The organism is Yoonia sp. R2331, assembly GCF_041103235.1.
Lineage (GTDB): Bacteria > Pseudomonadota > Alphaproteobacteria > Rhodobacterales > Rhodobacteraceae > CANMYO01.
Map to the genome: position 1 here is coordinate 109,607 of NZ_JBGCUN010000003.1, position 57,671 is coordinate 167,277.

50 protein-coding genes (2 of these 50 running past the window's edge) are annotated in these 57,671 nt (G+C 61.4%); 29 read left to right on the forward strand and 21 right to left on the reverse strand.

The window, feature by feature from the left end:
• From dapD to rnr, 7 genes are all read left to right on the forward strand, one after another.
• Positions 1-128, forward strand: partial view of a 2,3,4,5-tetrahydropyridine-2,6-dicarboxylate N-succinyltransferase gene (gene dapD / locus AB3Y40_RS18500; RefSeq protein ID WP_369440369.1) — the end only. Its footprint begins 700 nt before the window's first position; 128 of the gene's 828 nt are visible here — the last part of the coding sequence; its start codon lies off the left edge, out of view; its stop codon occupies positions 126-128.
• Positions 129-401: a hypothetical protein gene (locus AB3Y40_RS18505; protein WP_369440370.1), complete on the forward strand. Its 273-nt coding sequence runs from the start codon at positions 129-131 to the stop codon at positions 399-401.
• Positions 398-691, forward strand: coding sequence for a hypothetical protein (locus tag AB3Y40_RS18510; protein WP_369440371.1), 294 nt, complete (start codon positions 398-400; stop codon positions 689-691). Before AB3Y40_RS18505 ends, AB3Y40_RS18510 begins: the two co-directional genes overlap by 4 nt.
• Positions 692-732: 41 nt before the next feature.
• Positions 733-978 (forward strand): GlsB/YeaQ/YmgE family stress response membrane protein, encoded by a 246-nt coding sequence (locus AB3Y40_RS18515; RefSeq protein WP_369440372.1) that lies wholly within the window; start codon positions 733-735, stop codon positions 976-978.
• 31 nt (positions 979-1,009) lie between these two features.
• The gene (locus AB3Y40_RS18520; RefSeq protein ID WP_369440373.1) at positions 1,010-1,351 is read left to right on the forward strand and encodes a hypothetical protein; all 342 of its coding nucleotides are present in this window, start codon (positions 1,010-1,012) and stop codon (positions 1,349-1,351) included.
• Positions 1,352-1,414: 63 nt separating this feature from the next.
• Positions 1,415-2,557 carry a succinyl-diaminopimelate desuccinylase gene (gene dapE / locus AB3Y40_RS18525; protein ID WP_369440374.1) on the forward strand — a complete coding sequence of 381 codons (1,143 nt, stop codon included), beginning with the start codon at positions 1,415-1,417 and terminating at the stop codon, positions 2,555-2,557.
• A 160-nt stretch (positions 2,558-2,717) separates the two neighbouring features.
• Positions 2,718-4,958, forward strand: a complete 2,241-nt coding sequence (gene rnr / locus AB3Y40_RS18530; protein WP_369440375.1) for a ribonuclease R — start codon at positions 2,718-2,720, stop codon at positions 4,956-4,958.
• A 6-nt stretch (positions 4,959-4,964) separates the two neighbouring features.
• On the opposite strand, the gene AB3Y40_RS18535 is transcribed toward rnr, so the two are convergent.
• The 4 genes from AB3Y40_RS18535 to ribA form a co-directional block, all read right to left on the reverse strand.
• Positions 4,965-5,477: a hypothetical protein gene (locus tag AB3Y40_RS18535; protein ID WP_369440376.1), complete on the reverse strand. Its 513-nt coding sequence runs from the start codon at positions 5,475-5,477 to the stop codon at positions 4,965-4,967.
• Entirely contained in the window at positions 5,474-5,956 is a 483-nt protein-coding gene (locus AB3Y40_RS18540; protein ID WP_369440377.1) for an RNA pyrophosphohydrolase, read from the reverse strand. The genes AB3Y40_RS18535 and AB3Y40_RS18540 overlap by 4 nt, the downstream gene beginning before the upstream one ends.
• A 70-nt stretch (positions 5,957-6,026) precedes the next feature.
• Positions 6,027-6,521: a L,D-transpeptidase family protein gene (locus tag AB3Y40_RS18545; protein ID WP_369440378.1), complete on the reverse strand. Its 495-nt coding sequence runs from the start codon at positions 6,519-6,521 to the stop codon at positions 6,027-6,029.
• Positions 6,522-6,593: 72 nt separating this feature from the next.
• Positions 6,594-7,667 carry a GTP cyclohydrolase II gene (ribA, locus tag AB3Y40_RS18550; RefSeq protein WP_369440379.1) on the reverse strand — a complete coding sequence of 358 codons (1,074 nt, stop codon included), beginning with the start codon at positions 7,665-7,667 and terminating at the stop codon, positions 6,594-6,596.
• A gap of 160 nt (positions 7,668-7,827) precedes the next feature.
• Between ribA and AB3Y40_RS18555 the strand changes: the two genes are divergently transcribed.
• From AB3Y40_RS18555 to AB3Y40_RS18575, 5 genes are all read left to right on the forward strand, one after another.
• The gene (locus AB3Y40_RS18555; protein ID WP_369440380.1) at positions 7,828-8,514 is read left to right on the forward strand and encodes a response regulator transcription factor; all 687 of its coding nucleotides are present in this window, start codon (positions 7,828-7,830) and stop codon (positions 8,512-8,514) included.
• A gap of 213 nt (positions 8,515-8,727) precedes the next feature.
• Positions 8,728-10,740, forward strand: coding sequence for a calcium-binding protein (locus tag AB3Y40_RS18560; RefSeq protein WP_369440381.1), 2,013 nt, complete (start codon positions 8,728-8,730; stop codon positions 10,738-10,740).
• 143 nt (positions 10,741-10,883) lie between these two features.
• On the forward strand, positions 10,884-13,049 hold the full coding sequence (locus tag AB3Y40_RS18565) for a calcium-binding protein (RefSeq protein WP_369440382.1): 2,166 nt from the start codon (positions 10,884-10,886) through the stop codon (positions 13,047-13,049).
• 66 nt (positions 13,050-13,115) lie between these two features.
• Positions 13,116-13,490, forward strand: coding sequence for a rhodanese-like domain-containing protein (locus AB3Y40_RS18570; RefSeq protein WP_369440383.1), 375 nt, complete (start codon positions 13,116-13,118; stop codon positions 13,488-13,490).
• A gap of 64 nt (positions 13,491-13,554) precedes the next feature.
• On the forward strand, positions 13,555-14,340 hold the full coding sequence (locus AB3Y40_RS18575; protein ID WP_369440384.1) for an enoyl-ACP reductase FabI: 786 nt from the start codon (positions 13,555-13,557) through the stop codon (positions 14,338-14,340).
• A gap of 23 nt (positions 14,341-14,363) precedes the next feature.
• Here the strand turns inward: AB3Y40_RS18575 and AB3Y40_RS18580 are convergent, their stop codons facing one another.
• From AB3Y40_RS18580 to AB3Y40_RS18590, 3 genes are all read right to left on the reverse strand, one after another.
• Positions 14,364-15,152, reverse strand: coding sequence for a GGDEF domain-containing protein (locus AB3Y40_RS18580; protein ID WP_369440385.1), 789 nt, complete (start codon positions 15,150-15,152; stop codon positions 14,364-14,366).
• A 95-nt stretch (positions 15,153-15,247) separates the two neighbouring features.
• Positions 15,248-15,682 carry an FKBP-type peptidyl-prolyl cis-trans isomerase gene (locus AB3Y40_RS18585; RefSeq protein ID WP_369440386.1) on the reverse strand — a complete coding sequence of 145 codons (435 nt, stop codon included), beginning with the start codon at positions 15,680-15,682 and terminating at the stop codon, positions 15,248-15,250.
• A gap of 75 nt (positions 15,683-15,757) precedes the next feature.
• Positions 15,758-15,955: a hypothetical protein gene (locus AB3Y40_RS18590; protein ID WP_369440387.1), complete on the reverse strand. Its 198-nt coding sequence runs from the start codon at positions 15,953-15,955 to the stop codon at positions 15,758-15,760.
• 83 nt (positions 15,956-16,038) lie between these two features.
• Here AB3Y40_RS18590 and AB3Y40_RS18595 point away from each other — a divergent pair, with 83 nt between their 5' ends.
• Positions 16,039-18,822 (forward strand): AMP-binding protein, encoded by a 2,784-nt coding sequence (locus AB3Y40_RS18595; protein WP_369440388.1) that lies wholly within the window; start codon positions 16,039-16,041, stop codon positions 18,820-18,822.
• On the opposite strand, the gene AB3Y40_RS18600 is transcribed toward AB3Y40_RS18595, so the two are convergent.
• Positions 18,795-19,568, reverse strand: coding sequence for an SDR family NAD(P)-dependent oxidoreductase (locus tag AB3Y40_RS18600; protein WP_369440389.1), 774 nt, complete (start codon positions 19,566-19,568; stop codon positions 18,795-18,797). The two genes, AB3Y40_RS18595 and AB3Y40_RS18600, sit on opposite strands and share 28 nt — an antisense overlap.
• Positions 19,569-19,893: 325 nt before the next feature.
• Here AB3Y40_RS18600 and AB3Y40_RS18605 point away from each other — a divergent pair, with 325 nt between their 5' ends.
• The 8 genes from AB3Y40_RS18605 to AB3Y40_RS18640 all read left to right on the forward strand — a co-directional run bounded on the left by AB3Y40_RS18605 (position 19,894) and on the right by AB3Y40_RS18640 (position 27,569).
• Positions 19,894-20,571: a haloacid dehalogenase type II gene (locus AB3Y40_RS18605; RefSeq protein WP_369440390.1), complete on the forward strand. Its 678-nt coding sequence runs from the start codon at positions 19,894-19,896 to the stop codon at positions 20,569-20,571.
• Positions 20,568-21,380: an alpha/beta fold hydrolase gene (locus tag AB3Y40_RS18610; protein WP_369440391.1), complete on the forward strand. Its 813-nt coding sequence runs from the start codon at positions 20,568-20,570 to the stop codon at positions 21,378-21,380. The genes AB3Y40_RS18605 and AB3Y40_RS18610 overlap by 4 nt, the downstream gene beginning before the upstream one ends.
• Positions 21,377-22,342, forward strand: a complete 966-nt coding sequence (locus AB3Y40_RS18615) for a threonine ammonia-lyase (protein ID WP_369440392.1) — start codon at positions 21,377-21,379, stop codon at positions 22,340-22,342. Before AB3Y40_RS18610 ends, AB3Y40_RS18615 begins: the two co-directional genes overlap by 4 nt.
• On the forward strand, positions 22,339-23,517 hold the full coding sequence (locus tag AB3Y40_RS18620) for an endonuclease/exonuclease/phosphatase family protein (RefSeq protein ID WP_369440393.1): 1,179 nt from the start codon (positions 22,339-22,341) through the stop codon (positions 23,515-23,517). Before AB3Y40_RS18615 ends, AB3Y40_RS18620 begins: the two co-directional genes overlap by 4 nt.
• Positions 23,510-24,310, forward strand: coding sequence for a 3-oxoadipate enol-lactonase (gene pcaD, locus AB3Y40_RS18625; RefSeq protein WP_369440394.1), 801 nt, complete (start codon positions 23,510-23,512; stop codon positions 24,308-24,310). Before AB3Y40_RS18620 ends, pcaD begins: the two co-directional genes overlap by 8 nt.
• On the forward strand, positions 24,307-25,152 hold the full coding sequence (locus AB3Y40_RS18630) for an EamA family transporter (RefSeq protein ID WP_369440395.1): 846 nt from the start codon (positions 24,307-24,309) through the stop codon (positions 25,150-25,152). Before pcaD ends, AB3Y40_RS18630 begins: the two co-directional genes overlap by 4 nt.
• Before the next feature lie 61 nt (positions 25,153-25,213).
• Positions 25,214-26,464: a TCR/Tet family MFS transporter gene (locus AB3Y40_RS18635; RefSeq protein WP_369440396.1), complete on the forward strand. Its 1,251-nt coding sequence runs from the start codon at positions 25,214-25,216 to the stop codon at positions 26,462-26,464.
• A gap of 22 nt (positions 26,465-26,486) precedes the next feature.
• Complete coding sequence (locus AB3Y40_RS18640; RefSeq protein WP_369440397.1) at positions 26,487-27,569, forward strand: zinc-binding dehydrogenase; 1,083 nt, start codon at positions 26,487-26,489, stop codon at positions 27,567-27,569.
• A gap of 2 nt (positions 27,570-27,571) precedes the next feature.
• On the opposite strand, the gene serB is transcribed toward AB3Y40_RS18640, so the two are convergent.
• Positions 27,572-28,444 (reverse strand): phosphoserine phosphatase SerB, encoded by an 873-nt coding sequence (gene serB, locus AB3Y40_RS18645; protein WP_369440398.1) that lies wholly within the window; start codon positions 28,442-28,444, stop codon positions 27,572-27,574.
• A gap of 154 nt (positions 28,445-28,598) precedes the next feature.
• Here serB and AB3Y40_RS18650 point away from each other — a divergent pair, with 154 nt between their 5' ends.
• The 3 genes from AB3Y40_RS18650 (at position 28,599) to AB3Y40_RS18660 (ending at position 32,377) form a co-directional block, all read left to right on the forward strand.
• Complete coding sequence (locus AB3Y40_RS18650) at positions 28,599-29,741, forward strand: phosphoserine transaminase (protein WP_369440399.1); 1,143 nt, start codon at positions 28,599-28,601, stop codon at positions 29,739-29,741.
• A 72-nt stretch (positions 29,742-29,813) separates the two neighbouring features.
• Complete coding sequence (gene serA / locus AB3Y40_RS18655) at positions 29,814-31,403, forward strand: phosphoglycerate dehydrogenase (protein WP_369440400.1); 1,590 nt, start codon at positions 29,814-29,816, stop codon at positions 31,401-31,403.
• A 182-nt stretch (positions 31,404-31,585) separates the two neighbouring features.
• The gene (locus tag AB3Y40_RS18660) at positions 31,586-32,377 is read left to right on the forward strand and encodes a metallophosphoesterase family protein (protein ID WP_369440401.1); all 792 of its coding nucleotides are present in this window, start codon (positions 31,586-31,588) and stop codon (positions 32,375-32,377) included.
• On the opposite strand, the gene AB3Y40_RS18665 is transcribed toward AB3Y40_RS18660, so the two are convergent.
• Both AB3Y40_RS18665 and AB3Y40_RS18670 read right to left on the reverse strand, forming a co-directional pair.
• Complete coding sequence (locus AB3Y40_RS18665; RefSeq protein WP_369440402.1) at positions 32,368-32,724, reverse strand: DUF1801 domain-containing protein; 357 nt, start codon at positions 32,722-32,724, stop codon at positions 32,368-32,370. The two genes, AB3Y40_RS18660 and AB3Y40_RS18665, sit on opposite strands and share 10 nt — an antisense overlap.
• A 3-nt stretch (positions 32,725-32,727) precedes the next feature.
• Complete coding sequence (locus AB3Y40_RS18670) at positions 32,728-34,125, reverse strand: hypothetical protein (protein WP_369440403.1); 1,398 nt, start codon at positions 34,123-34,125, stop codon at positions 32,728-32,730.
• A 153-nt stretch (positions 34,126-34,278) separates the two neighbouring features.
• Here AB3Y40_RS18670 and mnmH point away from each other — a divergent pair, with 153 nt between their 5' ends.
• The gene (gene mnmH / locus AB3Y40_RS18675; protein WP_369440404.1) at positions 34,279-35,328 is read left to right on the forward strand and encodes a tRNA 2-selenouridine(34) synthase MnmH; all 1,050 of its coding nucleotides are present in this window, start codon (positions 34,279-34,281) and stop codon (positions 35,326-35,328) included.
• Here mnmH and selD read toward each other — a convergent pair.
• From selD to AB3Y40_RS18700, 5 genes are read right to left on the reverse strand one after another with little or no spacing between them, the layout of a single operon-like run.
• A complete protein-coding gene (gene selD, locus AB3Y40_RS18680; protein ID WP_369440405.1) occupies positions 35,315-37,426 on the reverse strand; it encodes a selenide, water dikinase SelD in 2,112 nt (703 codons plus the stop codon). The two genes, mnmH and selD, sit on opposite strands and share 14 nt — an antisense overlap.
• 25 nt (positions 37,427-37,451) lie before the next feature.
• A complete protein-coding gene (locus AB3Y40_RS18685; protein ID WP_369440406.1) occupies positions 37,452-38,006 on the reverse strand; it encodes a pyridoxamine 5'-phosphate oxidase family protein in 555 nt (184 codons plus the stop codon).
• The gene (locus AB3Y40_RS18690; protein ID WP_369440407.1) at positions 37,999-39,030 is read right to left on the reverse strand and encodes a lipocalin-like domain-containing protein; all 1,032 of its coding nucleotides are present in this window, start codon (positions 39,028-39,030) and stop codon (positions 37,999-38,001) included. The genes AB3Y40_RS18685 and AB3Y40_RS18690 overlap by 8 nt, the downstream gene beginning before the upstream one ends.
• Entirely contained in the window at positions 39,020-41,410 is a 2,391-nt protein-coding gene (locus AB3Y40_RS18695; RefSeq protein ID WP_369440408.1) for an FtsX-like permease family protein, read from the reverse strand. The genes AB3Y40_RS18690 and AB3Y40_RS18695 overlap by 11 nt, the downstream gene beginning before the upstream one ends.
• Complete coding sequence (locus AB3Y40_RS18700; RefSeq protein ID WP_369440409.1) at positions 41,407-42,063, reverse strand: ABC transporter ATP-binding protein; 657 nt, start codon at positions 42,061-42,063, stop codon at positions 41,407-41,409. The genes AB3Y40_RS18695 and AB3Y40_RS18700 overlap by 4 nt, the downstream gene beginning before the upstream one ends.
• 132 nt (positions 42,064-42,195) lie before the next feature.
• On the opposite strand from AB3Y40_RS18700, the gene bktB reads away from it, so the two are divergent.
• Positions 42,196-43,371: a beta-ketothiolase BktB gene (bktB, locus tag AB3Y40_RS18705; RefSeq protein WP_369440410.1), complete on the forward strand. Its 1,176-nt coding sequence runs from the start codon at positions 42,196-42,198 to the stop codon at positions 43,369-43,371.
• 4 nt (positions 43,372-43,375) lie between these two features.
• On the opposite strand, the gene pbpC is transcribed toward bktB, so the two are convergent.
• The 4 genes from pbpC to recQ all read right to left on the reverse strand — a co-directional run bounded on the left by pbpC (position 43,376) and on the right by recQ (position 53,897).
• Positions 43,376-45,391: a penicillin-binding protein 1C gene (gene pbpC / locus AB3Y40_RS18710; RefSeq protein WP_369440411.1), complete on the reverse strand. Its 2,016-nt coding sequence runs from the start codon at positions 45,389-45,391 to the stop codon at positions 43,376-43,378.
• Positions 45,388-50,796: an alpha-2-macroglobulin family protein gene (locus AB3Y40_RS18715; RefSeq protein WP_369440412.1), complete on the reverse strand. Its 5,409-nt coding sequence runs from the start codon at positions 50,794-50,796 to the stop codon at positions 45,388-45,390. Before AB3Y40_RS18715 ends, pbpC begins: the two co-directional genes overlap by 4 nt.
• Positions 50,797-50,859: 63 nt before the next feature.
• Positions 50,860-51,630, reverse strand: a complete 771-nt coding sequence (yaaA, locus tag AB3Y40_RS18720) for a peroxide stress protein YaaA (RefSeq protein ID WP_369440413.1) — start codon at positions 51,628-51,630, stop codon at positions 50,860-50,862.
• 227 nt (positions 51,631-51,857) lie between these two features.
• Positions 51,858-53,897: a DNA helicase RecQ gene (recQ, locus tag AB3Y40_RS18725; protein ID WP_369440414.1), complete on the reverse strand. Its 2,040-nt coding sequence runs from the start codon at positions 53,895-53,897 to the stop codon at positions 51,858-51,860.
• Positions 53,898-54,098: 201 nt separating this feature from the next.
• On the opposite strand from recQ, the gene AB3Y40_RS18730 reads away from it, so the two are divergent.
• From AB3Y40_RS18730 to AB3Y40_RS18740, 3 genes are read left to right on the forward strand one after another with little or no spacing between them, the layout of a single operon-like run.
• Positions 54,099-54,740 carry a histidine phosphatase family protein gene (locus tag AB3Y40_RS18730; protein ID WP_369440415.1) on the forward strand — a complete coding sequence of 214 codons (642 nt, stop codon included), beginning with the start codon at positions 54,099-54,101 and terminating at the stop codon, positions 54,738-54,740.
• A 9-nt stretch (positions 54,741-54,749) separates the two neighbouring features.
• Complete coding sequence (locus tag AB3Y40_RS18735; protein WP_369440416.1) at positions 54,750-55,352, forward strand: glutathione S-transferase family protein; 603 nt, start codon at positions 54,750-54,752, stop codon at positions 55,350-55,352.
• Complete coding sequence (locus tag AB3Y40_RS18740; protein ID WP_369440417.1) at positions 55,349-56,401, forward strand: saccharopine dehydrogenase; 1,053 nt, start codon at positions 55,349-55,351, stop codon at positions 56,399-56,401. The genes AB3Y40_RS18735 and AB3Y40_RS18740 overlap by 4 nt, the downstream gene beginning before the upstream one ends.
• On the opposite strand, the gene AB3Y40_RS18745 is transcribed toward AB3Y40_RS18740, so the two are convergent.
• Positions 56,398-57,671, reverse strand: partial view of a TRAP transporter large permease gene (locus tag AB3Y40_RS18745; protein ID WP_369440418.1) — the 3' portion only. Its footprint extends 127 nt past the window's final position; the window shows 1,274 of its 1,401 coding nt (coding positions 128-1,401); its start codon lies off the right edge, out of view; its stop codon occupies positions 56,398-56,400. The two genes, AB3Y40_RS18740 and AB3Y40_RS18745, sit on opposite strands and share 4 nt — an antisense overlap.

Sequence of the window (57,671 nt, forward strand, 5' to 3'; positions counted from 1 at the left end):
ATTCAGTGGTCGTCGCAGGCTCAATGCCATCCAAGAACAACATCAACCTTTATTGCGCGGTGATCGTAAAACGGGTCGATGAAAAGACCCGGTCCAAGACCGGCATCAACGAGCTGTTGCGTGACTGAATGATCCTGTCGCGCACGTTCGCCAAGCAACGCATGGCCGCCAATGTGCGGCCATCCTGGGCCGATGCATGGCTTCTTGTGGTGGCGGATGTCGCGTTGGTGCTTGTGGCATTGCTAATGATCACACCGGCATTGGGGACGTATATCTACGCGATGCAGCCCGATGACGCCACGACCATGATCTTTGTGATCCTGCTTTATCTTGTGCTGCCGCTTGCGATTCTGATCGTTGGGTGCATCTGGGCACGGCGCTCGCGCAGGCCGCTGGCATGATAATCTCATACTCCTTCGCGCGCCGCCGCATTGCGGCTGGCCATCGCCCGGGCTGGTTCGCCGCATGGGCGCTTGTCGGGCTTGATGCGCTTTGCCTAATCGTGGTTTTCGCGCTGCTTTGGGAGCCGTTTCAGGGGCTCACAGCGGCCTTCAACTTTCCCACTTGGGCCACCATCGCAGCCCTGTTTGCGATTTGCTTTATCCCGATGCAGGCGGTGCTGATCCTGTCTTCGCTTTGGGCCGCAAAATCACGCTGGGACGACGACGACACTGGGAAAGGCGGGCGGTAGCCCCCATATTCCTGTCAGACAAAAACGACAGGAGAACCGCAATGGGCCTTGGTTTCTTTCTCAGCATCATCGTCGGCGGCCTCGCCGGGTGGATCGCCACTTCCTATATGAAGGCCAACACCGGCATCATCGCCAATGTGATCCTTGGCATCCTCGGCGCAACCGTCTTGAACGCCATTCTGGGTTGGATCGGCATCTACGCCGAACGCAGCTTTCTGCCGCAACTGATCGTCGGTGCCGCAGGCGCCGCGGGTCTGATCGCCGCCTACCGACGCCTGTCTTCTTGACATCGCGCCTTGCGCGCCGCACCACAGCACGATGAAAAAGCCAAGCAAACAACAGGTCTTTACCCTGCTGGTCGAAGTTGGCCGTAACGACGGCGACGGCCTGCCCGACGGTGCCACCGGTGCGGCGCTGATGTGCTATGCCTCTGGCGTGGACGAGGCCGAGGCCGTGCGCGAAACCGTCGCGATCCTCAAACAGGCTGACCTCGCGCCGCTTGATGTGTCGGGCTACGGCACGCTGGACGAACGGCTGGCCGAATGTCACGACATCGCCGAGGATGAAAAAGCGCTGATGCAGCGCGCTCTGGACGAAAATTCCGTGATCGTGGCCCAGATGACCCCGTTCTTCGACGACGACGCGCCCGCCAGATCCTGAACACCCACGCACATTTGCATCCCCGCCCGCGCCGCGCTAGCCAAGGGCAAAAAGGACCCGCAAATGCCGATTGATCCCGTCACTCTGACCGCCGACCTTGTCCGCTGCAATTCGATCACCCCCGCCGAAGGCGGCGCGCTGGTGCTTTTGGAAAAGCTGCTGAGTGATCACGGCTTTGACTGCACCCGTGTCGATCGGGGCGGTATCGCCAATCTCTACGCCCGCTGGGGTCGCAAAGGGGCAAACCGCACCTTTGGGTTCAATGGTCACACCGATGTGGTCCCCTTGGGTGACGCAGCCGCCTGGACGGTCGATCCCTTCGGGGCCGAGATCAAGGATGGCTTCCTTTGGGGTCGCGGGGCCACGGACATGAAATCCGGCGTGGCCGCCTTTGCTGCGGCCGCCTGCGATTTTGTCACAGACACGCCCCCCGATGGCGCGTTGGTCCTGGCAATTACAGGCGATGAAGAGGCCGACGCACTGGACGGCACCACCGCTTTACTCGACTGGATGGCGCAAAACGGCGAGGCGATGACCCACTGCCTCGTGGGGGAACCCACCAGCCCCAACCACATGGGCGAGGCGATGAAGATTGGCCGCCGCGGCAGCCTGAACGCGCGTTTCACCTTTACCGGCGTGCAAGGCCATGCCGCCTATCCGCACCGCGCCAAAAACCCCACCCATGCGATGGCGGCCCTCATGCACCGGTTCGCGACACACGGGCTGGACGATGGCACCGATCACTTCGACCCCTCTACCCTGGCCGTGGTCACGATGGACACCGGCAACCCGGCCACCAACGTGATCCCCGCGACCTGCCGCGCAGGCGTCAACATCCGCTTCAATGACCTGCATTCCGGCGACGGGCTGACCGCATGGATGCAGGTCGAGGCGAACAAGATCGCTGCAGAAACCGGCGTGGACATCACCCTCAAGGTCAAAGTCTCTGGCGAGGCTTTTCTGACCCCACCCGGCGACTTCTCTGACCTTATCGCTAAGGCCGTGCACGCCGAACTCGGCGTCACGCCTGAACTTTCCACGTCCGGCGGCACCTCAGATGCACGGTTCGTCAAGAACCACTGCCCGGTGGTTGAATTTGGCCTCGTGGGCAAAACCATGCACCAAGTCGATGAAAAGGTCCCGGTGAAAGACATCCAGACCCTCAAATCAATTTACACCCGCATCCTCGGCGATTACTTCGCCTGACCCGCTTTCTTTTGAATGAAAATATGCTGGGGGGTCCGGGGGTGAACCCCCCCGAAAAGGGGTCGTCATTTTTGCGCCATTGGTCTAAGCAAAATTGGCGACAGGCAGGCCCGCCCACAAACAAAATGACGCGCAACACCAACCATGTTAGGTGCGCCCCATGACACAAATCCCATCCAAGGCCGAGGTCCTGCAATGGATCGCCGACCACCCTACCAAAACCAGCAAACGCGACATCGCCAAGGCTTTTGGCATCAAGGGCGCGGCCCGCATCGACCTCAAGGCACTGCTCAAAGAGCTTGAGGCAGAGGGTCACCTCAAAAAACGCCGCAACAGCTATCGCGACCCCGAAAGCCTGCCGCCTGTCTCGGTGCTCGAGGTGACTGGCCCCGATGCCGATGGCGATCTTTATGCCCGCCCATTGGAATGGTCCGGCAAAGGATCGGAACCACGTATCCTGCTCAACCTGCGCAATTCTGATCCCGCACTTGGTCAGGGCGACCGCATCCTTGGCCGCCTTACCGAAATCACGGGCGAGCCGTACTCCCATACCGCCCGCCTGATCCGTCGCATCGGCACCAACCCTTTGCGCATCCTCGGTGTCTTTCGCGCAGGCTCCGAAGGTGGCCGCGTGCTGCCCATCGACAAAGGCTCGGATAAGCAATGGAGCGTCCCCGCAGGCGCCACAAATGACGCCAAAGACGGCGAACTGGTCGAGGCTGAACAATCCGGCCCCAAAGGCCGCATGGGCCTGCCCCGCGCCCGGATCATCGCCCGCCTCGGCGACCCCACAGCGCCGCGCGCTGTCAGCCTGATCGCCATCCACCAGCATGGCATCCCCGACCACTTCCCCGACGACGTCATCGCAGAGGCGGACGCAAAATCCCCTGCCCCTTTGGGCAAACGCACCGATCTGCGCGACAAACCCTTTGTCACCATAGACCCCGCCGATGCCCGCGACCGTGATGACGCCTGCCTTGTCGAACCCGATGGCGACGGCTTCACCCTCTGGGTGGCAATTGCCGATGTGGCGGCCTATGTGACCCCCGGCAGTGAACTCGACCGCGAGGCGCGCAAACGCGGGAATTCCACCTACTTCCCCGACCGCGTTGTGCCGATGCTGCCCGATGTCCTCTCCGGCGATCTCTGCTCGCTGCACGACAACGTTGACCGCGCCGTGCTTGCCGTGGAAATGAAAATCGACGCGCGCGGCAACAAAACCGGCCACACCTTCCACCGCGCCATGATCCGCTCTGTCGCCTCGCTGGAATACGCACAAGTACAGAACGCCGTTGACGGCAACCCCGACGCCGCCACAGAACCCCTTGTGGATACCGTCCTCAAACCGCTCTTTGCGGCTTATGCGGCCCTGAAGATCGCCCGCGCTGCGCGGCAACCGCTGGAACTCGACCTGCCCGAACGTCGGATCGAACTGTCAGACGACGGCCAGGTGACCGGCGTCGCCTTCAAGGACCGCCTCGACGCGCACCGCCTGATCGAAGAATTCATGGTCCTTGCCAACGTCGCCGCCGCCGAGACCCTAATCGCCAAAAAGACCCCACACCTTCTGCGCGTCCACGAAGAACCGGCACCCGAAAAGCTCGAAGCCCTGCGCGAGGTTGCCAACGGCTCTGGCCTGCAACTGGCCAAAGGGCAGGTCCTGAAAACCGCACACCTTAACCGGCTGCTGTCACAAGCCGAAGGCACAGACCACGCCGAACTGATCAACATGGCGACCCTGCGGTCGATGACGCAGGCCTATTATACGCCTGAAAACTTTGGCCATTTCGGCCTCGCTCTGCGGGCCTATGCGCATTTCACTTCACCCATTCGCCGCTACGCTGACCTGATCGTACACCGCGCTCTGATCGCAGCGCACGGCTTTGGCGACGACGGACTGTCCCCTTGGGACATCGAACACCTGCGCGACACGGGCGAAAAGATTTCGGCCACCGAACGCCGCTCAATGATGGCTGAACGCGACACGACAGACCGCTACCTCGCCGCCTTTATGGCCGACCGGATCGGGGCAGAGCTGACAGGCCGCATCGCGGGCATCGCCAAATTCGGCGTCTTCGTGAAACTCGACGAAACCGGTGCCGACGCGATGATCCCGATCCGCACGTTGGGCGGCGAATACTTCCACTATGACCCCGACACCCAAACGCTGATGGGCGCAGACACCGGCCGGGTTATCGCCCTTGGCATGCGCGCCACCGTCAAACTGGCCGAAGCCGCACCTGTGACTGGCGGCCTGATCGTGGAACTTCTGACGTTCGACGGCGCCACCATGCCGCGCGGCCCTGCGCGTGGCCGTGGCAAGCCGCCCAAGCGCAAGCTGGGATCGGCGCGCAAGAAAGCCGCCAAAACTGCGCGCAAGGTCAAACGCACCCGGAAATAGCGCCAATCACTCGGCGACGCAGGCCCCATCTTCATAGCAGATCACGACAGGGTCGCTGGCGAAACAATCACCGTTGATGCAATCAATTGCCTGCTGCTCCATCAGCGGGGTGACATTGTAGAAAATGCCCCCGCCGCAAGCCGGGGCCTCGATCACCAGATCAGGGCCAACGACCTTGGCAAACATGATCGCCACTTCGCCCGACACAGCTCCGCCACACCAGGGACCAACACACAAGGGCTGCAGCGCCACAGCGCGTTCATACCTTGTGGTAAATCCCTCGCTGTTCAGCGCAAGCCCCCGGAACTGCGCCGCAATCGGCGACGGCGTCCAGCCATCGTTCAGCATGTCTGTTTCGGGCAGCAGCCGTTCGTCAAAGGTCAGCGTTCCCTTCAGCAGATAAATATCTTCCGGCACCTCTTCGGCGCGGGCAAAGCTGTCAGCGATCGTGGGCCGAATGCACGACAGCGCTGCCGTCTCGCTTGCAATCAGCGCCAGAACGCAGGCCAACCACCTCACAACTTGTCCTCAAACTCCGCCAACACGCGGGCATAAACTTCGCGCTTGAACGGCACGATGTTGTCGACCAACTGATCCTTGGGCATCCACTTCCATTGCGAAAACTCAGGATGTGCCGTGGCAATATTGATTTGGTCGTCGGTGCCATGGAAGCGAAACAGGAACCACTTCTGTTCCTGACCGCGATACTTGCCTTTCCAGATCTTCGGCACGATCTCGTGTGGCAGATCATAGGCGATCAACGCAGCACTTTCCGCCTCCAACGTTACCAGCTTTTCAACCACTCCTGTTTCTTCCCACAACTCCCGCAGGGCAGCATCCAGCGTCTTTTCGCCTGCATCGACACCACCCTGTGGCATTTGCCAGGCATCAGTGTCACGATCCATGCGTTGGCCCACAAAGATATGCCCGCGCGGATTGGCCAGCATAATGCCGACACACGGGCGATAGGGAAGTTGGGCAATATCGTCTGGGGTCATGAATTGGCCTTGGTGCTGCATAGGTCTGCTCCTGTCACGTTTGACCCAAGTCTGGGCCAAACGTCCAGCGCTATGCGATAACAAGTCGCGTGTTATGCGTTATCCGCCTTGCAATCCAGCGCAGATGATCCCGCCGAAACGCCACGCAACCCGCCGTCGGCCGTCCCGGACCGCGCCATTGATGGATGAAAATCGCTGATCCCCGCCCCTTGACCGCATAGGGCCAATTCCAATCGGTCAGGATCACCAGATCATACATCGGGTCAGCACGGCGCAACACTTCGTGGCTGAACCCATGTGGTGCGCGCACCATCATGTTATAGTCGGGATCCGCCACATCATCTGACCACAGATCATGCAACCCAATCGGCAGCGCCCAATCGGCAGGCTGCGCCATCCGGTCAGGTCGATACAGCATGCCGACAATCCGGTGCACTCCCTTGGGCGTGACCCCGTCACCTTCGACCTTGCGGGCGGCAATGCCACCACGTCCAACCGTGCAGGCAAAGCGCCGGCCGCAAAACCGGACCCCCGTCGGCGTCACAACCAGATCAGTGGCGCGCATTGTCCATCCTTCTTCTGGCCAGAAACATCCCCGCCGGAGGCCCGATTATTCGTCGAATAATCGCCGCCCCGCTCACAACAGATGCCCGGACTTCGCCGCCTTGGTCGCCAGATAGGTGTGGTTGTGGACATTCTCGCCCACTTGCAGCGACACCCGCTCCACAACCGCGATGCCACTCCCCTCCATCCGCGCGATCTTGGCGGGGTTATTTGTCATCAGCCGCACCTTGCTGAATCCCATGCGGCGCAAAATCTCGGCCCCGATCCGGAAATCCCGCTCGTCATCCTCAAACCCCAACCGATGATTGGCCTCAACCGTATCGAACCCCTGATCCTGCAGCGCATAGGCCCGCATCTTGTTGGCAAGCCCGATCCCGCGTCCCTCTTGATTGAGATACAGCAGCACCCCGGCCCCTTCTTCCCCCATCTGTGCCAGCGCACCGTTCAATTGCGGACCGCAATCGCATTTCAGCGATCCCAACAAATCGCCAGTAAAACAAGCCGAATGAAGCCGCGCCAACACCGGCTTATCGCGATCCGGGCGGCCGATCTCGACCGCATAATGCTCTTCGCCGCCGTCGTCAGGCCGATAGATGTGCAACCGGCCCGCCTCACTTGCGCGCAGCGGCACGCGGGCAGAGACCACGGGTTCCAACGGCGCCATCTCCCGATCCAGAACGCCGGATGCATCAACGCTGGTCAGCGCGTGATCCTGTGCAAACCCGGTCGGATCAGCCAGCGGCACGACGACAGCGGCGGGCAATAGCCGCGCTGATTTGCACAAGGCAATCGCTGCGCGCGCCAAGGTCGCATCCCCTGTCCGCAGGGTCTCCAACGGCCCCTTCATCGGGTTCGCCAGATCGTCTGCCGGATCGGCAAGCGCCTGCACCCAGCCCAATTGCGCACCGCCGGGCAGCGCGATCCGTGCCAGATCGCCATCATAGGCCCGCGCCTTGAGGGTCGCCGCACGCCAATCTGTCACCGCCAAGGCCGCATCACCAAGCGCCAGCGCCTCATCCAATCTGACCGCCACCAGCGTCTCTGCGGCCAGCACCACCCCCCGTCCTGACACTACAACCGGCACGCCCATGCGCAAATCCGCCCGCGCGCGGGCCAAAAGCTCTGTTACATCGGGGGCGAATGTCATCGGTTTGCGGCACCTTTCTGCGACATCTGGTAGCGGCCTTCGTGAGGAATTGAAACATTTGGCGGTCAAATCACACGTCCGTGTGAAAGTTTTGCAGCACAGCTTGCCTCAGACGTGTCTGCATCACATTTCATTTCACAAGACACCACAGGAGGCCGCAATGGCACAACTCAAGAAAATTCTACTTGTCGATGATGACGAGGACCTGCGCGAGGCGCTGGGGGAACAGCTCTTGATGACTGAGGATTTCGACGTCTTTGAAGCCGGCGACGGCGCAGAGGCGATGACGAAGGCCAAAGAACAGCTTTATGATCTGATGATCCTCGACGTGGGCCTGCCCGACACCGATGGCCGTGAACTGTGCCGCCTGATGCGCAAACAAGGCGTGAAATGCCCGATTGTGATGCTGACGGCCCAGGATTCGGACGCTGACACGATCTATGGCCTGGATGCCGGTGCCAATGATTATGTCTCTAAGCCCTTCAAGTTCCCTGTGCTTCTGGCACGGATCCGCAGCCAGCTGCGCACCCACGAGCAATCCGAAGACGCAGTGTTCCAGCTTGGGCCGTATACCTTCAAACCTGCGCAAAAGATGCTGGTGACAGAAGATGAAAAGAAGGTCCGCCTGACCGAAAAAGAGACGAATATCCTCAAATTCCTCTACCGTGCGACCGAAGGCGTGGTGGCCCGCGATGTGCTGCTGCACGAGGTTTGGGGCTATAATGCCGGTGTCACCACCCACACGCTGGAGACACATATTTATCGTCTTCGCCAGAAAATTGAACCAGATCCGTCAAACGCCCGCCTTCTTGTGACCGAATCCGGCGGGTACCGTCTGGTGGCGTAAATAGAGATTCCAACGCATGGAACATCCTCCCATGTTCATGCGTTGGTTCAAGACCCCCGGCAGAGGGTTAATCTGCCATCCTCCCTGTTGGACTGGCCCGAGCTTCGTGCTCGGGCTTTTTTTGTCGCAGCCCGGTCTGGCATTCCAGACTTTGTCAAACCCGTATCCTGCCGTAGAGTTAACTTAAGTTAATTGCATTGCATGGGATCAGTTATGGGCAAGATCAGATTTTTCGGCTTCAACCAAAGCCAAAGCATGACCACCAACTACTTTGCTTTCTCTTCATACGTCGATGACAGCAGCACAAAGTACTTTTTCGTCAACAGCCGTGGCGAAACCGTCAAGATGTTTGGTACCAGCATAAGCGTTGATGGAGCCGGCCGGATCACTGGGGGTGTCATCAATGAAATCCGGGTCGCGCCAGACGGCGGCAGCCCTGATGACATCGAAATCCACATCACCAATATCAACATCTCTGCAACGAACCTGATGGGTGTCGGGGGCGCTGGCGTGCCAAGCACAAACCAGATTTGGCAGCGCCTTCTGGAAGGAGAGACCGATATCTTCGGCAGCATTGATGTCTCGAACTATGTTTTCGGTGATCTCTATATCGCGTCTAGCGGCACGACCTACGGTGACGACGACGAAATCCAGGGAAAATTCGGCAACTCCACATTTCTGATGGGTGACGCCTATCAGGTCACCGGCTCCGGTGTGCTGTTTGGCGGCGATGACACAATTGACGCAGCCGCGCGGCTGATCCGTGGTGATGCGGGTCTGGTCAGCGGCAGTTCTACTCTGATCGGCGGCGACGATGAAATCATCATGCGGTCCGCCAACTATGACAGCAAGGTCGCAACCGGAATTGTCGACATCATAGGTGACGCGGAAAATGCGACCTCGACTGCAACCCTGATCGGGGGTGACGATTTCATTGATGCCAGCGACGTCGAGGTCAACACACGGGTCAATATCTTCGGAGATGCCGAGTCTGTTGAAGGCGGGACCACCTTCATCGGGGGCGACGATAAGATCATCGGCGCACGGAATTCCGACAATTACATCTATGGCGATGTTAATGACTTCACCATCAGCGGGGCCTTTGCCGGCGGACGCGATGTCATCACAGGCGGCAAGCAAGACGATGTCATCTATGGCGATGTCGGCTCTTCCAGCAGCGGCTCAAATGGTGGCAACGATAAGATCAACGGCCTGGGTGGCAATGACACTATGTATGGTCAGGGCGGGCGTGACATCTTCTTTGCACTGGAAGGTTCTGCTCTGATGTATGGTGGCAATCAGGTCGACCAATTCCGCCCCAACAAAGACGGTGAACACAGCTTCTACGGTGGATCTGGCGACGACATCATCAACTATATCAAGGCTACGGGCGGCCGTTTGACGGTTGATCTAAATGACAGCAGTCGCAATACGGGCTGGGCCGAGGACGATGTCATTAGCAGCGTCGCGCATGTTGTGGGCTCTGCCACCCAGAACAACTTTCTCTATGGCTACAGCGGTGCAAACATCCTGCAGGGCGGGGCCAAAAGCGACCGGATCGAAGGGCGGGGGGGCGGCGACGAAATCAGTACGCTTGGTGGCAACGACCGGATCGAGGCGAATTTTGGTGCCAACACCTACGACGGTGGCGCGGGCTTTGACATCCTGTCTTATGCCGCCAGTAACGCTGGCACGCGGGTCGATCTATTCAATGATACCGCAGGTGGTGGCCATGCAGCAGGCGACAAGATCACCGGGATCGAGCACCTCTACGGCTCTGATTTCAATGACAAGTATTACGGCGACAACGCCCGCAATATCTTCAAGGGCTACGACGGCAACGACAGCCTGTATGGCCGTAACGGCGATGATGCCCTTTATGGCGGGGCCAACAACGACCGGCTGTTTGGCGGATTTGGCAACGACATCATCGAGGGCGGCGGCGGCAGCGACAAGCTGTTCGGCGGCCGCGGCAATGATTTCATGCGCGGCGGCTCTGGCGCGGATACCTTCCACTATGATCGGGGTGACGACATCGACCGCATCCGCGACTTTCAGGACAACGTCGACACCATCGAATTGGATGGCTTTCCCGCCAACTACAAACCCTTCCAGAACGCCCAGCAGGTTGGCAACAACGTGGTGTTCAACTTTGGTAATGGCGATCAGTTGATCGTCGAGAATGTGACGGCGCAGCAGCTCTTCAATGATCTGGTGATCGTCTGAAAAGACACCCTCGCCCCATTCCAAGCGACCGGCCGCACCACGTGCGGTCGGCTTCCGTTTGGCGAACTTCTTTTGCACCACAGAAAATTCTGCCCTAGGGTCAAAGAAATTAACGAAATGTTTAGGAAAGAGTGAGCGCGTGCATGGCCAATTTTGAAGTAACCTCCGATTCCGACATCGGCGTTTTTGCGGATGACCCGACATTTGCATCCTTTATCAGCAGCACCACGACCAGCTACGTCTATCTCAGCGACGATGGGCAGCGTGTCACGCTGACCGGCGTCAATATCGTCGTGAATGGCAGCAATCAGTTTGTGTCCGGTCAGATCGAACAAGTGACCGTCGGGACGACGGATGGCAGCACCACGGTCGCGCTCACTGTAACGGATCTCAGCATTGATGGCACATTGCTGCTTGGCTCTGCCGGGGCGGGCGCTCCGGCGAAAGCGGAATACTGGGACGTCTTGGTTGCAGGTGAAACGCGCTTTCATGCCGAAGCCGGTGGCGAGGCTCTGTTTTTTGGTGATGGGAAGGAAATTGATAGCGGGACGTTCAATGGCGATGATGTCTTCATCACCGGGGATTGGGTGGATCTGTTTGATTCCCGCGTTTTCGGGTCCTTCGAACGTGTCGACGGCACGGCAGTTGTGACGTCGGGGACAACCCACTTCACGGGTTACGCACGGCTGATCTATGGCGACTATGATTTCGTGGCCGATACCGCCTTTGCGCAGGGTGGCGATGATATCCTGGTCGTCAAACCGCTGACCGGGGGCGGGCCCGCAGCGACGATCAAGGTTTTGGGCGAAGCCTTCAGCATCGAAAATTCAGCAACGGTCGTTGGTGGCGATGACGTGATCGACGCCTCTGGTGGCGACACCCTGACGTCTGGCTACACCCTATTCGGTGATACGGAACGGCTGCTGGATTCCGCTACGTTGTTTGGTGGCAATGACACGATTACCGGCCACGAAATGTCATCCAATTTCATCGTTGGCGATGTTGCTTCTGTCTCGAACGGACGTCTGATCGGTGGCGACGATTTGATCCGCGGCGGAAGCCTGAACGACAGACTATATGGTGACGCCGATTTCGTCTTCACAGGAACCATCGTCGGTGGCAATGACACGATCTATGGCGGGCTGGGCGACGACTCCATCTTTGGCGGCGGCGGCGATGACAAACTCTACGCGGGTGGCGGCAACGACACCGTCGAAGGCGGCGAGGGCGATGATCGCATCTTCATTGGCGCAGGCGACAGCACCGTCACCGCCGGTCTGGGTGACGACTACATCCGCATCAACAAGGCTGGCAACGTCACCATCGACGGCGGCGATGGTCAGGACACGATCGACTATTCAAAGTCCGAATTGGGCATCAGTCTTGATATCCTCTTTGGCACTTTCAACGGAGGGCTGGCCGGGGGCGACGTGCTGTCCAACATCGAAAATGTCATCGGCACCGCACAGGACGACTTTGTCGGTGGCGGCAACGGTAACAACACCATCGAAACGCTGGGCGGCGAAGATCAAATCTTCACCGATGGCGGCTATGACGTCATCAAGGCGGGTGCTGACAACGACCGGGTCACGCTGGACAGTGGCGGTGGCCGTATCTATGGCGGCAGCGGCACAGACCTGCTCAACGTCAACCTCGTCGTCGATTCCAAAGTCGACTTGAAACAACGCTTTGGCGATCTTGGCCCAGGCAATCAGTACGTCATCGACGGCTTTGAAAACGTCAACGGCAACGACGGCAGCGACTCGCTTTTTGGCACCGACGGCCGCAATTTCCTACGCGGCTCTGATGGCGATGATCGCCTTGTCGGGCGCAAGGGTGACGACAACATCTATGGGCAGATTGACAACGACAGGCTTGAAGGCGGCGGCGACAACGACAAGCTGTTTGGCGGTTCCGGCGACGACTCCCTTTTTGGGGGATCAGGCGATGACCTGCTTTCAGGAGGCTCAGACTCTGACCTTCTGTTCGGCGGTTCCGGCGACGACAACGTCAAAGGCGGCGGCGGCATCGACCGGCTGACATCAGGTAGCGGCGATGACAAGATGACCGGCGGCACCGGCGTCGATACCTTCGTCTACGTCAAGGGCGATGATCTGGACACGATCACGGACTTCAAGAACAACACCGACCGTCTAACTTTTGAAGGTTTTGCCAATCCCGGCAACGTTTTCAGCATCGCTACCCAAGTCGGCAGCGATGTGGTCTTTAATATGGGCAACGGCGATATCCTGACCGTTCAGAACATCACCGTGAACCAATTGTCGGATGATATTTTTATTATCCTCTGACGGGGCTGGATTGCAGTGTCCGGGTCGTGTTCAAATGACCCGGAACGCACCAAAAGGAGCCCAAAGATGAAAACTGCCAAGGACTATCTGGACGAAGCCAACGCCGTTGTGACCCGTATCTCTGCTGCTGATGCGGTCGCCCGCCATGCGCAGGGTGGCGGTGTCTGGATCGACGTGCGTGACAGTGGCGACATCGCGAAATCTGGCACGATCAAGGGCGCAGAACGCGTCCCGCGCGGGTTCATGGAGTTTGCCGCCGACCCGGATTTGCCGTTTCACAAACCGTTTCTGCAAAAGGATGCAGAGATCTTTCTGGTGTGCGGTGCAGGTGGCCAGGCAGCCCTTGCCGGCAAGACGCTGCAGGACATGGGGTATGCCAATGTGACCAACGTCGGCGGCATTGGTGACTGGAAAGAGGCAGGCGGCCCGACCGAGGATTGACCCCCTGACCTTGACGGGTCCGGCCAAAGCCGCCACAGATTTCCAAAAGCACGTGAGGGCAGACATGACGATTTCAATGCAAGGCAAGCGCGGCCTGATCATGGGCGTCGCGAACGAACGCTCTATTGCTTGGGGCATCGCCAAAGCCATGGCAGAAGCGGGGGCCGAACTGGCCTTTACTTATCAGGGCGAGGCCTTTGGCAGCCGTCTGAAACCCCTTGCAGAAAGCGTCGGATCGGATCTGATGGTCGATGTGGATGTCACAGATGCGGCGTCAATGGATGCCGCCTTTTCCGCACTCAAGGACCGTTGGGACAGCATCGACTTTGTGGTGCACGCCATCGCCTATTCCGACAAGAATGAGCTGACAGGCCGGTTTATCAACACCAGCGCCGACAACTTCCGCAACTCGCTGACGATCTCTTGCTACAGCTTCATCGACGTCGCCCGCCGCGCGTCCGAGATGATGCCAAACGGCGGCGCGCTGATGACCTTGACCTATCAAGGCAGCAACCGCGTCACACCGTTCTACAACGTCATGGGTGTGGCCAAGGCGGCATTGGAAAGTGCCACGCGCTATCTGGCCAATGACCTTGGCCAGCAGGGCATTCGCGTCAACGCGATCAGCCCCGGACCGATGAAAACCCTGGCCGGGGCGGCGATCGGCGGCGCGCGCAAGACCTACAAACACACCGGGGAAAATGCCCCGCTTGGCAATGCCACGCTCGAGGCGGTGGGCGGCACGGCGGTCTATCTGGCGTCAGATGTCGGCAGCCACACCAGTGGCGAGGTCATCCATGTCGACGGCGGATTCCACGTACTGGGCATGCCGCAACCGGACCATCTGTAACAGTCACCGGCGGGACTGCACCGTTATGCGCTACGCGCCACCTGGGGTGGGTCGCGCGGCATGATGATGCCTGTATCGGGGCAAATTTCCCAGGGTTCCGAGACGATGACAGCACGGGCGCGACCTGCGGCCTTTGCGTCGTATAGCGCCCGATCCGCACAGGCGATCACCTCTTTCAGTGGGCGCGTGTCATCCATAATGGCGCAGCCCACAGACAGGGTCATCCGAATATCCGCTGGCACACCGTCGGGTTGCAATTCGATCGGTGCGCAGACTGCATCGCTCAGGGCCGCGGCATCCGGGCGCGTCGCCCCCAGATAACACAGACCAAATTCTTCGCCGCCCAATCGGCCCACGATGACATTCTCGGCTTCAAGACCGCGCAGCCTTTTCGCTACCGCTTCAAGGCAAACATCGCCGACCTCGTGGCCGTAGGTGTCATTGATGCGTTTGAAAAAATCGACGTCCGCCAGCAGCACAAATGACTGCGCGTGTCGCGGGCGCGCTTGCTCGACGTCCGCCAGAAACGCACGCCTGTTGCGCAACCCGGTTAGCATGTCGGTCGCGGCCAATTCTGCCAGTTTGGTCTGCAGCTTGTGTTGGTATTGGATCACTTTCAACGACAGGAATGCAGGCAGTAGCCCAATCGCCGTGGTTTCGATCAATTGCCCCCGCAATCCTGACGAAAACGTCCCATACATCCCAAAGACAACAGCAATCGCCAACAGGTTCCAGAGCACCAGGCAAACAAGCAATTTGACAACAAAATCAACCGCCCCAACGGGTGCGACCGCCTTTACAATAAATTCCATGACTGCTCCACCATGCCCTAAATCGGGACATAGCAAGGATTTCCAAAGAGGGTGTTAACGCGCAATGAATCGCAGATCGCTGTCACCTTGCAAGCTTAGCCTGTGGCGATCGACACCATTTCAATCGCAAAGGTTAGATCCTTGCCCGCCAGCGGATGGTTGGCGTCCAGCGTCACTTCGGTCTCTGTGACCTCGGCCACAGTCACCGGGATCACCTGCCCCTCGGGGCTTTGCATCTGCAATTGCGTGCCGATTTCCAACGGGATGTCGGCCGGAATACCTTCGCGCGGAATTGCCTGCCGCGCCTGATCGTTCACCGGGCCATAGGCCTGATCGGCAGCGACCTCGACCACCTTCTTGTCACCGACGGCCATGCCCGGAATTGCCGCGTCAAGACCGGGGATGATCATGCCTGCGCCGACCGCAAATTCCAGCGGATCGCGCCCCTCAGAGCTGTCAAAAACCTCGCCTCCCGCCAGTGTTCCGGTATAGTGGATCTGGACAGTATCGCCCGCTTTTGCCGTGCTCATCGCTGTGTCCCTTCATATGACGTAAAGGCCGGACCCTAGCGAGCGCCGGAAAGCGATGCAAACCGGTTTCCGAAATCACATCAGCCGTCGAATATCAGACACGTAAAACGCAACGCCAAAGGTGTAGCGAAGTCGCGGGAAACCGGCATTGCTGACCTGACCATCAGCCGCGGCGAAAGTTCGGGAAGCGCCGATTTTGGCCAGTACGGCTAAGGCCACAAATGACTGATTTAGCGCATGATCGAACCAAGCGTCGATGCCAGGCAATTCCATTCGGCTTGTCTGGAAAGGTCAGAAAAATACGGTGTCATTTTTGATTAGTCTTGTTAGGTCTCCTAAACAAAAGGACACGCACCATGATCCCATCCCAGACTGTCGCCGATGATCTTGTCCAAGCCATCGAAAAGTTCAGTGATGCACCTGCGTTGTCTGATCGGCAACGTACAATATCCTACCGTAGGCTCGGCGCATTTGTCCAAGATCTTGGCCTGTCTCTGCAGACGCCCCAGATCATAGGCATTTTCGGCTCTCCCGGGGTGGCAATGGCCGCAAGTGCCGTGGGCTGTGTGATTGCAGGGCGGCCCTTTGTGCACCTGGACCCTGCTATGCCGCAAATGGTTCTGCACAACATCATTTCCGAATTGCAGGTTAGTCTGGTGGTGTCGTGCCAACCCGCCCCGGCTGGCCACCTGCCGGGTGATTGTAAGGTCGTTGATGCGACGGCACTCTTGCAAGAGGAACGCGCACTAAACGAACCGTTGCGTGCAACCCCCGTGTCCCCGGATGATCCGATCTATCTTGTGGCAACATCTGGCACGACGGGGCGGCCAAAGTGCATTCCCGTGGCCCAAGACGCTGCCTTTCTGTCCTATGAATGGCGTGACGCATTTACGCCTTACCACCACGGCATACGCGTGGGCATCTATGTGTTTGCGATTTGGGAGATGTTTCGCCCGCTGCGCAAAGGTGCCGAATTGTGGTTCCCTGATGCCAGCACATTGTTCAACCCGAGCGAACTGGCAGATTTCCTGATCGCACATAACGTCGACGAGATGCTGTTCACGCCATCGTTTTACAACACGTTCCTCACCGCGCTCGACACGACAAAGGCCAACCGCTTACCCCTTAGCCGCGTTGTTCTCAACGGAGAGGTCGTAGACGACGAACTGATCACAACATCGCTCGCGAAATTGCCGAACACCGCGTTGTGGAACCTTTATAGCATCTGCGAAACACATGATGTCTGCATGTCGCATTTGACAGGGCCTGCGGGCGATGCCCCCGTGTCGGTTGGTGTGCCAATGGAACATCTTCGGGCCGTTATTCTGGATGAAACAGACACGCCGTGTCCCGTTGGCACATCGGGTCAGTTGCACTTTGAAGGGCCGCGAATGTTGGGACGCGGTTACATCAATCGCCCTGAAGAAACCCGTCTGCGGTTTCGTGAACTCACTATTCAAGGACGCAAGACACGGCTCTATGATACAGGTGATCAGGCTTGGGTCGATGACACGGGCGCGCTGCACATCGAAGGGCGCATTGCCCATATGCTCAAACTCCGTGGGTTTTCGATCCAAACGCGGGAACTGACCGATACGTTGCGCGAAAAACTATCCTTTTCCAGCGCTGCACCATGGGTGGCGGACGTCGGAACACGCGGCCCAAGCCTGATCTTTTACTATGCCGCGGATGCCACTCAGGCACTGGCCAATAAAGATAGATGGGGACTGACGGCAGGCACAAATCGCATCCCGCCTGACTTTGCCGCCGAGCTGCGCGAGGTGTTGCCGGCCTATTGTGTGCCGTCGTTTTTGGTGCAAATGGATGCGCTGCCCCTGCATCCGGTCTCTGGCAAGGCAAACATGCGCGCCTTGCCGGTGGTCAAAGATGACGCCGACCCTGAAAGCGCCGCTGAGGATGCCGTGATTGCCGCCGCCGCAACCGCGATGGGGTGCGCGCCATCGCAGATTGATCCCGCGCTTAGCTTTCATGACCAAGGCGGTGACAGCTTGATGTGTGTCACCTTGATGCTTGAGCTGGAAAAGGCTTACCGACGCCCCATCGACTTTGAACTCGCCATGAATGTGCCGCTGCACAGGCTTGATCAGTTAATGACGCAAGAGGCCGATACGCCTGCGCCCACAGACACTTTTGACCGTCCCGGCATTTTGCTGACCGGCGTTACCGGGTTTCTTGGTGGTCATGTTTTGGCCCGTGCGGCGCGCGATCTTCCCGCAGGAGAGGTGATCTATTGCCTCGTCCGTGACAAAAATCGTGGTGCACGTGATCGGCTGGACGAAGTCGCGCAGACCAATGGTGTCGCGCCTGATCGCTACGTGATGGTTCCGGGAACGCTGGATGCGCCCGACTTCGGCCTTGATCCATCCCCGGCCAAAGCACTGGCAGCCTCTGTCAGACAGGTTGTTCATTGCGCGGCGATGGTGAACCTCGCCATTGGGCGCGCTGAGATGCTGGACTGGTCGGCACGTGGCATGGACACGGTTTTGCAGTTTTGTCGCGATGCAAATGCAGACCTGCGCTTTACCTCCTCCAGTTCGGTTTTTCCCGATCGCGGAGGCCCCTGGCCAGAAGCACCCGCCAAGCTGTGGGACGATATCACAGGCTACGGCGCTGCAAAAATTGCGGCAGAAACAGCGATCCGTGTTTCGGGTATTTCCGCCGCGATTGTCCGGCTGCCGTCGCTTTACGATCTGGATGCCCCAAACCCGCGCGACATTTATGAAATCATCCTAGAGGCATCTTTGCAGGCCGGTCACATGCCGCAATCACTGACCTTTCCAATGACCGACGTGACCGCTACCGCGGGGTTCCTCCTTGGCCCTATCACGGCAACAGATATTCCGATTTACAACCTGATGGCGGATACATCCATCACGCCCACTGATTTCAACGCGTTACCTGTCGGTGACTGGCTGGCCACTGTTGATCTTGACCCCGGCATTGCAAATGTGATCGCCAATTTTCCCGAAACGTTGCAGGCCGATGCGTCCTTTGCCAACACGGCTGCCCGCAACGCGTGGGCCCGCATATCAGACCGCCCCTACAGCGCCATCAGTGATGGTAAAGCGCTCCTGTCGCAACGCAGATCGGCCTACCAAAGCGCGCCCGCGTTGACTTGATAGTCCTCCATCGTCAATGCGCGCGCCGCATCACTGACAAGGAACGCGGCCAGCTCTGCGACCTCGGTGGGTTGCACAAGCTGGTTCTGTGGATTGGACTTGGCGTATTCGGCGCGCACGGCGTCCAGGCTTTGACCTGTCGCCTTTATGTCTGCATCAATGAACCGGCGTAGCATTTCGGTCTCCACCCAAGTCGGGCTGATCGAAACGCAGGTAACCCCATGTGCCGCGCCCTCAAGGCTGACACATCGGCCCAACCCCAAAAGCCCTGCTTTAGATGTACAATAGGCGGCGTTATTCGCCATCCCGTTGTGCGCAGCCACCGACGCAATATTGACGATCCGGCCCCAGCCTGCACGTTTCATGTGGGGGATCACGGCGCGGATTGTACGGAAGGATCCGCTAAGGTTAGTGTCGATATGATCGTCCCAAACCTTGTCCGAATGATCGATGACCGCCGCCTCTTCGTAGACACCTGCCGCGTTGACCAAAATATCAACGCCGCCATGGGTCGCAGCGACCTCGGCCACGAACGCATCAACGCTTTCGCTGGATCGCACATCCAAGGCGGCCGCATGAATGTTTGCGTGATCGGCACCAAGAACGTCGCGAACATGGGCGTTATCTGCAGCACGACGCGCGCCCACAACAACAGTCGTTGCGTCTCTCGCCAGACGGCGTGCGATTGCAAGCCCCATGCCTGAAAGCCCGCCAGTCACGATTGCCGTCCTGTTGCCGTTTTTCATGCTGATTGTCCTCTGCTCAGGTTATCCATCACAGACCACCTAAGCGAAACGCAGGAGGTCTGCATCGGAAAACTGACTTGGTCAATTCTCATCTTTGCTTGTCCGGGCAAAGAACGAAAATCTGAAAGGGGCCATTTGATCGAAGAAACCAAATGGCAGGAACGTCCGCGTCTGGCTCATTCAAGAACCCGCACGGAACGGATGGAACCTCATCGCATGACGTGACGCCGTTCATGGATCGGACGAGAAAAATCGGCGCTTCGCATCAAAGGTCTGGGACGTTCCACAGGACCGTGTTTATCTGGTCCCATCGAAAGGACTGTTCATGCCCATCACCACTTGTGTCTTTGACGCCTACGGCACGCTTTTTGATGTCAACGCCGCCGCGCGGGTGCTGGCGGCAGAGCCGGGGCAGGATGCGCTGGCTGCCGTCTGGCCGCAGCTTGCTGCCCATTGGCGCGCCAAGCAGCTGGAATACACCTGGCTTCGGGCCACCGCCGGGCGGCATACTGACTTCTGGCAAGTGACACAGGATGGTCTTGACTGGGCGATGGAGGCATGCGCACTGGCAAACCCCGAACTGCGCGAACGCCTTTTGGCACTTTACTGGCAACTGCCCGCTTACCCAGAGGTGCCGGTGATGCTGGACACCCTCAAAACCAAGGGCCTGCGCACCGCGATCTTGTCCAATGGATCGCCTGAAATGCTCAAAGGTGCGGTTGACAGTGCGGGCATTGCTACCCTGCTGGACGCCACACTGTCGGTCGAGGATGTGGGCGTCTTCAAACCCCATGACAGCGTCTATGACCTTGTGCAGAAACGCTTTTCCGGTGACCGTGCGGATGTGCTTTTTGTATCTTCCAACGGCTGGGATGCCTGTGCGGCGGCGGGTTACGGCTTTACCACGGTCTGGGTCAACCGCGCGGCCGCGCCGATGGACCGGCTTTATGCGCAGCCTCAACATGTGCTGGGCGATCTGACCAGCATCCCGGACCTGACATGACCTTCACTGCACCTGACGGCACCCGTCTGCACTATGCCGACGAAGGCACCGGGACACCGGTGATCGCGCTGGCCGGGCTGACCCGGAACGGGACCGACTTCAACCACGTCGCACCGCATCTGAACTGCCGCCTGATCCGATTGGATTATCGTGGACGCGGGCAATCCGATTGGGCCGACCCCGGCACCTATTCGATCCCTGTTGAAGCGCAGGATGCTCTGGCGCTGATGGACCACCTTGGGCTGGACAAGGCCGCCATCCTTGGCACCTCGCGCGGCGGACTGATCGCGATGGTGCTGGCTGCCACGGCCAAGGACCGGCTGCTGGGCGTGGCGCTCAATGACATCGGGCCAGAGATCGCGCAAACCGGTCTGGACGTCATCAAGAACTATATCGGCAAGCCGCTGCCCTTCAAAACCTATGCTGAGGCCGCTGAATTTCGCGCCCGCAATTGGGTGCACTTCAAAGGCGTGCCCATGTCGCGCTGGTTGGAAGAGGTGGAACAGCAATACGCCGCCACCGATACCGGTCTGGACCTGCGCTATGACCCCAAATTGCGCGACGCGGTGCTGGAAGCAGGCGCGCAACCTACCCCCGACCTCTGGCCGCTCTTTGATGCGCTGGCGGGCCTGCCGCTGGCGCTGATCCGGGGCGCAAACTCTGACCTTTTGACCGCGGCGACGGCTGCCGACATGCGGGCCCGTCGCCCCGACATGACTTTTGCCGAAGTTCCTGATCGCGGCCATGTGCCATTTCTGGATGAACCCGCCGCGCTGACGGCGCTACACACTTGGTTGGACGCCCTATGAACATCGACATGATCCGCGCCGCCGCGACCCGCCTTCAGGGCCACGCTCGCGTTACCCCGCTCTTGACTTCGCCGTTTCTGGACCAGATCGCAGGCCGTCCGGTCTATGTGAAAGCCGAATGCCTGCAACACACCGGCAGCTTCAAGTTTCGCGGCGGCTGGTCGGCGGTGTCGGCCCTGACATCCGAACAACGAACCAAGGGCGTGATCGCGTTCTCGTCGGGCAATCACGCGCAAGGCGTTGCCATGGCCGCTCGCGCCCATGATGCCCCTGCCGTCATCGTCATGCCCGCCGATGCCCCCGCTGTGAAAGTCGCCAACACCCGCGCATTGGGGGCCGATGTGGTGCTCTACGACCGCGAGACCGAAAGCCGCGAGGCGATTGGCGAGGCGATTGCCTCTGAACGCGGCCTGACCCTGATCCGCCCCTATGACGAACCGCAGGTGATCGCCGGCCAAGGCACGTGCGGGCTGGAAGTGGCTGCGCAAGCCGCCGCACACGGCGTGACCGACGCACAGGTGCTGGTCTGTTGCGGCGGTGGTGGGCTCACGTCAGGCATCGCACTGGCACTGGCCGCTGATGCGCCTGATATGACAGTCCACCCCTGCGAACCGCAGGGATTTGACGACGTGGCCCGCTCTCTTGCTGCCGGGGCGATCCAGCGGAACAACCAACTGAGCGGGTCAATCTGTGACGCCATCGTCACGCCTCAGCCCGGTGATCTGACATTTCCCATCATGCAGGCCCATTGCGGACCGGGGCTTGTGGTTAGCGAAGACGATTGCCTGCGTGCCATGGGCCTTGCCTTTGAACGCCTGCGCATCGTGGTCGAACCCGGAGGTGCTGCCGCCCTTGCCGCCGCCCTTTTTCATTCTGACAGCGACCGCCCTGTCATCGCTGTCACCACGGGCGGCAACGTCGATGCGGCCATGTTCGCCCGCGCATTGGAGACCCTGACATGACCGATTTCACCATCGCCAGCTTCAACGTCAAAAACCTGATCGAGGCAGATCAGGAATACTACAAATTCGAACGCTACACGCCCGAAGAACATGCGTGGAAACAAAGCTGGCTCGCCGATCAGGTGCTGACACTGAACGCTGATGTCGTCTGCTTTCAGGAAATCTTTTCCCTCATTTCCCTTCAGGACGTGATTGCAGAAGCGGACGCCGCGGGCATCGCCGCCAATGACGCGAATATCCCCGACCCGTCGCGCCGTTACGCGCGCAAGGCGATCTTTCGCAAACTGGCTTACGAACCTTATGCCGACGCGCCCTTGGCCTTTGCCGCCAACGCCAATGATGGCGCACCGGGCCAGCGCCGCCCGGGCCTTGCGGTGCTGTCGCGCCGTGGTTTTGTGGGCCAGCCGACAATCATTCAGGACCTCGTCCAACCTCTTGTGATCCCCTTCGGCCCGGACGGGCAGTTCACCCTGCGCCGCCTGTCGCGCCCGATCCTGCGGGTGCGTGTGCCGGTAGGCGATCAGGTTGTGACCGTCTTCAACTGCCACCTCAAGTCCAAGCTGGGCGAATATGACAACCCCGATGGCCTGCCCGTCCCACCCGCCGCTGATCTGACTAACTACGACCCCGCCGCCCGCGCGCTAGGGAGCTTGCGCGCCGGTCTGCGCCGCATGGCAGAGGCTTGGGTGCTGCGCCGCGCGATCATAGACGATCTGTCAGCGGGCAACCCCGTCATGGTGCTGGGCGACTTCAACGATGGCGAACACGCGGTGTCGACGGAAATCATCTCGGGCGAGGTGCCGTTCAAGAACTACGCCTGGATGCGCCGCCACGATGCCAAACACTCCGGCGACCGCTACAAGGATCACGAGAACGACCAAATTCAGGCCGATATCACCCGTTATCGCCTGCATTCGGCAGAGAAACTTTTCGTCCGCAAATCCGCCCGCGACATGGTTTATACTTCGGCCTTTGGCGGCGTCTTTGAGAGCATTGACCAGATCTTCATGTCCGACCACTTCAACCCCGACAACGCGGACCGTCTGGGCGAGATGTCGTATTTCAGCGTCCTCAATGACCACTTGACCGACGGCAGCCACCCAGAGGCACCCTATAACAAGCTGGCCTCCGACCACGGCCAGATCATGGCGCATATGACCATCCACGATGACTGACACCCACACGATCACCCGCGACGGGGTCAATCTGCACGTCGAAACCGCAGGTCCAGCTAATGGCCCTACGATCATGTTCTCCAACTCGCTGGGCAGCACGCTGCACCTGTGGGATCAGGTCTTGCCGCACCTGCCTGTGGGTCTGCGGATCATCCGCTACGACATGCGCGGGCATGGAAAATCTGATGTGCCGCCGGGTCCCTATAGCATGGGCGCGCTGGTCGCAGATGCAGAGGCCATTTGTGACGCGCTGGCGGTAAAGGACGCGCTCTTTGTCGGGCTTTCGGTCGGCGGCATGGTGGCGCAGGGACTGGCAGTTAAACGGCTTGACTTGATCCGGGCACTGGTGCTGTCCAACACCGCCGCCAAGATCGGCACACCCAAGCTGTGGCAAGACCGGATCGACATGATCCAGACACACGGTATGGCGGCAATGGCGCAGTCCGTGATGCCCCGCTGGTTCGGGCGCGATTTCTACGGCACCCCTGCCATGCAGCCGTGGCAAGAGATGCTCGCCGGTGTTGACCCCGTCGGCTATACCGGCGTTTGTGCCGCCATCGCGGGCACCGATTTCTACACACCCACATCCGGCCTGCGTCTGCCTTGCCTTGGCATCACCGGGTCAGAGGATAAATCGACACCCCCCGATCTGGTGCGCGAGACCATTGAGCTGATCCCGGGGTCCGACTTTCAGATCATGCGCCGGCTGGGTCATTTGCCCTGTGTCGAGGATCCCGCCGGTTATGCCGCCCCGTTGAACGGCTTTATCGAACGCACCGGTCATCTGACGTGACCGCACTGACTCTTGGTTTGATCGCGGCCCTTTGCTGGGGGTTTCACGACATCTGCGTGCGGTTCGTCAGCCAGTCCGTGCCGCTATTGGCGTCCCTGCTGATGGTGCTGGTCGTGGGACTGTTGTTCCATCTGGGGCTGATGGTGGCGCTGGACGGGTTCGCAGCCCTGCCCGCGCCCGCCCTTGGCCTTTCGGTCCTGTCGGGCGGCTTTTTTCTGATGGCGAGCCTTGGCCTTTATGGCGCGTTCCAGCGCGGGCCCGTGCGTCTGGTGGCCCCGATCATTGCCAGCTATCCGATCTTGTCGGTGGGCTGGGCCGCGATAGGCGGTGCGACAATCCACCCACTGCAATGGCTTGCCGTGCTGGCGATCGTCGTGGGCGTCTCCGTGGTGGCGGCGCTGGCGGACGATGGCACGGGCGATGTGCCGCCAAAGGGGCGCACGATTCTACTATCGGCGATCTCTGCGGTGGGGTTTGCCAGCACATTCGCACTGGGACAATGGGCCACAACGCTCGCCTCTGACCTGCCGGTTACGCTGGTCACGCGGATTGTGGCGATTGTTCTGTTGGTGACAATCATCTGGTCTTACGGACTTCCGCTTTGGCCCGAACGCCGCGCCTGGCCTGTCTTGTCGTTGATGGGACTGGCCGACGGCATCGCCCTTTATTGCATGTTCTCGGCCGGTGATCTGGCTGATGCGCAATACGCAGCTGTCGCCGCCTCGACATTTGGTTTGCTGACGATTGTCGGGGCCTGGGTGTTCCTGCGCGAACCCATGCGCTCGGCCCAATGGGTTGGCTGTGCCGTGGCCTTTGCAGGAATCGGATATCTTGCAATTTAAAATCGTCGTTGCAATCTGAACTGGTCAGTCTATTTCTGGAGGACCGCTAAGGATCCAGACCATGGACAAGAACCGCTTACCAATCATCTTTATCCTGATCTCTGTCGTGCTCGACAGTATGGGGATCGGGCTGATCATGCCGGTCATGCCTGACCTCATTCAGGAAGTCGGCGACTTCGACCTTGCCAACGCGGCGATCTGGGGCGGCATCTTGACTACGATCTTTGCGGTCATGCAGTTTCTCTTTGGTCCCACCATCGGAAGTCTCTCTGACCGCTTCGGTCGCAGGCCCGTGCTGCTTATCAGTCTGGCCGTTATGGCCTTCGACTATGTGCTGATGGCCGTGGCGGGCACCATGACGCTGCTGATTATCGGGCGTATCTTGGGCGGGATCACTGCAGCCACGCAATCGACCGCGGCCGCCTATATGGCCGATATCTCTAAACCCGAAGAGAAAGCCGCCAATTTCGGACTGATCGGTGCGGCCTTTGGCGTGGGCTTTGTGCTGGGGCCGCTTCTGGGCGGTGTGCTGGCCGAATTTGGCACCCGTGCGCCATTCTGGGCCGCGGCGATCCTTGCGGCTGCCAACTTCGTCTTTGGCTACTTCATCCTGCCCGAAACGGTCACTGACAAAATCCGCCGCCCGTTTTCCATCCGCCGCGCCAACCCGCTTGGCGCGTTCCAGCACCTCTCGGCCCTGCCCGGCCTGACCCGCCTAATGGCGATCCTGTTCATCTATGCGGTCGCCTTTTTTGTCTATCCCGGCGTCTGGGCCTACTACGGGGCAGAGCGCTTCGACTGGAGCCCCGGCATGATTGGCCTGTCGCTGGGCATCTTCGGCATCGGCATCGCCGTGGTCCAAGGGTTGTTGATGCGCCCGATCCTGTCGCGGATCGGCGAACGCAACGCCGTGGTGCTGGGCCTCTCCATCGACGTGCTGGCGTTTGTCGCACTGGGCTTTGTCACCAACGGCTGGATCGCACTCGCGCTGACCCCACTGACCGCGCTGGGATCCATCGCAGGCCCCGCCCTGCAAGGCATCATGTCCCGCGCCGCCAGCGACGACCAACAGGGCGAGCTGCAGGGCCTGATCGCCTCGATCAACGCGGTCGCCACTATCGTGGCACCCCTGATCGTGACCTCGACCTTCTGGTACTTCACCGCCGACACCGCACCAATTTACGCGCCCGGCGCACCGTTCCTGTTGTCGGCTGCTCTGACGGTCATCTGCATCGTTATTTTCGCCTCTGCGCGGCAGCGACTTGAAAAGTCGCTAGGAGACAAGGCAACAGTGGCAAATACCACCAAATAGGACACCGACCAAAGGAGCACCGATGCCCCAGATCAAAGCCGCCGTCTGCCGCACCCACGGCCAACCGCTGACCATTGAAACGCTCAGCCTGCGCGCACCTGTGATGGGCGAGGTAGAGGTGACGCTGAAGGCCTGTGCCATTTGTCATTCCGACATCTCTTATGCGGATGGGGCTTGGGGCGGCGATCTGCCTGCGGTCTACGGGCACGAGGCGGCAGGCCATGTCACCGCCGTGGGCGACGGTGTGCGCGGCCTTGCCCTTGGCGATCCTGTTGTCGTGACCCTAATCCGCGCCTGTGGGTCCTGCCCTTCCTGTGGCGCCGGAACGCCCACGATCTGCGAAACCCCCAACACCGCCGCCCCCGTGCTGTCAGACGCAGATGGCACGCCGGTGGTGCAAGCGATGAACGCCGGGGCCTTTGCCGAAAAGGTCGTGGTGGACCAAAGCCAGATCGTCAAACTGTCGGACAGCATCAGCATGGAGGCGGCCAGCCTTCTGGCCTGCGGTGTAATCACCGGCGTCGGTGCCGTGGTCAACGCAGCCAAACTGCGCGCCGGTCAGGACGTAGTTGTCATCGGCGCGGGCGGCGTGGGTCTGAATGCGATCCAAGGCGCGCGCATCGCCGGGGCCCGCCGGATCGTGGCCGTCGACATGTCAGAGGAAAAACTGCAGATCGCCCGCGACTTTGGCGCGACGGACACTGTGCTGGGCACCGATGACGCCCCCTGGCGTGCCGCCAAGGCCGCAATGGGCCGGGGCGCTGATGCCGTGCTGGTGACCGTGGGCGTTCCCGTAGTCTACGATGCCGCCCCGCGCTATCTGGCCTATGGCGGCAAGGTCATCATGGTCGGGATGCCACCCTCTGGCGCATTTTCCAGCTATGAAGCCGCCAATTTCGCCGCCGTCGGCCAATCCATGGTCGGCTCAAAAATGGGCGACGTGGTGATCCAGCGTGACATCCCTTGGATGGTCGACATGTATGAACAAGGGCGATTGAAACTGGACGAGCTGATCTCGAACACATGGTCACTTGATCAGATCAACGAGGCCATCGCCGACACCAAAACCGGCAGTGCCAAGCGCAACGTAATCCTGTTCGACTGATCCTAACCGCCCACAAATTCTGTCCGCGCATAACCCTGCACGAACAAAAGTGCGGTCAGATCGCCGTGGTTCACCCGTATGTCGCACTGGGCCTGCACGCTCGGTTTCGCGTGTAGCGCTACGCCCATGCCCGCCCGGCGCAACATGCCCAGATCATTGGCCCCGTCGCCCACGGCCAGCACATCGTTTTCCGCAATACCCAGTCGCGCGGTGATCTCCTCCAGCGCCTCAACCTTGGCCTGCTGTCCCAGAATTGGCCGCTGTACCTTGCCGGTCAGCTTGCCGTCTGCGACCAACAGCGTATTGGCGCGGTTCTCGTTAAACCCCAGCTTGGCGGCTACTGCCGCCGTAAAGGCGGTAAACCCGCCTGACACCAGCGCCGCATAAGCGCCATTGGCTTTCATCGTGGCCAGCAACACCGGCCCCCCCGGCATCAGATCAATTCGGGCCTCCAACACCTGCTGGATGACGCCCTCCTCCAACCCTGTCAGCAATCCGACCCGCTCATCAATTGCGGCCTCAAAATCCAGCTCGCCATTCATCGCGCGCGCTGTGATGCCCGCCACATGCGCGCCCACGCCCGCCTCTGCCGCCAGTTCATCAATGCATTCCTGCTGGATCATCGTGCTGTCCATATCGGCCAGCAGCATTTTCTTGCGGCGTCCCGCCTCTGGTTGCACGACCAAATCAACGCCCTGCCGCTGCAGGTCCTCCCAGACGTCCCACTGATTGCCCGGCACCTTTGGCAAAGTGAACGCCGCGGCCTCGTCCACCGACAGCCAATCCACATCACCCCCGCCCCATGCGTTGCGCAGGCTGTCCACCAACGCCCGGTCCAAATTTCCAGGCTTGGCGATCAATGTGGCTACATACATCAGGTTTCCTATCGGCGTCAGTCATGTCGCAAAAAGCGGCTCAAGCGGCGACTTAGCGCCATTTCTGCTGTTGCGAAACCCCCGCCTGCCCCGTAACCCCACCCGTGGGACACCCTTCCCCAACGAAGGGCGCATATCTGTAAGGATACCAGCAATGGCACTATCAAAACCGGCAGCGCGGCCGGCAAACCCGCGTTTTTCCTCTGGCCCCTGCGCCAAACCCCCCACATGGACACTTGACGCTTTGTCAGACGCAGCCTTAGGCCGGTCGCACCGCGCCGCTGTGGGCAAGGCCAAGCTGGCCGAAGCGATTGACCTGACGCGCGAAGTGCTTGGCATTCCCGCCGATTATCGCATCGGCATTGTCCCCGCCTCGGACACCGGCGCGTTTGAAATGGCGATGTGGTCGCTCTTGGGTGAACGCCCGGTACAGATGGTCGCTTGGGAGAGCTTTGGCGCAGGCTGGGTCTCTGACGTGACCAAACAGCTGAAAATTGACGCCACAAGCCATACGGCGGACTACGGCGAGATCGTCGATATGGCGGCCCTGAACTATGACAACGACGTCTGCTTTACGTGGAACGGCACCACGTCAGGTGTCCGCGTTCCCTCCGGCGATGTGATCCCCGCCGACCGCGCGGGTCTGACCCTTTGTGATGCGACCTCAGCCGCCTTTGCGCAGAACCTGCCCTGGGACAAGCTCGATGTGACCACGTTCAGCTGGCAGAAAGTCATGGGCGGCGAAGCGGCCCACGGCATGCTGATCCTCAGCCCCCGCGCGGTGGAACGTCTGGAAAATTACACCCCCGCCTGGCCGCTGCCCAAAATCTTCCGCATGACCAAAGGCGGCAAACTGATCGAGGGCATCTTCCAGGGTGCAACGATCAACACACCTTCCATGCTGGCGGTCGAAGACTACCTATTTGCGCTGAAATGGGCCAAGTCCATTGGCGGCCTGGATGCGCTGCGCATGCGGGCCAATGCCAATGCGCAGGCGATCTGGAACTTCTGTGCCGCAAACGACTGGATCGCAAATCTCGCCGCAGATCCCGCGACCCGCTCAAACACATCTGTTTGTCTGAAGTTTACCGACGCCCGTATCACCGACGGCGCGGCCTTTGCGAAAGCCGTGGCCAAACGGTTGGAGGCGGAAGACATCGCGCTCGATATCGGGGCCTATCGCGACGCACCTGCGGGCCTGCGCATCTGGTGCGGTGCCACGGTCGAAACTTCGGACATCGAGGCGATGCTGCCCTGGCTCGCCTGGGCCTTCGAGACCGAAATCGCCACCCTCTGATACGCATTTTCGACGAAAATTCGGGACCCAAAAATCTTCAACGAAGATTTTTCCCCGCACAAGGACATACCAATGCCCAAAGTACTTATCTCTGACAAACTCTCCCCCGCGGCCGTGCAAATCTTCAAGGATCGCGGCATCGACGTGACCTTCGAACCCGACCTCGGCAAAGACAAGGACAGGCTTCTGTCCGTGATTGGCGACTACGATGGCCTTGCCATCCGCTCGGCCACCAAGGCCACCGAAAAGATCATCGCCGCGGCCAGCAATCTCAAGGTCATTGGCCGCGCGGGCATCGGTGTCGACAATGTCGATATCCCTGCCGCGTCCAAGAAGGGGATCATCGTGATGAACACCCCTTTCGGCAACTCCATCACCACCGCCGAACACGCGATTTCCATGATGATGGCCGTGGCCCGCCAAATCCCCGAGGCCAACGCCTCAACCCATGCCGGCAAATGGGAAAAATCCCGCTTCATGGGCGTGGAACTGACCTCCAAGACCCTCGGTGTGATCGGCGCAGGCAACATCGGTTCCATCGTCATCGACCGCGCCCAGGGCCTCAAGATGAAGGTCGTGGCCTATGACCCCTTCCTTTCCGAAGAACGTGCTTTGCAGATCGGCGTGGAAAAGGTCGAACTGGACGAACTACTCGGCCGCTCCGACTTCATCACGATGCACGTCCCCCTGACCGAACAAACCAAAAATATCCTCTCGGTCGAAAACATCGCCAAGCTGAAAAAAGGCGTGCGCATCGTCAACTGCGCCCGTGGCGGCCTGGTAGACGAAGCGGCCCTCGCAGAGGCCCTCAAATCCGGCCATGTCGCCGGGGCCGCCTTTGACGTCTTTGCCGTGGAACCCGCCACCGAAAGCCCGCTGTTCAACCTGCCCAATGTGGTTGTGACCCCGCACCTTGGGGCCGCCACCACCGAAGCGCAGGAAAACGTCGCCCTTCAGGTCGCCGAACAAATGTCCGACTACCTGCTGACCGGCGCCGTGACCAATGCGCTCAACATGCCCTCTGTCACCGCAGAAGAAGCCAAGGTCATGGGCCCATGGATCAAACTGACAGAGCATCTGGGCAATTTCACCGGTCAGATGACGGATGAACCGATCACCGCCATCAACATTCTCTTTGACGGCGAAGCCTCCGAAATGAACCTCAAAGCTCTGACAGCTGCGACCATCTCAGGCATCATGCGCCGCCGGAACCCGGACGTGAACATGGTCTCCGCACCTGTCATCGCCAAGGAAAACGGCATCAAGGTCTCGACCACCAAGCAAGACCAGTCCGGCGCATTTGAAGGCTACGTCAAAGTCACCGTGGTGACCGAAAGACGCGAACGCTCTGTCGCAGGTACGGTCTTCTCGGACGGCAAACCGCGCTTCATCCAGATCAAAGGCATCAACATCGACGCCGAAGTGGGTGCGCATATGCTCTATACAACCAACGAAGACGTCCCCGGCATCATCGGTGCCCTTGGCCAGACCATGGGCGAGAACGGCGTCAACATCGCCAACTTTACCCTTGGCCGCGCGGCAGCCAATGGCGAGGCGATCGCCCTTCTCTACGTCGACGAAGCCGTGCCTGCCCCGGCCATCGCGGCACTGGAAAACACAGGCCTCTTCCAACAGGTGAAACCCCTGACCTTCGACATCTGACACCCCTTGGGGCGGTGCCATCCCGGCACCGCCTTTCGCTTCTTCTGGCCAAAAAATATCCCCGCCGGAGGCATCCATCATCTCCCCCCTTCCCTTTCACCCGATCAGGGGCGATACGGGACGGCGGGCGGGGCGTTTTGGCCGCGTCAGCGGACAAGAGCGGCGCACGACGGACCCCAGCCATGATCTATGCAATCGGTGACATCCACGGCCAGAAGGCCATGCTCGACGCGGCCCTTGCGCTGATCGAACGCGACGGCGGACCTGACGCGCAAATCGTCTTTCTGGGCGACTACACCGACCGCGGACCCGACAGCCGCGGCGTGCTCGACACCCTGATCGCAGGCACCCGCGCAGGCCGCAACTGGATCTGCCTCAAGGGCAACCACGACAAGATGTTCCACGACTACGTGACTGCTGGCATCGAACACGACCGCCACGTCAAATCCGGCATCTCCTGGATCAACCGCCGTCTGGGCGGCGTCACCACGCTGGCCTCATACGGGGTCACCGGTGACGCACATTTCCTGCATCCCGCAGGTGGAGGCGTTGAGACCCTCGCGTCTTACGCAATCGGCACCGACACCATCGACGCAGCCGAGGTGCAGCGCCGCGCCGCCCGTGCCGTCCCCAAAGCGCACCTCAAATTTCTCAAGAATCTGCCCGTCGCCCATGAAACCGACGATCTGTTTTTTGTCCACGCAGGCCTGCGGCCCGGCCTGCCCATGCACCAGCAGAAAGAGGATGATCTGCTCTGGATTCGCGATGGCTGGCTTGATGACACCCGCGACCACGGCAAGCTTGTTGTCCACGGCCATACCGCCCTTGATGCACCGCAACACCATGGCAACCGCGTCAACCTCGATGGGGGTGCGGGCTATGGCCGCCCACTGATCCCTGCGGTCTTTGAAGGCCGCGAATGTTTTTTGCTGACGGAAAACGGACGCGAGGTTCTTTGGCCGCATCACGCGTGATAGGTCAACGCCCTGTGAATCAGCAGGCTTAACACCGCCTCAGGCACGTCTGCCTCGACCGGCCATGACACCCCGCGATTGCCATCCCAGATCAGCCCCTCTCCGGCGACCGCCTGCACATCGCCCATCACCGATGATTGGCAATGGGTGAAGACTGACGGCAGCCCCGCCTTTGTCAGCCCCAACCGGATCGTCGTGCCCTTCTTTGAGAGGTACGCAGGCTGCCCCCAACGCAGCGCCTCTTCCACTGCCACATCGCTGGCAAGGATCATCGCGCGCACCTGCAACAACACCACACGCGGGGCATCGGGAAAGGCATCAAAGGCCGCTTTCACCTCTGGCGTCATCGCTCACTCCTTTCGAATGATCCCGGTCACCGCCGCCGCCCCGATGGCCGTGACGATCCACCCCATGGCAATCAGCCACCAGCGCACCCACCACAGCCACCAGCCCCAGGGGCCGCGCGTGGTGGACGGCGCCCAGGCCGCTTCCTGCCCAAGCGAGATGAGCGGGATCACCAGATCAACACTGTAATAAAACGCCTCAAACGTCTCATAGTCGCGGCCCGGCTGATCTGGCCCGGACCAGACCTCAGCCGGGTTTGCCACCTGATCCGGCCCGACCGAGACCGCTTGCCACCCCGATGACATCAGAACCGGGGCCGCATTGGGCGCAAAATCCCCTGCCCGCCATGCCCGGTCTGCAAGAAATGTGCCGACCGCGATCAGGATCAGCAGGGCCGCTACAGATTGCAGCGGGCGATAGCCATAGCCGACCAGCCAGCGCTGGGTGTGGTCCGCAATCCAACTGCCCAAAACCTTGTGCAACTGACCGCCTTCGGCCCGCCACCTCTTGCGGGCAAAGGACCTTTGCAGCCGCTCTTTTTCCATCATCACCCGCCGTGCCTCTGCGGTGTGGCCGGTCTCGCGCATGACCTCGGCAAAATGCGCATAAGGGTGCGGGCGAAACTCATCATCGACCACTGCCCCCCGTTCCAGCCAGGCCAGCCGCATGTCGATATCCGTGGGCCCCGACAGCCGCACAAAACGCAACCCGTCAAACATCAGATCCGGCGTGCGTTCCCAGCTTTCGGCGTCATCCGCCAGACTGTTGAATTTGGCCCCGGTCAGCCGGACCATGCCGTTGATCTGCGCCAGATCGCGCCAGAAAAACGCCTTGCCGACGACCAGCCCTTGCGCGTTCAGCGCATCGCCCTCACCCGCCACCAGACTGGCCCCGTCAAAATCAACCTGCCCGCCCGCCTGCGCGCTCATCAGGGTCAGCCCACCCTCGACCACCACGCCGCGAAACAACAGATCACCTGCAATGACACTGCCATGCAGGTCAACGCCCTGCGGAAAGATGCTCCGGTTCAGCACCAGCGCTGCACCATGAAATTGCCGCGCCAGAAACGCGCCCTCAAACCGGCAATCCCGCAGATGCAGCCGCCCGACGCCCTGCCCGAACGACAGGTTCAAATCCTGCCTGATCCACGCCCCCCGGATCGAGATGCCACGCACATCCGTTGTCCACTCCGGGCAGCCGCCCAGCACCAGAAACCGCAGCAGCGGCGCGCGGATCAACGTCTCGGGCGTCGGCTCTTTTGGGACCTTGTCCCGGCGCGCTGTCACGCCACCGGTCCGCGCGGTGTCCAGCAAGGCCTCTTCGGCGGGTGTCAGCGCCTGCGCATCGCGCAGCGCCTTTAGCTGGGCGTAATGGGTGATCAGCTCAAGGTCAGGATAGTCCATGCCCGCAGACTAGAACCCGCCGGGCATTCCGCAATCTCCAATTTCAGGGTTAACGCAAGTTAAGGCCCGAATATGCATACGATGTGTATGGTCTGTGCATCGTTTGTGCATGGCCCTCTGTCACAGTGCGGTGCAATCGGGTAAGCCACCGCCATGGCCGAATTTTCCACCCTGCGCGCGCTTCTCGATCATGGCTTTGATGATGCCATCGACGTGCGCAGCCCTGCCGAATTCGCAGAGGATCACATCCCCGGCGCGATCAACTTGCCGGCCCTCTCGAATGCCCAGCGGGCCGAGGTGGGGACGATCTACAAACAGGTAAGTCCTTTTGACGCAAGGAAAATTGGTGCCGCTCTTGTGGCGCGGAATGTGGCGGATCATCTGTCTGGTCCGCTCGCGGACCGCAAAGGAAACTGGCGACCTTTGGTTTATTGCTGGCGCGGTGGGCAACGCTCTGGTTCTGTTGCCGCAATCCTGACCCAGATCGGCTGGCGGGCAGAGACGATCAAAGGCGGCTACACCAGCTATCGACGGCTGGTGCATCAACTGCTGTATCAGACCCCGATGCCCCACAGGATTGTCCTGTTGGACGGCAATACCGGCACCGCAAAAACCGATATTTTACAACGCCTTGCAACCAAGGGCGTGCAGGTGCTGGACCTCGAAGGCATGGCCGGTCATCGTGGGTCGTTGCTCGGCGCCACCGCCGCCGGACAGCCCGCTCAAAAAGGGTTCGAAAGCAAGCTCGCCGCTGCCATCTCCACCCTTGATCCGATGCGGCACACCGTGGTCGAGGCGGAAAGTTCCAAGATCGGCCAGATCAACCTGCCGCAGCAAATCTGGGCCGCGATGATCACCGCACCGCGCCTTGTGATCCACGCCCCGATTGCGGCCCGCGCGGCCTACCTCACGCAAGCCTACCGCGACGTGACCAACGACCCCGCCGATCTGAAAAAGCGGCTTGAACCCCTGCGCCACCTGCGCAGCCATGCGGTCGTGGACCAATGGCTTAACCTATTGAATTCAGGCAACTTAAATGGGTTGGCGCAGGCCTTGATGCAGGACCACTATGACCCTGCCTATACCCGCAGCCGCAAGATCGACAGCCGGGCGGTGCTGGGTGAAATTGCTGTGCAAACGCTGGACGACGCAGGGCAAGAACAGGCCGCAAACGCGATCCTGACACACCTCAACGCACTGTAATCGCAGCAGGCCCGTCGGTCACTTCACCAATGATCGCCGCGGCATAGCCGGCGTTTTGCAACCCCGACAGCGCGGCACCGGATTTGGCCGCAGGCAAGCTCGCCAACAGCCCACCCGCCGTTTGCGGATCAAACAGCAGGTCAAACCGGGCGCCGCCGACCCCTGTGACCACACCTGCCCCGGCCAGATTGTCAGCATAAAGGCTTGATCTGACGCCCCTTTCCGACAGCTCAACTGCACCATCCTGCATCGGGATATCATCCAGCACAAGCTGCACCCCCACGCCCGAGGCCGCACATATCCCGTTCAAATGCCCCGCCAGTCCAAAGCCGGTGACATCGGTCATCGCGGTGGCATCCTGCAAAAGTGCCACGGCCGCGGCCTGCCCCTGCTGCATCTGGCGCAGCGCACCGATCACATGATGTCCCGCGGCGATCCCTTGCATTTCTGCTGCCATGATCACACCGCTGCCAATCGGCTTGCTCAGGATAAGAACATCGCCGACCTGCGCCCCGCCGAGCGTCTTGGGCGGGTCTTCACACAGCCCCGTCACACTCAGCCCAATGGTCATTTCCGCCCCGAGCGAGGTATGCCCACCCACAATCTGCCCCCCCGCCTCTGCGACAACCTCTTGCGCTGCGGCAGAAATCTCGGCCAGCGTGCGGCGTTGCAGATCATCCGACATGCGCGGCAGGATCAGGTTCAGCGTGGCGGCTTGTGGCATGGCCCCCATCGCCCAGACATCGCCCAGCGCATGCACCGCCGCGATCCGGGTCATGACCACCGGATCCTCCCAAAAGCTGCGCAGATGATCGGTGCTCAGCACCTGTTGCGCGCCACCAGTGGTGATAACCCCCGCGTCATCGCCCGGGCCAACCACGTCCAGCAAAGCGCCGCGCCCCACTTTAGCCCCGCAACCACCGCACATCGGCTTTGCGCCCAAAGCCTCTGTCAGTCCAAGCGCATGGGTCAGTGGCGGTGCGGGCGGCGTCATTGGTGCCAGATCGGTGAACTGCCGCATAAATTTGACGTCAATGTGATCCTTCCATCGCCACAGCAGCGGCCCGGCCCGCGCGGTGCCAAATTTCTCGGCCAATGCGGACTTTTCGCCCAAAGAGATCAGTTTGAGATAATCGCGCTGCGGATGGTAGGGCCGCAACGCCCCACCCGACAGGGCGGCCCGCAGATTATCAAATAAAACAGGGGCTTCGCGCACCGCAAAGACACCTGCTTTGGGGCGCGGGGTGGCGGTCAGGTGGGCGCAATCGCCCACCGCAAACAGCGCTGGGTCCGACGATTGCAGGTTGGCATCAACGGCCACAAACCCGTCCTTCACCCTTACCCCGATCCCTGTGATCCAGTCGTGCGGCTTGGCACCCGCCGCACCAGTTGTGAACTGCGACGGGATGCTGCGGCCATCCTCCAGCAGCACGGCATCCGCCGTCACCTCTGCCACGGACGCGTCGGCAATGACCTTCACCCCCGCTGCGTCAAGCGCTGCCAGCATCTTTTGCCGCGCCACATGCCCCAAAGCATCCAGCACACGACCCCGGTCGATCAGATGCAAAGTGGCATCCGGGCGCGCAAACTTCATCGCCAGCGCAAGCTCTGCCCCGGCGACCCCACCACCGATGACGGCGATGTCGGGTGCTGCCTCGGCCGACCGAAAGGCATCCCAACGGCTTGCGAAAACACCCAACGGTTTGGCAGGCACCCCGTGGGCTGCAAAACCCGGCAGGTCTGGCATGGCAGAGGTGATGCCGACATCAATGCTGGCAACGTCATACCCAATTGGTGGCCGCCCCGGCACGGTAATTTGCCGCGCGACCGGGTCGATCGCACTCACCGCGCCATCAATCAGCCGCGCACCGGCAAACCGCGCCAATTGCACCAGATCGATGTCCAACTCATCGCGCGAGTAGTGCCCCGCCACGAACCCCGGCAACATTCCTGAATATGGCGCAGTTGGGCCGGGGTTGATCACCGTCACCCGCGCGCCTGCAAGCGGCCGCATCCCCCAGCGGCGCAGCACTAGCGCGTGGGTGTGGCCTCCGCCAATCAGAACCAGATCACGGGTCAGGGGAAATTCAGGTCTCATCCCAACCCTCTAGCCTGAATGCGACCTACGGCGAAAGCCATTGCCCCGCCCAATCATCATCTCGTGAATAGCCCGCGCGCCGGTGATCTGCCCCCAAATGCACCGCATCAATCCATCTGATCCGGCACAGCAGCACCGCAAATGTTGCCCGGTCGGGCACCTTGGAATAGTCCAGCGCATCGGCTATTGGCCGCCCCGGCGCGGGCTGCGTGCCATAGCTTTGACGGCTGTGATCCGGCACTGTCTCCCAATCCACATCTGTTGCGGCCCCGGTCAAAATCGCGACCTCGGCCTGCAACCTGATCTGTAGCGCCTGATCCGCGTCCCAGACATGCAGCGCCGCGCGCGGGGCGGCCTTTAGGCTGGGGATTTTGTGAGAATAGAGATCCGTAAAAACCTTGATCGCAGCACCCTTTTCAACAGACCGCAGCACCACGGTCCGCGCTTCGGGCCAGCCATCGGTCGAGATGGTGGCAAACGTCGGATAGCGCGCCGGATGGTCCGCATCCGCCACACCCAGTGCGAGCGTCTCCCACACCCGGTCCCGCAGGCCGTCCAATGTTGAAAACCACTCACTCATAGCCCGTCATCTCCAGATAGCCTTGGCCCCGATGCGACCCTGTGACCGTCACTGGCCCTTCCCAATAGGGCACGGATGTATCCATCCACGCGCCGTCATAGATCGCCGTCACAGTGACATCGACCCCCCGGTCGGGCAATGTCACCTGCCATTGCGTCGGCACATCGCGCCCCGCAACTTGCGCTGTGTCCAGCGGCACCGCGGCAAAGGCACCATCGGCATAGGCTGTGGTGCCTCCCGCCTCGATCCACGTGGCCGAGGAATAGGCGCTGCCATCGCTTTGCCGCAGCAGGAACCCCATCAGCTTGGCGCCATCGTCGAAAGACAGCGAAAACCAGTCCCACCCGGTCTGATTTTCTGACAAGGGCTGCGACGACCATTCCCGGTCCAGCCACGCTGACCCGGTTACAGCTATATCACCATCCGGCAGGGTCAGCGTGCCAGACACGTCGTAGAAGGGTTGCGAGTAATAGTAAGACGCCTGACCATCCGCCGATTTCACCGAATAGCCCGCGTCGCCGTGAAAGATCAGTGGACCCGTCGCCGTCAGGTCCATGTCATAGGCGAAATCGGGGCCGCTGGCGGTCATGCGCAGGTCATCAAAGCTGCCCGCCAACTGCCAATCGTCGATCCAGGCCTCAAACGGGTCCGCGATCACCCCGGCCTGCCCAATCCCACCGCGCGCCAGACGTTCGGTCACGAAATGGGCATCGGGTGTGGTGACCGCCGCATGGCCCATCCACAGCTGTGGCGCGGTCCAGCCTGTGCCCGCCTCGGGTGCCAATGCCGACCGGAACAATGTCCATTGCAGCCCATAAGGTGTGCCGTCCTCTGCCTCCAGATTGGCGGTCAGATACCACCACTCGATCCGGTAATCCGGGTGCGGCCCGTGATCGGCGGGAAAGTCGAACTCCGGGTCGGGCTGTGGCACGGCAAAACCGTCGGCTTCCGCCCCCAAACCTGCAAAGCCCTGCGCCTGCGCCGAAAGCGGCACAAGGCACAACAAAAGAACCCTAACGCTCATTGGAAAACACCTTTAGCAGATCGGCAGGCGGGGTGCGCGACAAACGCCACGCTGGCCAAAGGGCGGCCAACGCCGCCGCAACAAGCGCAAAACCCAGCAAACGCAGATAATCCAGCGGAAACAGGAACATCGGCAACTTCCAACCAAAGGCTGCGACGTTGACGATGGCCAGAAGAACCCAGGCCAATGCCAGCCCCAGCGGCAGCGCAAGAATTGCGGTCAGAACCGCCAGCAGGATGGCGCGGATCAGCTCGAACCGGCCCAGTTGCACACGCGTCATGCCCATGGCCCAGGCCGGTGCCAGTTGCGGCACGCGCATCGCAGCAAGGGTCAGAAGGCTCATCAAAATGGCAAAGCCCGCGACGGCCAGCGTCAGGATGTTCAACGCTGTTGTGACGGTGAACGTCCGTTCGAACACATCCAGCGAAAACTGCTTGATCCGCGCCTGATTGATCGTCTGCTCGGGCGGGATGTTCAGATCGGTCTCCAACGCCGTGACCAGCGCAGGCACGTCATCAGGATCAAGGCGCAGACCGAACCTGAGCGCTACGCTTTGTGGATAAAGCTGCGCAAACAACGCATCGCCAATGATCGCCTGCCCAATGGGATTGCCATAATCACCATAAATCGCCGCAATGATCAGCACCTGCCCACCCAGCGGAACCGCATCGCCCACCTCCAACTCGGCGCGACGGGCCAGTTGTTCGTTGATCAGGATGCCGCGGCCCTCTGCGACCTCGTCCCACGGTGCAGAGCCTGCGGACAAAAACGCCCAGCCTTCGCGATAAGTGGCATGGTCGCGCACGCCAAACACCTCTGTTGGCAGCCCCGCGATCTGCGCCTCAACCGACTGGATCGGCAACACCGCATCGACGCGCGGGCCGACAAAGCGTTCCAACGCCGCAGCCTGGTCCCGGTCCGTCGCTGACACATAAAGCTCTGACGCGAGGCGCTGGTCCAGAAACCCGGTAAAGGTCAGCCGGAAACTGCTGACCATTGTTGAAACCCCCACATTAGCGGCCATCGCCAGCAGCAGCGCCATTAACGCCAGCGACAAGCCCGGCAGTTGCTGGCGCGTATCCGCCCAGAACCAGGCGGCGCGCACCTCGGTCGTGCGGCCTTGAAACAGCGCCAGTACCCGATCCAGCAACAGCGGCAAGGCTAGTGCAGCGCCGATCAGCAGACAGGCCAGCAAGGCAAAACCTGCCAGCAGCCCTTGGCCCGTGATCCCCAACAACAAAGCTGCGACCAGCAGGATCACAGCGGCCACAGCCTGCAACACGGCCCCGCGCCCGGCCGCCATCGCCAGCGCGCGGGGGGCGGCCCCTGCCAAAAGCGGCATCCGCGCCAAGCACCAGAACGCGCCACCGGCGGCGAGCGCCGTGCCGCCCAGCGCAATTGCCAGCCCCGACAGCCACCACACTGGGCGCAACTGCAGGGTTCCCGCGACATCCGCACCATAAAGCCCGCGCAGCGTGGCCGCGACGTCCGGCAGCAAAAGCGAGGCGATCAGATAGCCCAGCAGTACACCCACGGCCCCAGCAACAAGCGCCATCACCATCAATTCCACCGCCATAAGGCCGATCAACCGGGGCAAGGGCACGCCCAACGCCCGCAGTGTACGAACAACCGGGCGGCGCTGTTCAAACGCAAGCCCAATGGCCCCATTGACGATGAAAATACCAACTGCAAAGGACAGCAATCCAAAGGCGGTCAGGTTCAAATGAAAGCTGTCCGTCAGCCGCCCGATGTCGGATCCGCTTTGCGCCGCCTCAAGCTGCAAGTCCGGGGCGACGCTGTTCAGCGAAGGCCGCCCGATAGGTTGCTCTGATGAAACGATCATCCAGTTAATCACGTCAGGCTGGCCCAGCAGCCGCGCAGCAACGCCCACATCCGTCATGACAATGCCGGGGGCCACGTCCGGGGCCACAACCCGCTCTGCTGCGATGTCGCCAAGGGCATCCAGCGCCTCCTGTGTGCCAAAAACCTGCCCCGAGCCCGAGAGAAACGCACCGATGTCGCCCCCTTGATCCAGCGGCACAGGTCCAAGCCCACCCGGTGCGGTCAAAGGGTCCAATCCGATCAGGCGAACCCCATTGATCCGCCCCTCTACCACGGGCGAGACGAGCCACCCGGCCCGGCGCAACGCCACATAGGTCGCCTGCGGAATGGTGCTGCCACCGGTCGGCACAAGCTGGTCAAATTGCCCTTCGCCCAGCGTCGCAGCGGCTGCGTCGTAAGACGCGCGCGCCTCTGCATTGACCGCTTGCACGCCTGACCACAGCGCCGTTGCCAGCGCCAACCCAGCCAATAGTGTGAACAATTGCAAAGGGTTGCGCCGCCAGTGCGATGACAGCGCCGACAGAACCGCACGTGTCATGCAACCACCCCACGCGCCAGATGCAACCGACGGGCCATACGCCCGGCAAGCCTGTCGGAATGGGTCACCAGCAACAGCCCGGCCTGCGTCTCGGCCACCAGATCCAGCATCAGTTCCAACACCGCCTCTGCCGTCAGCTCGTCCAGATTGCCAGTGGGTTCATCGGCCAGCACCAGCCGTGGCTTCGGCGCCAACGTGCGGGCAATCGCCACGCGCTGCTGTTGGCCACCTGACAATTGTTCCGGATATTTGCGCAACTGCGGCTTTAACCCCATCCGGTCCGCCAGATCGGCACACCATGCGGCATCATACTGCCCAGCCAGCCGCGCCTGAAAAGCGATGTTGTCCACCACCCGCAGACTTGGGATCAGGTTGAACTGCTGAAACACCACACCCACCCTGCCGCGCCGCAAGGCCGCGCGCCCTGTGTCATCCAGTGCAGCCACATTGACGCCGTCCAGCAATATCTCGCCCTTGTCGGGCACATCCAGCCCGCCGATCAGATGCAACAGCGTGCTCTTGCCGCTGCCACTTTCCCCCGTCAGCGCCAGCGTTTCACCCGCGGCAAGCGACAGGCTAACGCCGCGCAACACATCAAACGGGCCGTCCGCCGTTTGAAACGTCTTGTGAATGTCTTGTGCGCTCAACAGCATTCGGTGCGTCCTTCTTGGTTTGGCACAGATAGACCGCAAAGCCGCGCCGGACACCAGCCCGTGACGGAACGTCTCGCTGGCGCTGTGCCGGGCCGCACGGCAACATGGCCGCGACACACGAAAGGACCCGTCATGACCGATATCGTCATCCTCAGCGGCGCGCGCACTGCCATCGGCACTTTTGGCGGCAGTCTGGCTGCGACCCCGCCCATTGATCTGGGCACCGCCGTTGCCAAGGCGGCGCTGGATCGCGCCGGGCTGGACGGGGCGCAGATCGGGCATGTCGCCTTTGGCCATGTGATAAACACCGAGCCGCGCGATATGTACCTTAGCCGTGTGGCGGCGATGAATGCGGACGTGCCAGAGACGACACCGGCAATGAACGTCAATCGCCTGTGTGGCTCGGGCGTGCAGGCCATCGTGTCGATGGTGCAGGCCCTACAACTGGGCGACGCCGATTTTGCCTTGGCCGGTGGGGCCGAAAACATGTCGCGGTCGCCCTTTATCCTGTCAGACGCCCGCTGGGGCGCCAAAATGGGCGACGTCAAGACGCGCGATATGATGCTGGGCGCGCTTAACTGCCCCTTTGGCACCGGCCACATGGGGGTGACGGCCGAAAACGTCAGCCGCGAACACGGGATCAGCCGCGCCGATCAGGACGCCTTTGCGCTGAGCTCGCAAGAGCGGGCGGCTGCCGCGATTGCCGCCGGGCATTTTACCGATCAGATTACGCCTGTACCTGTTCGGGTGAAGCGTGACACCATTGATTTCGTGACCGATGAACACCCCAAGGCAACCACGGGTGAGACTTTGGCAGGCCTGCGCCCGGTGTTCGAAAAAGACGGCAGCGTCACGGCAGGCAACGCCTCTGGCATCAACGACGGTGCAGCAGCGATCACGCTGGCCACAGCGGATGCCGCGGCCAAAGCGGGGCTGACACCCAAATTCCGTATCCTTGGCTATGCCCACGCCGGTGTGCGACCTCAGGTCATGGGCATCGGCCCGGTGCCTGCCGTGCGCAATCTGCTGGACCGAACCGGGTTGACCATCGGAGATTTCGACGTGATCGAAAGTAACGAAGCCTTCGCCGCGCAAGCCCTCGCCGTCAGCAAAGAGTTGGGGCTGGACCCTGCCCGCGTGAACCCCGATGGCGGGGCGATTGCGCTGGGGCATCCGGTCGGGGCCACCGGCGTGATCATCACGGTCAAAGCGATGTATGCGCTGGAACGCACCGGTGGGACGCGCGCGCTGATCACCATGTGCATCGGTGGCGGGCAAGGTATCGCCCTGGCGATTGAACGCCTATAGGCCGCTATCGCACCTCGACCTGCGCCCGGTCTGAACGGCCATCAGCGTCAATCACAGTTAAGGCCGAAAACCCGGCACCCAACCCGTCAAGGCTGATGTCACGGCGGTGGCTTTGTGCAACCGGCGCACCATTTGCCAGCACCGTGAAAGGCCCGCGCCCGTCGCGCACTTTGACTGTTGTTGGCCCGATGGGCAGTACCGCCCCTTCGGGTGGAAAGGCGATCTGCGGGCCTGCGACTGCCACATCCGGGCCGCCAAACCGTTGCAAGGGTACGGGCAGTTGCGATGTGGGCAAAAGCAAGGTCGCAGGTGGCGGCGGGCCGATCGGGTCCACCTCTGACTTCAGGCGCGAAAAGGCCTGAAACATCACCGGGGCGGCCAGATCGCCACCAAACGCCTCCGGCACTGGCGTACCATCGGCGCGACCCATCCAGACACCCACCACATGCCGCCCGTCAAATCCAATCGCCCATGCGTCGCGGTGGCCATAGGACGTGCCGGTCTTATATGCGATGCCAAGGGCACGCACCCCGCGCGGGCGGGGCGTTTGCAGCAAAATATCGGCCACTTGCCAGCTTGCCACAGGGCCTGTGATACGCGGGCCCGCGACGGCTTCATCGCCCGCGCGCCATTGCAACGGTACAGCACTGCCACCCTGCGCAAGGCCCGCATAAAGCTGCACCATGTCCTGCAGGCTGATCCCGACACCGCCCAGCGCCACCGCCAACCCCGGCACATCGCCGGGCACCTTGGCCGCCGCACCGGCGCGATCAAGGGCCGCCATCACGTGATACGGCCCCAGCGCCTCTGTCAGGCGCACAACGGGGATGTTCAGCGACAGGTGCAAGGCAGTTCTGACCCGCAACTCCCCGCGAAACTGGCCGTCAAAATTCTGCGGGCGGTAGCCGTCGAAATTGACCGGTGTATCCGCGATCAGCGTTTCGGGGTGCGCAAGCCCACGATCAAAGGCCAGCGCATAGATCAGCGGTTTCAGCGTGGAACCCGGTGATCTGCGCGCCTGTGTCAGATCAATGAACCCCGCGCGCCCATCCGCGCGGTAGGCGGCAGAGCCGACACTGGCCAGCACCCGGCCATCGGTATGGTCAGCCACGACAATCGCGACCTGCACCCGGTCGCTGCGGCCCTGGGTGGCGGTTGCCGCCAACGCCTCCAGCGCGCGCTGCAACTGGGCGTCAATGGTCAACTGATGCACATGCGCCAGTGGATCAGCCGCGCGGGCACGGTCAGCCAAATGCGGGGCCAGCGCAGGAAATGCATGGCGCATGCCGCTGACAGGGGTCCGCTGCGCACTGCGCGCCGTGGACGCATCCAGCGCCCCCGCCCCATGCAACCGGTCCAGCACCCGGTCGCGCGCCACGTTTGCAGCCCCTGCAAACCGGTCGGGCCTGCGTCGTTCTGGCGCTTGCGGCAGGGCCACCAGCAGCGCGGCTTCCGCAGGGGTCAGACGCTGTGGCGGTTTACCAAACCACGCCCGCGTTGCCGCGCGGACCCCTTCCAGATTGCCACCAAAGGGCGCCCGGTTCAGATAAAGCGTCAGAATTTCGTCTTTGTCCAACTGACGTTCCAGCGCCAAAGCCAGCCGGATCTGTCGCAGTTTGCCCGCCCAGGTGCCGGTGCTGCCGTCTTCCAGCAGGCGCGCGACCTGCATGGTCAGGGTCGACCCGCCCGACACCACCCGCCCATTGCGTAACGCCTGCGCCACGCCACGCAGCAGCGCCAGCGGATCAACGCCACTGTGCTGATAGAACCGCTTGTCTTCATACCGGATCAGCATCGCGACATAGGCCGGATCAACCGCATCCAGCGACACCCCCAGCCGCCAACGACCATCGCTGACGGTATAGGCCCGCAAAAGCGCGCCCTTGGCATCGCGCACCTCTACGCCGGTTTCTGCGACCAACGGCGGCAACACGGTTGCCTCCACCCAATGGTTCACCCCGTCGCGTGCCGCCGCCAGCGCCCAAAGCGCCACCGCCGCAGAGATCACCCACCGGGTCATTGCGCGATCGTCACCCGCCCGGCGGCTGTCCGCGCCCGCATTTGCGGCCGGTACATATCCTCGACACTGGCGGCTGGGTGATGGAACGCGCCGGGCGACACGGCGCGCACGATATAGGCCAACTGGAACGCATTTTCCGACCGCCAGTCGACTGCGGCCAGGAACCGGTCGGTTCGGAATTCCGCAGTCTCGCCGCGCACCGGGTCCAACCACACCAACGCGCGAATATCGCCGCCTTTCAACAGGTTCGGGTTGTCGATCTCGAACCCCGCTGGCAGCGGGTCATTGACCATCAACCGCGCCTCTTGCCGCCCAAATGGTGTGACCGTCAGCACCGTCACCAATCGCTCACCGACGGTGACCTCCGCCGGATCAACCGCAGCCCCATCGGTGGTGTAATAGGCCCGCTCAATCGCGTAACCGTTGCCACCGGCCGGTTCCGGCTCTGCCGGGACACCAAAGGTGGTGACCGTGATATCGGTCGGCGCTGTGCCGGTATTGGCAATCAGCGATGCCGCCCCCGCGACCTGCGCATCCAGCACCTGCACAACCGGTCCCTTTGGTACCGCACCATTGACGGTAATGCCCGCACTGCGCAAATCGTCAATCAGCGCGTTGGCCGCCAGCAACGTCCAGGCCGCCTCTTGGGTTGAGGCTTGCCCCGGTTCCTGACCCAGTCCAATCAGCAGATCATCGCGGTTCACCGCTGTGCTGCCCGCCTCAACCGCCAGCGCCAGAACGGCAGCTGCATCGCGCCGGTAGGTGCCATAGTCACTGCGCCACAGCATGTCCTCTTGCGGTCGCCCGGCCAGCGTCGCCGCCGCGCGCGCAAACAGCGCATCGGCCCGCGTCTGATCACCATAAAGCGCCAAAGCGGCCCCCAATTGCGCCTGCGCCATCGGGGTCGCAAAGTCGCCCGCCTTTTGATCGGCAAAGTAGCGCAGATCGCCCACAGCCGCCGCACCCTCGCGGGCAAGCACCATCAGCGCATAGGCCAGATCGGCACCACCTGCATCAAAGTCGGGATAATAGTTCACCCCGTTGCGCAGGTTGTCCACCGCATTGCGGAACATCAGCGGCGGCACATCTTGCCCCCGCGCCCGCGCACGGCTCAGGAAATCGGTGACATAGGCATCCAGCCACAGATCACCCGACGACGCCCGCCACAGGCCAAAGCCGCCGTTCGCCGCCTGATTGGCCCCAATAGCCGCAATCGCTTCGGCAATGCGCTGATCCACCTGATCCGCCTGCGCCAACCCCATCGCCTTCGCGACAGAGGCAAAGTACAGCAGCGGCATCGCACGAGAGGTGATCTGCTCTGTGCAGCCGTAGGGATAGCGATCCAGCGCCGCCAACAAACCCGGCGCGTCAAACCGCGCCAAGGGTCCAACCGACAATGTCGCCCGCCCCGTGCCTGCGCGCAGCCCGGCAAAGACATTGTCGTCAAACAAGAACGTCGCATCCGGGGCCAGCGCAAAGCGTGAAATGCGACTGACCACCGGGTCATTCACCACAACCGGAACCGTCAAGACCTGTTCCAGCCGCGCGCCGTCAGGCGGGGTGACGCTCAATGTGATCTGATGCGTGCCGGGGTCGACAGCAGCAAACGGTACTTCAAACACCCGCCGTTCGCCCTCGGCCAAGGTCACGCTGGCGGGCAACACCTGAGCAAGCGCCAGACCATTGGACTGCACCGATAGACCGACCTCACCCGCCGGGCCATCGCTGTGCACGACTTCCAGCAGAAGACGGCTTTGATCGTCGGGGGCCAGAAAGCGCGGGACAGAGGCGGTGACGACAACCGGGTCGCGCACAATCACATCATGTTCCGCCTGCCCGACAGAGGTATCCGTCCAAGCCACGGCCATCAGCCGCAAGGTGCCGTTGAAGGCCGGAATATCCAACGGGATCAGCGCCTTGCCATCAGCACCAATCATCACCGGCCCTTGAAAAAAGACCACCAAATCCTCTGTCGGTGGCGGGCTTTGCATCCCGACCTGCGCCATCGCATCGCCGCCCGAACGCACCCGGCCAAGTGTGCCGTTCAACCCGTCAATCAACCGCCCATAAAGATCGCGCAATTCCACACCCAGCTTGCGCTGACCAAAGTAGTGCCCCTGCGGATCGGGGCTGTCGAAACCGGTGATGTTCAGAATGCCCAAATCGACCGCCGCAAGCGTGACATAGGCGGTCTGCCCGGCCTGCATCCCGTCCAGCGTGATCCCGACGTTCAGCGCACCACGCGGGCGCATCACCTCTGGCGCATCCAGACTGACACCCAGCGCCTTGTCGCCCGGTGCTACAGCGGCATAGCCCAACCCCAGCGACCGCGCCGGGTTGCGCCCGGCGGCCACATCCATCGGACGGATCACGCTGGCGCTTACATAAGCGCCCGCGCCCCATTCGTCAGTCACAGGCAGGGTAATCAGATTTTCGCCTTCGGTGACTGCCACGGTTTTTAGGCTGATCAGATGGTCGGACATGACACTGACGACAGCCGTGCCCGCATAACGCGGCACGATGCGGAATGTGGCCGTATCGCCAATGGCATAGCTTTCCGCATCCAGCGATGCCTCTAACACATCAGGCGTATCGGTGGCACTGGCTGGCGCATACCAACCGGCATAAAAATCGGTAGAGGCCACCGCGTAATCCGCGCCTGTCCGTTCCACGATCAGCTCGTACCGGCCCCATTTCACATCGCCCGCCACGGTCACCGGATCAGCGCCCAAGGCCGCGCTGCCACTGGCGACACGGGTGCGTTCCGTCACCGGTTCCCAGTTCCAATCGCCGTAAAGCGAATACCACTGATAGCGTGTCGTCACGCGGTTTAGCGTCCATGCGACGTCGATCGCTGCAGGCGTCAAATCGGACGACAGCGCGATCAGATCAAAGGATGCCTCGGTCCCTTCGCGCACCACGCCATCAAATCGTGGCTTGATCCCGATAAACGGCGCATCAGGCAGAACAACGGCGGTTGCCGACCGCTCAACCGGGCGGCCTGACCCCTCGCTCACCCGCGCCTGCACGGTCAGCTCCAGCGGCTGCGTGGCCGTCACATCGGGCAAGGTGACGGCCAGACTGGCCTGCCCTTGTGCATCCGTCGTGCCACCGTCCAGAAACCGGGTTTCGGGGTCAAACGGCGCATTGGCGTCGCCAAAAACATAGCCTGCGAACCCCTCAAGCGTTGCGGCCACACGCAGCGTCGCCTCCCCCTCAATTGCCAGATCAGCAGCAGGTGGGCCAAACAGATAGCGCGCATCCAAAGTGGCCTGCGGCACAGTCCCCAGCTTGATCTGCTCTGGCAGTTCCAGTTCAAAATCAATGCGTTCGGGCAGAAAATCCTCGACCAGCACATTGCGGCTGGCAAGCGATGGCGCGTCCGGGTCCACATGCACAGCAACCCGCCATGTGCCACGCGGCGCGGTGCCTGCGACCGGCAAGGCAAAAACATGCCCGCCCGCGAGGTCACTAGCCGATGTGACGCGCGCATATTCCACGCCATCGGGCCGCGTCAGCACCGCGGTCAGCGGCACACCGGCGACGGCCTGTGCGCGGGCATCGCGCATAAGTGCTGTCAGATGGATCGTTTCACCCGCGCGATAGGCACCGCGGTCCGGGGTCAAAAAGACATCGATCGGCGGGCTGGGCTCACGCCCCGCAACACCTCTGTCCGACAGATCAAAGGCCGCATCACGCAGCGACAGGAACGCCAGATCATCACCTTTAGTCACTGTGACCAAGGCAGGTGCATCCGCGCCAAAACCGCGGGTCAGCCCCGCGGCAAACGTAGCGATTCCCTCCGCATCTGTCATGGCACTTGCCAAGACGGCATTCCCTTCGGAAATCAGTTCAACCGTAGCCCCGTTCATGGGCGCAGCATCACCCAGCCCTCGCGCCACGACCGTCAGCCCGTCATTGCCAAGATAGCTCGCGATACCGATGTCAGACAGCACAAACCATTGCGTCGCAGGCGGGTTGTCATAAGGGTCCGCCCCCGGCACCGTGGCCGACAACACGTAAAGCCCCGCAGGCTGTCCCGTCAGCGCCTCATCCATTGGCACGCGGGTCAGCACATCGCGGTTCAGGTCCTGTTCCACCTCAGCCACGCCCGTCCAGACCGTGCTGGCAAGGTCGGCATCCAGATATTCCTGCTCATAGGCATATAGCGGGTTCGACAGCAGACCCTCTTGCATGGTGCGCAGAATGTTGCGATCCGACAGGCGGCGCAGGGTCAGATCAACCTCTGTCAGGTTGACGGTCTCCAGCGGGATCGCGACCTCTCCGGCGCGGGGCAGGACATAAGCGCGGCTGGTGAATTTGACCCCTGCACTGCGGTCGCGGATGTACTGTGTCAGCTCTGTGTTGCTGGTCAAAACCTCACCACTGGCCGCAGGCAAACCAGCGCGCAGCACGAACCTGATCCGCTCGCCGTGGGTCATGCCTGCGATGCACAATTGCCGGTCCTTGACCGTCACCGCCAGGGCCGGATCGGGCAGTTGCACAAACGGAGCGTAATCCACGCCCGCATTGACCAAAGCCTCATTAAAAACCGCACAAATACGGGGACTTGCGCTGTCGCTTTCCACCTGCGTGTCGACCACGCGGAACCCGAATTTGCCCACCAGATCGTCCAGCATGACCTGCGCGTCATCGCGGGCCTGAACCGCTTGTGCAAGCCGCAGCGCGGCAATCGCGTCGCGGCCCCGGTTGCGTTGCACAAGGATTTGCGCGATCTCCATCAGGGCGGTTGCACGGGCCGGATCGTTCAGCGCACGCATGTAGCCTGAAATCGCCGCGGGCAGGGCCCTTTCGCGGGCCGCTTGGGCGCGGGTGGGATCGTCGGTCTGAACGGTACGCGCCAACACAGCATAGGTGATCCACAAATCAGAGGCGTCACTGATCGAGGTCGCGGCCCCCGTTAAACGTAGCGCTTGCAACAGGTTACCGGAATCGCGCTGCCGTGCGGCGCGTTCCAGAAGCTGGCCGAGGCTGACCTCGTTGGCGGCATGGCGACGCCCAATCAGACTGCTCAGCCGATCCGCCTCTGACAGGTCGTTGGCAGACAGAAATGACAGGTCTGCGCGCCGGGCATCTTCAACCGCCAGAACTGCCGGGTCCGTGTCATAGATCCGGGCCGAAACTGCCCCTTCGTAGGGCACGACCTCGGTCACAGTTCCCTTGAGAAAACAAGAGCTTGAGCGTTGGTTGAAGGTAAAGGCCCGGCACTGGTTGTCGTTGACGCAAGCCGCCTGACAGGCGTTGAGCGTGGTGTCAAAGATGCTTTGCAAATCTGCGCCAAAGAAATCCACATCGCGCGACACGATCGGGCGGCGATCCGGCAGGTCGGCCAAAAGTTGCGTCGCGAAAATGGCGAAAAAACAAGCGGCTAGAATGCGGATCATGCGAAAACTCCCTGTCGTCAATGACGTCAGAGTGGCATGTGACCGGGGATTCGGGCAATCCGCCTATTCGGGATAATCGCGCAGAAAAACCGGCTTTTCAGGTGTCGACAAATCGGGGTCATAGGCATAGCCCCCTGCTGTGAAGCCGGCGATGTCGTCCGCCGCCGTCAGCCGGTTTTCGATGATGAAACGGGCCATCGCGCCCCGCGCACGTTTGGCGAAAAAGCTGACCATGCGGGGACGTCCGTCCTTAACCTCAAGAAACTGCGGCGTTAACACTTTCAGCTTGAGCGCTTTGCGGTCAGCCGCGCCAAAATATTCCTGACTTGCACAATTGATCAGCGTATCGGTCCCGCGCTCTTTTGCCTGCGTGTTCAAGGCCTTGGCGATTGTGTCGCCCCAGTAGTCAAATAGCGACTTGCCACGCCGGGTCTTCAGGCGGCTGCCCATCTCCAACCGGTAGGGCTGAATCGCGTCCAGTGGGCGCAGAACCCCGTAAAGGCCCGACAGAATGCACAAATGATCCTGTGCCCAGGCCATGTCATCCTCGGTCAGAGTCTTGGCCTCTAGCCCTTGATAGGTATCACCATTAAAGGCCAACGCCGCTGGTTTGACAGCACTGGAATCGGGGTCAGCGGCAAACACCTTGAACCGGTCGCGGTTCAGCCGGGCAAGGTCATCCGACAGACCCATCAGCGCCTTGAGCTGCGTTAAGGTTTGCCCACGCATCGTCTTGGACAGCCGCACTGCGTCATCCTGAAACACAGGTGCCGTTGCTTTATGGCTAACAGGTTCAAAATCAAGCGATTTTGCGGGTGAAATCGTGATCAGCATAGCGCCCCCTTGGTGGTGCAACGACATGTAGCACGCTCAGCGGCGGTGGAAACGGTTAACGAGCGTGGGATGATGCACAAACCATGCACATCCCATACACATCACGAGCATACGCAAGGATGAACAGGCATTAACCAAAACGCAAACCCGCGGCCCGGCGGCTTGCAAAGATTGAACGGCGCGACTTTTCGGGGGGGGGGGAGGCTCGAATCGGGGTAAACCCCGACCTACCCTTCGACCAGAACGTCGAGAAAGGCATCCGCAAAGCGGTCCGCGTAACGGTCGCCCAGAAGCCGGGCAATTGCGTCCTTGGTCGGGTCGCGCAACTGCGCGACCTTGGCAAGCAATGAGGCCGAGCAGGTCATCGGTTTGCCGGTGCCATCTGATCCCCGTTGCAGATCAGCTTGGGCCGCCAACAAGCGGTCATAGACAGCCCCTTCGCTGCGGCCCGCGAGTTTGCGACGCGAGGGATGCAATTGCTGCGCCTCGCCTGCAATCACCTCTAGAAAGGCATTGCCATAGCTTTCCAGTTTCTTGGCACCCACGCCGCTGATACCGGCCATCTCGTCCAGCGTCATCGGGCGTGTCTGCGCCATCTCGATCAGGGTGCGGTCGTTGAAAATGATATAGGCCGGGCCGCCCTGCGCCTCTGCCAGGGCGCGGCGCTTGGCCTTGAGGGCCGACAGGAGCGGCGCGTCTTCTTCGCTGACCATCTGGCGCACTTTGGGGCCTGCGGTCTTGGCGGCCTTGATGGTGTCGCGGCGCAGGGTGATCGTGGCCTCGCCCCGCAGGATCGGCAGGGCATGGTCGGTCATGCGCAGCGCCCCGTGGCGGTCAGGGTCGGGGCGAAACAGGTCATGGCCCATCATCTGCCGGAAAATCGCCTGCCATTGCGGTTTAGAGTATTCGCGGCCCACACCGTAGGTTGGCAGGCTGTCATGACCGCGCTGCGCGATCTTGTCAGTCATTGCCCCCATCACAATGTCGATCAGATGGCCCGCCCCAAACCATTCGTCGGTGCGCAGTGCGGCCGAGAGCGCCATGCGGACGGGGGTGGTGGCGTCAAAAACTTCTGCCGGTTTGTCGCAGAGGTCGCAGTGGCCGCAGGGGGCCGGGTCTTCGCCAAAGTAGGACAGCAGGTTTTGGCGGCGACAGTGCAGCGCCTCTGCCAGGCCCAAGAGCGCATTCAAACGCCCATGATCCGCCGCCCGGCGTTCCACTGGGGCCAGCCCCTCGTCGATTTGCTGGCGGCGAAAGCCGATGTCCTGACTGCCAAAAAGCGTCAGGGTCTCGGCAGGCGCGCCATCGCGGCCAGCGCGGCCGATTTCCTGATAATAGGCTTCGATGGATTTGGGCAGGTCGGCGTGGGCGACCCAGCGGATATCGGGTTTGTCGACGCCCATGCCAAAGGCTACGGTGGCGACGACGATCAACCCGTCCTCTTGCTGAAAGCGGCGTTCGACTTCGCGGCGGTCGTCCGCCTCCATCCCGCCGTGGTAGTGGCAAGCGGTATGGCCCGCCTCGGTCAGCGCACGGGAAAGCGTTTCGGTCTTGGCGCGCGTGCCGGTGTAGACGATGCCGGACTGGCCCTTGCGGGCGGCGGCGAAGGCAAGGATCTGTTGGCGCGGGCTGTCCTTGACCGCAAAGGCAAGGTGGATGTTGGGCCGATCAAAGCCGCGCAGGAAGGTGGCGGGTTGCTGGCCGCCAAAGAGCTTTTCGACGATTTCGGCACGGGTTTCGGCATCCGCCGTGGCGGTGAAGGCGGCCAGGGGCACATCGAGGGCGCGCTTGAGTTCGCCAATGCGCAGGTAGTCGGGGCGGAAGTCGTGGCCCCATTGGCTGACGCAATGCGCCTCATCCACGGCAATCAGACTGACGCCCGCCTCAGCCAGCATCCGCTGGGTGCCACCCGAGGCGAGCCGTTCGGGCGCCATGTAGAGCAGTTTCAGCGTGCCATCCGTCAGACCCGCCCAGACCGCATCGGTTTCGGCATCGGTGTTGCCAGACGTCAGGGCACCGGCCGCCACACCAGCGGCGCGCAGCCCGCGCACCTGATCGCGCATCAGCGCAATCAGCGGCGAAATGACGACGGTGACACCAGAGCGGGCAAGGGCGGGCAGTTGAAAACACAAGGATTTGCCGCCGCCTGTGGGCATGATCGCCAACGTGTCGCGACCTGCGGTGACGGCATCGACAATCTCTTCCTGCCCGGGGCGGAAGCTGTCAAAGCCGAATACGTCAGAAAGCAGCGTGGCAGCGCTTTGCATCTTGTCCTGTTGGTTTTTTATCTCTGCTCTTGGTGTGACAATCGCAGATGAAGACGCGGTTAACAAGAGATTGCGCCTGGTGCGGGGTGGTGATTTTTCGACGAAAAATCGGGCCTCCGGCGGGCATATTTTTATTCAAAAGAAAGCAGGGCGTTGCCTTCGACGGGGCGCGGACTTACCCATTCAGGAAAGGAGAATTTGATGGGTGAGATCACGCTGGTCCGACATGGGCAGGCCAATTCGGCAGCCGACAATGAGGCCGACTATGACAGGCTGACAGAGCTGGGGCATCAACAGGCCCGCTGGCTGGGCGAATGGATGAAGGCGCATGACGGGCCGTTTGATCAGGTGGTGTCGGGCAGCCTGCGCCGCCAACGCGAGACGATTGCCGGCATGGGCTGGGAGGCGGAGGTTGATCCGCGCCTGAACGAGATCACCTATTACGACCTGACCAACGAGATGGACGCGCTGGGGGAGATGAAGCGCGACGGGCCAGAGGATTTCGCCCTGCATTTCCCGGCAACGCTGACCGCGTGGAAAGATGGGCGGATCAAGGGGAACGAAAGTTGGGAGGCTTTCGTGGGCCGGGTCCGCGATGTGATGCAGATGGCAGCGCAGCCGGGCAAGCGGGTGTTGTGTGTGACATCGGGTGGGATCATCAGCCGCGCGGTTGCCGAACTTTTGCATCTGGATATTCCACAAATGGCACAGATCGCCTTGCCGATCCTGAACACCTCTGTGCACCGCATTCATGTGACGCCGCATGGGCCGATCCTGTCGACGTTCAATTCTGCCCCGCATCTGGATCATTCTGATAGGTTGGCGGCACGCACGCATTACTAGGGGGGTCAGATGCTGAAATTGCACTACGCACCGCGCACCATATCCATCGCCACTGCGATTGCGCTGGAAGAGGTCGGTGCGGCCTATGAGGCCGTGCCAGTGGATTTTGCAAGCGGCGCGCAGCACGGCGCGGATTACCTCGCGGTCAATCCCAAGGGGCGTGTGCCAGCGCTGGAAACCCCCGGTGGTATTCTGACCGAAACCGGCGCGCTGCTGGAATATGCAGCCCCCGCGCTGGTGCCGGATGATCCGCTGAACGCGGCACGGATGCGCGAGTTGATGTCTTACCTTGCCAGCACCATGCATGTGGCCCACGCCCACAAAATGCGCGGTAGCCGTTGGGCGGATCAGCAAAGCAGCTTTGACGACATGACGGCCAAGGTGCCGCAGACGATGACTGCCTGTTGCGACTATCTTGAAGCGACGCTGCCGCTGGACCCCTTTGCACTGGGCGCCGCGATGACCTGCGCTGATCCCTACCTTTACATGGTGCTCAGCTGGGCACCGGGGGATGGCGTCGACATGGCGGCGTTCCCGAAGCTGAGCGCGTTTGCCGCGATGATGCAGGCGCGCGACAGCCTGAAAACACTGACCAAGCGGGGGTTCCTATGACGCATCTCTGGGTCCGCGCGGAAAACCGCGCCAACGAGGAACGGGTCGGCTTGACGCCCGAAGGCACCGCCACCTTGATAGCCGCAGGCATCCACGTCACGGTCGAGGAAAGTCGCCAGCGCGCCATTCCGATGGACGGCTACCGCGCTACGGGATGCGACATCGCGCCGGAAGGCACCTGGGTCGACGCGCCCGACGATGCGCTGATCTTCGGGCTGAAGGAACTGCCCGATGACGGCACGCCACTGCGGCACCCACACATCATGTTCGGCCATGCCTTCAAAGGCCAGCCCAGTGGCCGGGTGCTGCTGGACCGGTTTCAGGCAGGCGGCGGCGCGCTTTATGACCTTGAATATCTGGTGGACGACGATGGCCGCCGGGTCGCGGCCTTTGGCTATTGGGCGGGTTTTGCCGGGGCGGCGGTCGCCTTGCGCTGCTGGATCGCGCAGGCGCGTGGCGGGATCGCAGGCCCGGTCCACACCTATCTGAGTGCCGCGCATATGATCGCCGACCTGCAAGGCGCGCTCGTCCGGCTGGGCACCGAACGGCCCACGGCGCTGATCATCGGGGCCAAAGGGCGCGTGGGCACCGGGGCTGCGGACCTCTGCCGCGAAATGGGCGTGGCAACGACGCTATGGGACGTGGACGAAACCGCCCATGGCGGCCCTTTTCCAGAGGTGTTGCAACATGCACTGTTCTTCAATTGCATACTGGCGCGTGACGGCACCCCGGTTTTTGTGCACGAAGGGGCCACGACGACGGAACGCGCCTTGCGGGTGATTGGCGATATCGCTTGTGATCCCGACAGCGCCTTCAACCCGATCAAGGTTTATGACCGCACCACCACGTGGGACGCGCCCGCCTTGCGCGTCCACGACCACCCGACGCTGGATGTCACCGCGATCGACAATCTGCCCGCGATGCTCCCGGTCGAAAGCTCAGAGGATTTTGCCGGGCAATTGCTGCCCAGCCTGCTGACGCTGGCAGATCTGGACGGCGGCGTCTGGGGCCGCGCCCGCGCCACCTTTGACGCCGCCATCGCAGATTAGGCCAGACTGGGCAGCCAAAGCACGATCCCCGGAAAGGCCACCAGCAGGGCGATGGTGATCGCATCGGCCACAAAGAACGGTGTGACCCCTTTGAACACGTCCTGCACGGACAGGTCATCGCGGACGCCTGCCACCACAAAGCAATTCAGGCCGATGGGGGGTGTGATCAAACAGAACTCTGCCATTTTCACCACCAATATCCCGAACCAGATCGCGCACATCGGGCCGGACATGCCAAAGGTGCTGTCGGCGGCACTGACCGCCTCACCGCCATTGAGCGCCATGACAGCCGGGTAGACCACCGGCAGGGTTAGCAGCAGCATCCCGATGGCATCCATGAACATGCCCAGCACCGCATAGGCCAGCAGGATGCAAACCAGTATCAGCATCGGCGACATCGTGAGCGAGGTGATCCAATCCGAAAAGGCGCTTGGCAGGTCGGCAAAGCCCAGAAAGCGGACATAGATCAGCACGCCCCAAATGATCGTGAAGATCATCACGCTTAGCTTGGCGGTTTCCAAGAGCGCGTCTTTCAGCTGCGGCCAGCGCATTCCCTGATAAAGCGCCATCAGGAAGACGACAAAGGCCCCAATCGCGCCGCCTTCGGTCGGGGTGCCCCAGGCATCACCGCCAAAGGGGTTGTAGACAAAACAGATGATCGTCACCACGACAAAGACGATGGGTAGCGCGGGCGGCAAGGATACAAAGCGTTCCTTCCACGTATAGCCCGAAACCGGCGGGCCAAAGCCCTTGATCGTCAGCGCCATGCCGATAATCAGTGCAGCATAGACCAACGCCGAGAATACACCGGGGATAAAGCCTGCCAGTAGCAGTTTGCCGACGTCCTGTTCCACGATGATCGCATAGATCACAAGGATCGCAGAGGGCGGGATCAGGGACGCCAGCGTGCCACCTGCGGCAACCACACCTGCGGCGAACTGCTTGTTATAGCCGATCTTCAGCATCTCGGGGATTGCGATGCGCGCAAAAACGGCAGAGGTGGCGACGGAGGCGCCAGAGACGGCGGCAAAGCCAGCGGTGGCAAAGACCGTGGACACCGCCAGCCCGCCCGGCACCCAGGCGATCCAGCGTTTCGCGGCCTCAAACAGCGCCTTGGTCAGGCCCGCGTAGTAGGCCAGATAGCCGATCAGGATGAAGGTCGGGATCAAGGACAGGGCTTGCGAGGAGACCTTGGAATGCGGCACCTGACCGGCGGTCTTGACCGCCACGCCCAGCGCCCAACCAAATTCGTCGATACCGTAATCTTTCT

Excerpts from the sequence above, each read along its gene's own strand:
- AB3Y40_RS18505 (WP_369440370.1), top strand. The coding sequence starts at position 129 with ATGATCCTGTCGCGCACGTTCGCCAAGCAACGCATGGCCGCCAATGTG.
- AB3Y40_RS18510 (WP_369440371.1), top strand. The coding sequence starts at position 398 with ATGATAATCTCATACTCCTTCGCGCGCCGCCGCATTGCGGCTGGCCAT.
- AB3Y40_RS18515 (WP_369440372.1), top strand. The coding sequence starts at position 733 with ATGGGCCTTGGTTTCTTTCTCAGCATCATCGTCGGCGGCCTCGCCGGG.
- AB3Y40_RS18520 (WP_369440373.1), top strand. The coding sequence starts at position 1,010 with ATGAAAAAGCCAAGCAAACAACAGGTCTTTACCCTGCTGGTCGAAGTT.
- dapE (WP_369440374.1), top strand. The coding sequence starts at position 1,415 with ATGCCGATTGATCCCGTCACTCTGACCGCCGACCTTGTCCGCTGCAAT.
- rnr (WP_369440375.1), top strand. The coding sequence starts at position 2,718 with ATGACACAAATCCCATCCAAGGCCGAGGTCCTGCAATGGATCGCCGAC.
- AB3Y40_RS18540 (WP_369440377.1), bottom strand. The coding sequence starts at position 5,956 with ATGACCCCAGACGATATTGCCCAACTTCCCTATCGCCCGTGTGTCGGC.
- AB3Y40_RS18545 (WP_369440378.1), bottom strand. The coding sequence starts at position 6,521 with ATGCGCGCCACTGATCTGGTTGTGACGCCGACGGGGGTCCGGTTTTGC.
- ribA (WP_369440379.1), bottom strand. The coding sequence starts at position 7,667 with ATGACATTCGCCCCCGATGTAACAGAGCTTTTGGCCCGCGCGCGGGCG.
- AB3Y40_RS18555 (WP_369440380.1), top strand. The coding sequence starts at position 7,828 with ATGGCACAACTCAAGAAAATTCTACTTGTCGATGATGACGAGGACCTG.
- AB3Y40_RS18560 (WP_369440381.1), top strand. The coding sequence starts at position 8,728 with ATGGGCAAGATCAGATTTTTCGGCTTCAACCAAAGCCAAAGCATGACC.
- AB3Y40_RS18565 (WP_369440382.1), top strand. The coding sequence starts at position 10,884 with ATGGCCAATTTTGAAGTAACCTCCGATTCCGACATCGGCGTTTTTGCG.
- AB3Y40_RS18570 (WP_369440383.1), top strand. The coding sequence starts at position 13,116 with ATGAAAACTGCCAAGGACTATCTGGACGAAGCCAACGCCGTTGTGACC.
- AB3Y40_RS18575 (WP_369440384.1), top strand. The coding sequence starts at position 13,555 with ATGACGATTTCAATGCAAGGCAAGCGCGGCCTGATCATGGGCGTCGCG.
- AB3Y40_RS18580 (WP_369440385.1), bottom strand. The coding sequence starts at position 15,152 with ATGGAATTTATTGTAAAGGCGGTCGCACCCGTTGGGGCGGTTGATTTT.
- AB3Y40_RS18585 (WP_369440386.1), bottom strand. The coding sequence starts at position 15,682 with ATGAGCACGGCAAAAGCGGGCGATACTGTCCAGATCCACTATACCGGA.
- AB3Y40_RS18590 (WP_369440387.1), bottom strand. The coding sequence starts at position 15,955 with ATGGAATTGCCTGGCATCGACGCTTGGTTCGATCATGCGCTAAATCAG.
- AB3Y40_RS18595 (WP_369440388.1), top strand. The coding sequence starts at position 16,039 with ATGATCCCATCCCAGACTGTCGCCGATGATCTTGTCCAAGCCATCGAA.
- AB3Y40_RS18600 (WP_369440389.1), bottom strand. The coding sequence starts at position 19,568 with ATGAAAAACGGCAACAGGACGGCAATCGTGACTGGCGGGCTTTCAGGC.
- AB3Y40_RS18605 (WP_369440390.1), top strand. The coding sequence starts at position 19,894 with ATGCCCATCACCACTTGTGTCTTTGACGCCTACGGCACGCTTTTTGAT.
- AB3Y40_RS18610 (WP_369440391.1), top strand. The coding sequence starts at position 20,568 with ATGACCTTCACTGCACCTGACGGCACCCGTCTGCACTATGCCGACGAA.
- AB3Y40_RS18615 (WP_369440392.1), top strand. The coding sequence starts at position 21,377 with ATGAACATCGACATGATCCGCGCCGCCGCGACCCGCCTTCAGGGCCAC.
- AB3Y40_RS18620 (WP_369440393.1), top strand. The coding sequence starts at position 22,339 with ATGACCGATTTCACCATCGCCAGCTTCAACGTCAAAAACCTGATCGAG.
- pcaD (WP_369440394.1), top strand. The coding sequence starts at position 23,510 with ATGACTGACACCCACACGATCACCCGCGACGGGGTCAATCTGCACGTC.
- AB3Y40_RS18635 (WP_369440396.1), top strand. The coding sequence starts at position 25,214 with ATGGACAAGAACCGCTTACCAATCATCTTTATCCTGATCTCTGTCGTG.
- AB3Y40_RS18640 (WP_369440397.1), top strand. The coding sequence starts at position 26,487 with ATGCCCCAGATCAAAGCCGCCGTCTGCCGCACCCACGGCCAACCGCTG.
- serB (WP_369440398.1), bottom strand. The coding sequence starts at position 28,444 with ATGTATGTAGCCACATTGATCGCCAAGCCTGGAAATTTGGACCGGGCG.
- AB3Y40_RS18650 (WP_369440399.1), top strand. The coding sequence starts at position 28,599 with ATGGCACTATCAAAACCGGCAGCGCGGCCGGCAAACCCGCGTTTTTCC.
- serA (WP_369440400.1), top strand. The coding sequence starts at position 29,814 with ATGCCCAAAGTACTTATCTCTGACAAACTCTCCCCCGCGGCCGTGCAA.
- AB3Y40_RS18660 (WP_369440401.1), top strand. The coding sequence starts at position 31,586 with ATGATCTATGCAATCGGTGACATCCACGGCCAGAAGGCCATGCTCGAC.
- AB3Y40_RS18665 (WP_369440402.1), bottom strand. The coding sequence starts at position 32,724 with ATGACGCCAGAGGTGAAAGCGGCCTTTGATGCCTTTCCCGATGCCCCG.
- AB3Y40_RS18670 (WP_369440403.1), bottom strand. The coding sequence starts at position 34,125 with ATGGACTATCCTGACCTTGAGCTGATCACCCATTACGCCCAGCTAAAG.
- mnmH (WP_369440404.1), top strand. The coding sequence starts at position 34,279 with ATGGCCGAATTTTCCACCCTGCGCGCGCTTCTCGATCATGGCTTTGAT.
- selD (WP_369440405.1), bottom strand. The coding sequence starts at position 37,426 with ATGAGACCTGAATTTCCCCTGACCCGTGATCTGGTTCTGATTGGCGGA.
- AB3Y40_RS18685 (WP_369440406.1), bottom strand. The coding sequence starts at position 38,006 with ATGAGTGAGTGGTTTTCAACATTGGACGGCCTGCGGGACCGGGTGTGG.
- AB3Y40_RS18690 (WP_369440407.1), bottom strand. The coding sequence starts at position 39,030 with ATGAGCGTTAGGGTTCTTTTGTTGTGCCTTGTGCCGCTTTCGGCGCAG.
- AB3Y40_RS18695 (WP_369440408.1), bottom strand. The coding sequence starts at position 41,410 with ATGACACGTGCGGTTCTGTCGGCGCTGTCATCGCACTGGCGGCGCAAC.
- AB3Y40_RS18700 (WP_369440409.1), bottom strand. The coding sequence starts at position 42,063 with ATGCTGTTGAGCGCACAAGACATTCACAAGACGTTTCAAACGGCGGAC.
- bktB (WP_369440410.1), top strand. The coding sequence starts at position 42,196 with ATGACCGATATCGTCATCCTCAGCGGCGCGCGCACTGCCATCGGCACT.
- pbpC (WP_369440411.1), bottom strand. The coding sequence starts at position 45,391 with ATGACCCGGTGGGTGATCTCTGCGGCGGTGGCGCTTTGGGCGCTGGCG.
- AB3Y40_RS18715 (WP_369440412.1), bottom strand. The coding sequence starts at position 50,796 with ATGATCCGCATTCTAGCCGCTTGTTTTTTCGCCATTTTCGCGACGCAA.
- yaaA (WP_369440413.1), bottom strand. The coding sequence starts at position 51,630 with ATGCTGATCACGATTTCACCCGCAAAATCGCTTGATTTTGAACCTGTT.
- recQ (WP_369440414.1), bottom strand. The coding sequence starts at position 53,897 with ATGCAAAGCGCTGCCACGCTGCTTTCTGACGTATTCGGCTTTGACAGC.
- AB3Y40_RS18730 (WP_369440415.1), top strand. The coding sequence starts at position 54,099 with ATGGGTGAGATCACGCTGGTCCGACATGGGCAGGCCAATTCGGCAGCC.
- AB3Y40_RS18735 (WP_369440416.1), top strand. The coding sequence starts at position 54,750 with ATGCTGAAATTGCACTACGCACCGCGCACCATATCCATCGCCACTGCG.
- AB3Y40_RS18740 (WP_369440417.1), top strand. The coding sequence starts at position 55,349 with ATGACGCATCTCTGGGTCCGCGCGGAAAACCGCGCCAACGAGGAACGG.